Origin of the sequence: Streptomyces violaceorubidus, assembly GCF_000717995.1 — a bacterium.
Taxonomy (GTDB): domain Bacteria; phylum Actinomycetota; class Actinomycetes; order Streptomycetales; family Streptomycetaceae; genus Streptomyces; species Streptomyces violaceorubidus.
The window spans coordinates 791,086-847,674 of sequence record NZ_JODM01000001.1; the positions used below are offsets into that span (position 1 = coordinate 791,086).

Here is a 56,589-nt window from a genome sequence, read left to right on the forward strand (position 1 = left end):
GCGACTCGGGAAAGCGGCGGCTCGGGGATGAGGTCGCAGGAGGGGAACGTCCGCGGCGGCGAGACCATTCCCGCCGCCCCTTCCCGCCGCGCACTCCTTTCGGCGCACTGCCTCCGCGCACTGCCTTCCTGCACTGCCTTCGTGCACTGTCTCCGCGTAGTGCCTTTCCGCACTGCCTTCGCGTGATGCCTGTCGCATCAGTACGACAATCGGGGCGTGCCTGTGGACAACCGACTCATCCGTCTCGCGAGACCTGGCAGCATGGCGGTGTGACAGCAGCAACGCACTCCACCCTCTTCCCGCAGGTACCGGACTCGGCCGACGCGGTGCTCGAAGGGCTCGACCCCGAGCAGCGCGAGGTGGCGACCGCCCTGCGCGGCCCGGTGTGTGTGCTGGCGGGAGCCGGTACGGGCAAGACCCGGGCGATCACCCATCGCATCGCCTACGGGGTGCGCGCTGGGATCCTGCAGCCCTCCACCGTGCTCGCCGTCACCTTCACCAACCGCGCGGCCGGTGAGATGCGCGGTCGGCTCCGCCAGCTCGGCGCCGCCGGTGTACAGGCCCGCACCTTCCACTCGGCGGCGCTGCGCCAGCTCCAGTACTTCTGGCCGAAAGCGATCGGTGGCTCCCTGCCCCGGCTCGTCGACCGCAAGATCCAGCTCGTCGCCGACGCTGCCGCCGCCTGCCGCATCCGCCTCGACCGGGGCGAGCTGCGCGACGCCACCGCGGAGATCGAGTGGTCCAAGGTGACCCAGACCGTCCCCGCCGACTACCCCCTGGCGGCGGCCAAGGCCGGCCGCGAGACGCCTCGCGACCCCGCCGAGATCGCGCAGCTGTACGCCGCCTACGAGGACCTCAAGCGCGCCCGGTCCGTCATCGACTTCGAGGACGTGCTGCTGCTGACGGTGGCGGTCCTCCAGGACCGGCACGACGTCGCCGAGCAGGTCCGCGCCCAGTACCAGCACTTCGTGGTCGACGAGTACCAGGACGTCAGCCCCCTCCAGCAGCGGCTGCTGGAGCTGTGGCTCGGGGACCGCGACGACCTGTGCGTGGTCGGGGACGCCAGCCAGACGATTTATTCGTTCACGGGAGCAACCCCCGACCACCTGCTCGACTTCCGTGGCCGCCACCCCGGCGCCACCGTGGTCAAGCTCGTCCGCGACTACCGGTCCACCCCCCAGGTCGTCCACCTCGCCAACGGCCTGCTCGCCCAGGCCCGCGGCCGGGCCGCCGACCACCGGCTGGAGCTGGTCTCCCAGCGCCCCGCCGGCCCCGAGCCCGTCTACACCGAATACGCCGACGAGCCGGCCGAGGCCGAGGGAGCGGCGCGCCGCATCCGCGAGCTCATCGACTCCGGTGTTCCGGCCGCCGAGATCGCCGTCCTGTTCCGTACCAACTCCCAGTCCGAGACCTACGAGCAGGCGCTCGCCGACGCCGGGGTGCCGTACCAGCTGCGGGGCGCGGAGCGCTTCTTCGACCGGCCGGAGGTGCGCAAGGCCGGTAGCGCCCTGCGGGCCGCGGCCCGCTTCGGGGGCAACGACTCGCTCCTCGACGACGTCGTCGACCTGCCCTCGCAGGTGCGGGCGGTGCTGTCCGGGGAGGGCTGGACGACCGAGCCCCCGGCCGGGTCCGGTGCCGTGCGGGAGCGCTGGGAGTCGCTGGCCGCCCTGGTCAACCTGGCTCAGGACTTCTCCGCCGCCCGGGCGGGCGCCACGCTGAGTGATCTCGTCGTGGAGCTCGACGAGCGGGCGGGTGCCCAGCACGCCCCGACGGTGCAGGGCGTCACCCTCGCCTCCCTGCATTCGGCCAAGGGCCTGGAGTGGGACGTGGTGTTCCTGGTCGGCGTCGCCGAGGGCATGATGCCGATCACCTACGCAAAGACCGACGAGCAGATCGAGGAGGAGCGCCGCCTCCTCTACGTCGGTGTCACCCGCGCGCGGGAACGCCTGCACCTGTCCTGGGCGCTGGCCCGGTCGCCCGGTGGCCGGCCGAGCCGCAGGGCCAGCCGCTTCCTGAAGGGTCTGCGTCCCGGTTCGGGCACGGCGGGCGGGCGAGCGGCCGTCGGGGGCGGCGGAGGAGTGGAGCGTGGGTTCCGCGGCGGCGGTGCCCAGGTCGCCGCGCCCAGACGGACCCAGCGGACGCCGGCGCGCTGCCGGGTCTGCGGACGCACCCTCACCGACGCCGGTGAGATGAAGCTGATGCGCTGCGAGGGCTGCCCGTCCGACATGGACGAGGGGGTCTACGAGCGGCTGCGCGAGTGGCGGGCGTTGCAGGCGGGACGCAGTGGACAGCCCGCGTTCTGCGTGTTCACCGACAAGACGCTGATGGCGATCGCCGAGTCCGTCCCGGAGGACGAGCGGCAGCTGGCCCGGATCCCCGGGGTCGGGGCGCGCAAGCTCAACCGCTACGGGGCCGAAGTCCTGGCCATCTGTGCAGGCCAGGAAGGCGTGGGAGTTGACGAGGACGACTGATACAAACTCGTCGAAAAAATAGTTTGCGCATGCCCCGGGAATCCCCATAGGTTCTTGGTCACGGGAACAGCGGCCTTCCCGGAGGCCCTGAATCCGTGTTGTACTTGCATATCCGCGGACTGGTTCGTCCCAGTCCCCCGAGACGCCGAGAGGAGGCGAGTCCAGTGATCAGCATCAAGAGCAGCTTCGTCGTCAGCTTCACCGCCAAAATGACCGATCGCTCGGCCGTCTCCCTGTGCATGCTCGGCGCTTCTCACTCGGGCACCGGTCTGTCCGGCCTTCGTGCCGTCCGTCCGGCCGCCGCCGCTGTCGCCCCCGCGGGCCTTCCCGTCCGCGAGCGCAATGAGCGACCGACCAAGGCACTGGAAGCAGCAGTAACGGCACAGGCACAGGCCTATGCCTTTACCGCGACCGGTGCCGGATTCCGGAAGCAGACGACGCAGCACCACCTGATGTGGGCCTTCCGTGGGCCAGAACCCTGGAGTGATCCAGCCTGATCGTTGATCAGGCCGGCGCCTTCAGGGCCGCGGAACCCCACCCGGGATCCGCGGCCCTTCTGTTTGTCCCCGAACGGGGGCGACAGCACGAAGGAGCCTCGGGACAAGAAAAGAACCCGGTACCAAGCCGCCACCCGGTCAACCGGCCGGAACGAACAGACGAGGAAGACCACCCGTGCAACTCGAAGCGCACGCCCCGTCCGTACCGCCTTCCGACACGATCCCCAAGCCCTGTTCCACGGAGGAACCCGCCTTGACCCCGCTCACCGCGCTCACCGCGCTCGACGACGCCATCGAGAACCTCGGCGTGCCCGTCCCCTGCCGCTCCTACGACCCGGAGGTCTTCTTCGCCGAGTCGCCGGCGGACGTGGAGTACGCCAAGTCCCTCTGCCGCACCTGCCCGCTGATCGAGGCCTGCCTCGCCGGTGCCAAGGAGCGGCGTGAGCCCTGGGGTGTCTGGGGTGGCGAGCTGTTCGTCCAGGGTGTCGTCGTCGCCCGGAAGCGGCCCCGTGGTCGCCCGCGCAAGAACCCGGTTTCGGCATGAACACCGCAGGAACGATCGACCGTCCCCTCACGTACGACCCCCAGAAGCAGGCCCCGATGAAGCCGTCCACCCACGACATCGCAGGCACCACGCCTGAAGACTTCACCACCAGCGGCGCGAAGGACTCGCGCCAGAACAGGACCCGCGAAATGCAACTCATCCCAGAAGCCCTGGCACGTGCGCATATGCACGACCGCCTGCTTGAGGCCGAGCAGGAACGCCGGGCGCTGCGCCTGGCGACCGCTCGCCGGATGCAGCGCCGCGCGGAGCGCGCCTCGATGCGCGCCCGGCGTGCGCTGGCCATGGCGGTCATGCAGTAACCGACACTTGAAGCGGTGGTCTCCCGGCGGGAGACGAAGCTCCGCCCGCGGGGGCCGGTCCGTCCGAACGGACCGGCCCCCGCGGCGTGTTCGGACCCGGTGGATCAGGCCTCCGCGGCCGTCTCCTCCACCTCGTACACGTCCGCGTCCTCCTCGGTGACGTCCTCGTCCGCTTCGTCGGCTCCGTCCTCGGCGAGGAAGCCGACCAGCCACTCCTCCAGCTCGTCGCGCAGCCGAACGGTGGCCCCCAGCTGGCACAGCACACCGATGGTGCTCAGGGTCACGCGGTGGATCAGGAGGTACGCCGGCGGCAGGTTGAGCTGCTTGGCCAGCTGGTACGCGGGGGAGCGCGGATCACCGATGCGGGCGGCCTGGCTCCGCATCCAGCCGCGGGTGAAGGTGAACGCGTCGACCCTGGCCGGCTCGATGATCGGCAGGAGGTAGTCGAGAACGGCGTCGGGGTCCAGCTCTATCGACTCCTTGACGAAGCCCTCCGCGCAGAGCATCTCGTAGACGGCCTCCGCCTCGCCGTCCAGCGTCATGCGCAGGGCCTCGCCGATGGGCTCGGGCAGTCCGCCGGGGAGGCGGTCGACCGTGCCGAAGTCCAGGACGCCCAGCCGCCAGTCGTCCTCGCCCTCGGGCCCGCCGGGCAGCAGACGGAAGTTGCCGGGGTGCGGGTCGGCGTGCAGGAGCCCGGTGCGCGCCGGGCCGGAGAACAGGAAGTGTGCGAGCAACTGGCCGGCCCGGTCGCGCTGCTCCTGCGTGCCGTTCGAGATGATCTCCGACATCGGGATGCCGTCGATCCACTCGGTGATCAGCACCTGCTCGCGCTGGTGGACGACGTCCGGCACCACGATGTCCGGGTCGTCCTCGAACACCTCGGCATGCGTCCGCTGGGCCTGCGCCTCCAGGTCGTAGTCCAGCTCCTCCGAGACCCGGTCCTTCAGATCCGTGATCAGCGGCTTGATGTCCATGCCGGGGACCAGCGGGCCGAGCAGGCGGGCGAAGCGGCTGAGCTGGTTCAGGTCGGACAGCAGGGCCTCGCCGGCGCCCGGGTACTGCACCTTGACCGCCACCTCGCGGCCGTCGTGCCACACCCCCCGGTGCACCTGGCCGATCGAGGCGGCCGCGGCGGGCTTGTCCTCGAACTCCAGGAACAGGTCCTGCCAGTCCTCACCGAGGCGCTCCGCGAGCACGGAGTGCACGGTGCGCGTCGGCATCGGCGGTGCCGCCTCCTGCAGCTTGGTCAGCGCCGCCCGGTAGGGGCCGGCGACCTCCTCGGGCAGCGCCGACTCGAAGACGGACAGCGCCTGCCCGAACTTCATCGCCCCGCCCTTGAGCTCGCCCAGCACCTTGAACAGCTGATCCGCGGTGCGCTGCTGCAGCTGCTGGCCGACGATCTCCGCGGACTCGCCCACGATCCTCTTGCCCAGCCCCCAGGTGGCCCGCCCGGCGAAGCCGAGCGGAAGCGCGGCGAGCTTGGCGGTCCGGGTGACCGCCTTGCGCGGAAGATCAGACATGCGCCCTCCAAGTCCCAGCCGGCCGTGTCGGTTCCGCCTCGTGGCGTACTTCCGTCGACGGCCCTTGCCCAGCCATTGTCGCGCGCCGCACCCCGTCCTCGGGGATGTGTTCCTGCTTACCTTTCCCGGCCGCTCCGCAGGGGCACTCGGGGTGGGGCACGACCGGCCGCAACCGCCATCGCAGACCGGGCAGCGCGACCTCCCAGCGCCCGGCGGTGCTCGACGGCGTCCGACCGTCCAGGAAGGCGAGCGCGTGAGCGGCCGCGAACCCGGCGACCGTCGTCGCGAGGGTGAGGTCGCAGGGCGGCACCCGGCGCTGCCGGCCGGAGCGCCACTGCGCCACGAGACGCGGCCAGGCCGGGTCCCGGTCGGTGCGGTCGGCGTGCAGACACCCGGCGCACCCCGTCTCGCCGGGCAGGACGAGGGGGCCGACGACGCCGGTTCCCTCCACGACACCGGCGTACAGGTGGGGCGTGCCGGAGGCCATCAGCGCTTCCGCGGCGGCCGGGTCGGGTGTGTGCACCGCGACGTCGTCGCGCGGGGCGACGACCACCAGGGACAGGCCCGGGGTGTCCTCCTCGGGAGGCGTCGCCGGGCCCCTGCGCGGCGGGCGGTCGGGGGCTGCCCGCCGCACCGCCCGGCGGGCCGTCTCGTCCCGGCGGTCGCCGACGGACTCGGCGGGCAGGCCGCCCGGAGCGACGTCCCACGGCTGGACGCGTCCGCCGTCGCGCACGTCGATCTCCCCGACGCCCGCGCCCGACAACAGCCCCGCCAGCACCGCGCCCACCCGTCCCGCACCTCTCACACCCACCCGCAGGGCCCGGCGGGCGGCCAGATGTCTGATCGCGTCGCCCGGTTCCGACGTGGTCAGGGACAGTGAGGCCAGGTCGGGACGGAGCCGGTCGAGGACCTCCTTCTTCTCCCGCAGGGCGTCGGCGGCCGGCCCGCCGCCCCGGGAGTCGTCGAGGAGCCCGGCCCGCGCCAGTCGCTCCACGACGCGGTCGACGTGCCCGTCCGGCAGGTCCATGCGCCGCCCCGCCTCACGCAGGAGAGCCGGGCCGCGGGTGCCGTTGAGCAGTTCGAGGAAGCTGCCCGTCGCCGTGTCGACCGGTGCCAGCGTCAGTGCGTGCGCCGGTGTCATCCCGAACTGCACGGTGTTCAGATCGCGCCAGCCGCGCCTGAGCGCGGGCTTCACCATCGGATGCATGCCAGATCCCCCGTTCGTCCAGCGGTGTCCTGCCCTGTCCTGCCGTTTCCGAGCCCTCATGTGCCTTCACGCGCCTTCATGGGTCTTCACGCGCTTTCCTGCGGCCACATGCGTCGTCGGTGTCCGGTCGCGGATCCGTCCGCGAGTGCCAGCATGCCCGGACGCGCTCGGAGGCGTCGAAAGTTGTCCACAGGCAGTGGGTATTCGTCGTACTCGTCGTACGAATCAGCCGCCCGTTTCCCAGGACGAGTGGTGCATAGCCACCGATGCGTCCCGGAGCCGGGACTTCCCCCTGTGCAGCGGGTAACGTCGTGGCGTGTCCGCCGACCCACTGCACCGTGCCGGAGCACCCCCGCGCACACCGACGAATCCGCCGCCGAACGGCTCGGGGACGAGCGCGATCGAAGTGCGCAGGAGCACCCGGCGCCGCCGGACGGTGTCCGCGTACCGCGAGGGCGACCGCACCGTCGTGCTGATCCCCGCCCGGATGTCCGAGGCGGAGGAGCAACGCTGGGTGAGCGTCATGCTGGACAAACTGGCCGCCCAGGAGAGCAAACGCGTCCTCGGCGACGCCGAGCTGACCGCGCGCGCGGAGCGCCTGTCGGGGCAGTACTTCCAGGGCCGGGCCCGCCCCGCCTCGGTCCGCTGGGTCACCAACCAGAACACCCGCTGGGGCTCCTGTACCCCGTCCGAGGGAAGCATCCGACTGTCGCACCGCCTCCAGGGGATGCCCGAGTACGTCGTCGACTACGTCCTGCTGCACGAACTGGCGCATCTGCTGGTCCCCGGGCACGGGCCCCGGTTCTGGCGACTCCTGGAGGCCTACCCGCGGACCGAGCGCGCCAGGGGCTACCTGGAGGGTGTGGTCGCCGCGGACCGGCTGCCGCACGTACCCGGCGCCCGCAACGAGTAGCACGCGCGACCCGGGCGGGTGCCTGCCACGGCCCCGCGCGGGTTTCGTACCGGGTCTGTACCGACTTCCTTCGGTGTCGGTGTTTGCCGTTAGCCTGTCGCGACGCACTCACATTCGGATGGGGGACGGTCGTAACGCATGGCCAGGGAATTTCAACGCGGCCACAAGGCCAGGATCAGTGACCTCACGGCGGGCACGGATCTGTACGTAGGCGTGCAGATCTCCGGCCCCGGGCTGAGCTTCGACATCAGCTGCTTCGGTCTCGACGCGGACGAGCGGTTGTCGGACGACCGGTACTTCGTCTTCTTCAACCAGCCGAAGACCCCGGAGGAGTCCGTCCAGCTCCTGGGTGCGCAGGCGGGTGACACGGAATCCTTCCGGGTCACCCTGGACAGGATCCCGCAGCAGATCCAGAAGCTGTCCTTCACCGCGACGATCGACGGCGCGGGGCAGATGTCGCAGGTGGGATCCGGGTACATCCGGATCGTCGCGGGCGGCGAGGAGGTGGCCCGGTACCCCTTCAGCGGCGCCGAGTTCTCCACCGAGCGTGCCGTGATGCTGGGCGACTTCTACTTGAAGGACGTGTGGCGGTTCGCCGCCGTCGGTCAGGGCTTCGACGGCGGTCTCGACGCGCTGCTCAGGAACTTCGGCGGCGAGGTGGCCGAGGACGAGGCACCCGCCCCCCAGCAGCCGCAGGCCGGTGGCGCACCGGGCTTCGCCCCGCCCGCCCAGGCCTCGGCACCGCCCGCCTTCGGCGCGCCCGCCGCGCCCGCACCGGCTCCGGCCCCCGCCCAGTCCGCCCCGCAGGGCTTCGCCCCGCCGCCCGTGGCCCCGCCGTCGGCTCCCGCTCCGGCGCCCGGGCCCGACGTGCACGCCGCGCAGACCATCGTCGCGCCCATGAGCACGCCGTCCGGCGGTGCCCCGGTGCCGCCCCCCGCCCCGGCGCCCGCGCCGTACGGTCGGCCCGGTCATCAGCCGCCGTACGGTCAGGTCCCCGGCCAGAGCGCGCCGCCGCCCCCCGGCTACGGCCAGCCGCAGGCCCCCCAGGCACCGGCCCCGCCGCCGGGATACGGCCAGCCGACCGCCCCTCCCGGCTACGGCCAGCCCGGCCCGCCCGTGGGCCACGGCCAGCCCGCACCCCCGCCCGGCTACGGCCAGCTGCCTCCCCAGGGCACGCCCCAGGGAGCACCGCAGGGCGCCGGTGTGACCGCGGCGCTCCAGCAGTTCCGGGAGACCGCGCCCGGGCAGCGCTGGACGCAGCAGAACAAGAAGCTGGTCCGCGTCGACCTCGGAGCGGAGGGTCAGCCCGTGCTCGCCCGGCAGGGCAGCATGGTGCTCTACCAGGGCAAGGTCGACTTCAGCTACAAGGGCGCCGGATTCGCCGGCCGGGTCGTGGGCAACGCGACCGGTCAGGAGATGCAGCTGATGCGCTGCACCGGCAAGGGACAGGTCTTCCTCGCCGACAACTCCGCGATGCTGCACCCCATCGAGCTCCAGGGCGACGCCGTGTGCGTCTCCGCGGAGAACGTCCTGGCCTTCGACGAGAGCCTTCAGTACGAGGTCCGCCGCATCGAAGGGCACGGCATCCCGGGCGGCGCGCTGTTCACGATGCAGTTCCAGGGCACCGGCACGATCGTCGTCAAGACGCGCGGTGTGCCCGTGGTGCTGCCGGTCACGCCCACGACCTTCGCCGACTGCAACGCCGTCGTCGCCTGGTCCGCCGCCGCCCAGGTGGTCGTCTCCAGCCAGGTGCGGATGCGCCGCAACTCCTACGCGGGCGACACGGGCGAGAGCGTCAACCTGCAGTTCCGGGCCGCGCCCGGCAGCTTCGTCGTCGTCCAGCCGTACGAGATCTGAGGGAGAGCCCGACATGAACCAGCCGCTCGCGGGCTACGCTCCCGCACCCGTCGCCGCCCGCATGGAGAACCACGGCAACCACATGCTGAAGGTCGCCATGCAGACCGGAAACGACCTCCTCGCGCGCGTGGGCTCGATGGTCGCCTACGAGGGCTTCGTCCAGTACGAGCCCAACCCGCCGGCCGTCCGCCAGATCGCCAAGGACTGGATGACCGGCGAGGGCGCGCCCCTGATGAAGTGCTCCGGCGACGGACTGCTCTATCTCGCCGACTACGGCGCCAACGTCGTCGTCATCAACCTCAACGGCGACGGGATCTCCGTCAACGCCACCAACCTGCTCGCCTTCGACGCCCACCTGACGTGGGGCGTGGAGCGGGTCAAGGGCCTGGCGAAGTTCGCCGGACAGGGGCTGTGGAACACCAAGATCTCCGGGCAGGGCTGGGTCGCGCTCACCTCCCGGGGCAAGCCGATCGTGGTCGACTGCGGCGGCGGCGAGGACGAGACCTATGTCGACCCCGACGCGCTCGTCGCCTGGTCCCCGAACCTCAAGGTGAAGGGCAAGCGCAGCTTCAAGGCGCAGTCGCTGATCGGCCGCGGCAGCGGCGAGGCCTTCCAGATGGCCTTCTCCGGTCAGGGCATCGTCGTCGTCCAGCCCAGCGAGGACAGCACCGACCGACTCCGGGTCCGGGGCTGAGGGGGAGCCAGAACATCATGCAGAGCCCGATTTTCGCCTACAACGACCAGCAGTCCCAGGAAGCCTGGAGCCTGCAGAACAAGCACATGCTCCGCGTCGCGCTGACCGGCCACGACGACGTGCTCGCCCGCAAGGGCACGATGGTCGCCTACCAGGGGCTCGTCGAGTTCGACGCCGAGTACCAGAGCAACAACCAGTCACGCGCGCGTGCGCACACCGGTGAGGGACTGGACCTGATGCGCTGCCACGGGCAGGGCACGGTCTACTTCTCCAACCTCGCCCAGTGCGTCCACGTCGTGGACGTCGACCAGGACGGTCTCACCGTCGACAGCAGCTACGTGCTCGCGATGGACTCGAACCTGCACCACGAGGTCATCGCGGTCGACAGCCTCTACGGCATCTCCGGCTCGGGGAAGTACCAGCTCAACATCACCGGCCGGGGCAAGGTCGCCCTGATCACCTCGGGCTCCCCCCTGCTCCTGCAGGTGACGCCCGACAAGTACGTCAACTGCGACGCCGACGCGATCGTCGCCTGGTCCACCGGCCTGCGCGTGCAGATGCAGGCCCAGACGCACTCCTCCGGGGTGTGGCGGCGCCGGGGCAGCACCGGGGAGGGCTGGGAGCTGAGCTTCATGGGCAGCGGCTTCGCCCTCGTCCAGCCCAGCGAGCTGCTGCCGCCGCAGAACGCCCAGGTCGGACAGGGGGTCGCCGCCCAGTTCGGCATGGGGCAGCACGGGGCCCGCGGTCAGAACCAGGGCAACGTCTGGAGCTGAGCGCACCCGCGGCCACAGTCCGGTAAGGGGCGATCGCGTAAGGGGCGATCGCCAGGGCGGTCACCCCTTACCGGTCACAGGCGGGCGCGGGTCGCCTCCAGCAGGCGCACGACCGACTCGTCAGCCACGTCCGCGACCTCGGCGTACGGGAACCAGCGCAGGTCGAGGGACTCGTCGCTGATCACCTCCACGGCCCCCTCGGGAGCCAGGGCCGCGTACTGGACGTCCAGGTGCCAGGCACAGGGCGTGTGGTGGCGGTCCAGCCGCACGGGGCCACCGGACAGCAGGGTCAGTCCCGCGATGCCCGACTCCTCCGTGCCCTCGCGCAGGGCCGCCCGGGCCAGCGTCTCGTCGACCGGCTCGCAGTGACCGCCCATCTGCAGCCACATACGCATCTTCCTGTGCAGGGTGAGCAGGACCCGCTCGCGCGAGGGATCGATCACCAGGGCGCTCGCCGTGACGTGCCCGTCCGCGCACGCCTTCCACATCCCGTCCGGGTGGGTGGCGAGATGGTCCAGGTAGACCTGTCGCAGCCCGTGCTGGCCCTCGTACGCCTTCAGGACCAGGACCGCGTCGTCGTGGAGGCTCACTCGCCGCCTTCGCCCTTGGTCTCGTCCCCGCTCTCGCCCGGGTCCTTCTTCTTCAGGTCGGGCTTGCCCGCCGCCTCGCCGAGCATCTTGTCCAGCTCGGAGAAGTCGAGCTGCTCGCGGTGCACGAAGCCGTCCGGGTCGTCCAGGTCGGTCGCGGTCGGCAGCATGTCCGGGTGGGCCCACAGGCCGTCCCGGCCGTCGACACCGTGCGCGTCCGTCAGCGACGCCCACAGGCGGGAGGCGTCGCGCAGCCGGCGCGGGCGCAGCTCCAGACCGATCAGAGTCGCGAACGTCTGCTCCGCGGGACCGCCCGAGGCGCGACGGCGGCGCAGCGTCTCGCGCAGCGCGTCGGCGGAGGACAGACGCGGCTTGGCGGCGGTGTGCACCACCGCGTCCACCCAGCCCTCCACGAGCGCCAGGGCCGTCTCCAGACGGGCCAGGGCCGCCTTCTGCTCCGGAGTGTCCTCCGGCTGGAACATGCCCTGCTGGAGAGCCTCCTGCAGCTGCTCGGGGTTCTGCGGGTCGAACTGGCCGACCACGTCCTCCAGCTTGGCCGTGTCGACCTTGATGCCACGGGCGTAGCCCTCGACGGCGCCGAACAGGTGCGAGCGCAGCCACGGCACATGCGCGAAGAGGCGCTGGTGGGCGGCCTCGCGCAGGGCCAGGTACAGCCGCACCTCGTCCTGCGGCACACCGAGGTCCTTGCCGAACGACTCGATGTTCACCGGCAGCAGCGCGGCCTTGCCGGCCGGGCCGAGCGGCAGGCCCACGTCGGTCGAGCCGACGACCTCGCCGGCGAGCACGCCGACGGCCTGTCCGATCTGCGTGCCGAACATCGCGCCGCCCATGGAGCGCATCATGCCGATCAGCGGGCCGGCCATGGCCTGCATCTCCTCCGGCAGGACGTCACCCATGGCGTTGCCGACGCGCTCGGCGACCGGGTCGACCAGCTCGCGCCAGGCGGGCAGGGTGGCCTCGACCCACTCCGCGCGGCTCCAGGCGACGGCGGTGCCCGCGCCCGACGGCAGGGCCGTCGCGTCGTCGAGCCACAGGTCGGCCAGGCGCACCGCCTCCTGGACGGCATTGCGCTCGGCGGGACCGACACTGGCGTCCTTGCGGCCGTCCGGCGTGCCCTGGGAGACCGTCTGGCGGGCGATCTGCTTGGCCATGTCCCAGTTCACCGGGCCGCCCTCGTAGGAGAGCATCTGGCCGAGCTGCTGGAACGCGGCGCCCAGGTCGTTGGGGTTCATGGAACCGAACATGGCAGCGAACGGGTTGTCCGCGCCGGGGCCGCCCAGGCCTCCGGCTCCGGACATCCCGAAACCGAACGGGTTGGCCGGTCCCTGACCACCGCCGCTCTGCTGGTCCTTCTTCTTGCCCTCGTCGCCGTCGTCCGGCTCCTCCGGCGGAAGGCCGAATCCGAATGGGGTGTCACTCACGGGGTTCCTCGGCTGGTAAGGCCACCGGTTCTTTCCGGCGGCACGGCTGCCCGACTTCACCACCCAGCGTAGACACCCGAAGCCGTTCGGGCCTCGGTGCTTCGCCGACTGACGGCCTGCGGCAGGATGGATGCCACCTGGTACGCACGCGTCGCTCGCGCTCGTACTGAAGACAACCTCTGGAGACGCCCGGTGAGTTCCCCAGATCCGCAGGTTCGCGCAGCGCGAAACCAGTCAACCAGCTCCGCCCGCCCCGGCGCGCGCGGACCCGTCGTCGCGGTCACCGGTGCCGCGTCCGGGGTCGGGGCCCTGCTCACCGAGCGGCTCGCCGCGTCCGCCGAGGTCAGGCAGGTCGTGGCCATCGACGAACGGCGCGGGGCGTGCGAGGCGGCCCAGTGGCAGATCCTGGACGTACGGGACCCGGCCATCGCCGAGAAACTGCGTGGTGCGGACGTCGTGGTGCACCTGGCGCTCGACCTCGACCTGGAGACCGACGCGGCCGCCCGTACGGCTTACAACGTCCGGGGGACGCAGACCGTTCTGACCGCCGCGGCGGCGGCCGGGGTGCACCGTGTCGTGCTGTGCACCTCCGCGATGGTCTACGGCGCCCTCCCGGACAACGAGCTGCCGCTGTCCGAGGACGCCGAGCTGCGCGCCACGGCCGAGGCCACGGGCGTCGGGGACCTGCTGGAGATCGAGCGGCTCGCGCGACGCGCGCCCCGGGCGCATCCCGGCCTGAACGTCACCGTGGTGCGGCCCGCCGTACTGGTCGGAGGCGTGGACACCGCGCTGACCAGGTACTTCGAGTCGCCCCGGCTGCTGGTCGTGGCCGGATCGCGGCCCGCCTGGCAGTTCTGCCACGTCGACGACCTGTGCAGTGCCCTGGAGTACGCCGTCCTGGAGAAGGCCGACGGTGAGCTGGCCGTCGGGTGCGACGGCTGGCTGGAGCAGGAGGAGGTCGAGGAGCTCAGCGGCATCCGGCGGATGGAGCTGCCCTCCGCGGTCGCGCTCGGCGCGGCGGCCCGGCTGCACCGGATCGGACTGACGCCCTCCCCGGCGGGGGACCTGGCGTACACGATGTACCCCTGGGTCGTGAGCGGCAGCCGCCTGCACGACGCCGGATGGCGTCCCAAGCACACGAACGAGGAGGTCCTGGCGGAGCTGCTGGAGGAGGTCTCCGGGCGGCACACGGTCGCCGGCCGGCGCCTGGGGCGCAAGGACGCGACGGCGGCGGGGGCCGCGGGCGCGACGGTGGCGCTGCTGGGCGCGGCCGCGGTGGTGCGCCGCGCGCGCAAGGCCCGGCGCCGCATCTGAGCGGGGCACCGGTCGGCCGGCCGCCCCTGCCGGCGGCTTCCTGGAGGAGGCTCCAACGCCGTACGCGCGCGTGCCGGACGATCACGCTGTTCCGCACCGTCAGTGGCGTGGGGCACGATGGGCGTATGGCAACCACGAACGACCACCCCGGTGAGCTGGCCGCAGCGGACCCCGTCAAGCTGATCGGCATCCGCGAGACCCCCCTGTCCGTGGACGAGGTCTTCCGCGCGGTCGGGGACGACGCGTCCGGCGGCACCGCGCTGTTCGTGGGCACCGTGCGCAACCACGACGGCGGCACCGACGTCGACCGGCTCGGGTACTCGTGCCACCCGAGCGCCGAGGCCGAGATGCGGCGGATCGCCGAGAAGGTCGTCGCCGAGTACCCCGTACGGGCGCTCGCGGCGGTGCACCGGGTGGGGGACCTGGAGGTCGGGGACCTCGCGGTGGTCGTCGCCGTGTCCTGCCCGCACCGGGGCGAGGCCTTCGACGCCTGCCGGATGCTGATCGACGACCTGAAGCACGAGGTGCCCATCTGGAAGCATCAGACGTTCTCCGACGGTACCGAGGAATGGGTGGGCGCCTAGGGCCTCCGGCCCGGTGGCGGAGCGGCGCCCGGCCCGTGGCTCCGGTTGCGTAACCCGCCCCCCGGCGTGAGCGTTGTCACTGCGAATGGTTAATCTGCTGATCAGTCAGTCGCGGACGCTCATGGGGTTGGGAGGTCGGCATGGCAGCGCTTGCCTGGTTGCTCATTCCGCTGGTGGCCGCTGTCGGTGCGGGCCTGTGGGGCAGTTGGGCCAACCGGACCCGCAAGGCGCGGAGCGACGGTCCCGAACTGGACGGGTACGCCCGGTTCCGTGAGGCCATGGAGAAGCCCCGCACGGGTGCCTGACGGCCTCCCCGGGGCCCCGCCCTGACGGTGCTCCGACAGCAGGGTCCCGTACTGTCGTGCCATGCCACGCCGCACCGCGACGATGCTCGCCTCCACCCTGATGCTGATCGCGCTCCTGTGCGCGGGTGTGTTCATCCCCGTGCCGTATTCGGAGATGTCACCCGGGCCGACGGTGAACACCCTGGGGGACCACGACGGCGAGCCGGTGCTCCAGATCACCGGCCACAAGACCTACGAGGCGAGCGGTCATCTGAACATGACCACCGTCCGGGTCACCAGCGCCGAGTACAAGATGAACCTCGTGGAGGCCGTCTACGGCTGGCTGGCCCACGACAACGCCGTGGTGCCGCACGACACCCTCTACCCGGACGGCAAGACCGAGGAGGAGGCCACCCAGGAGAACGCGGAGGAGTTCAGCCAGTCCCAGGAGAGCGCGAAGGTGGCCGCCCTGAAGGCGCTGGACATCCCGGTGAAGTCCTGGGTGGTCGTCTCCGCCGTCGTCAAGGACTCCCCGTCGCAGGGCAGGCTGCACGCCGGTGACGTGATCAAGGCCGTGGACGGTACGACCGTCAAGAAGCCCACGGACGTCGCCGAGCTGGTCACCAAGCACGAGCCGGGCGAGGACACCGTCTTCACGATCGTGCCCGCCAAGGAGCAGGCCGCGGCGGAGAAGGAGGGCCGGACGGCGACGAAGACACAGAAGGTCACGGTCACCACCGAGACCTCCGACGACGCCGGCGAGAAGCGCGCCGTCGTCGGGATCTCCGCCGGAACCGACCACACGTTCCCGTTCGACATCGACATCAAGCTGGCCGACGTCGGCGGCCCGAGCGCCGGTCTGATGTTCGCCCTCGGCCTCTACGACAAGCTCACCCCCGGCGACCTCACCGGCGGCAAGTTCGTCGCCGGCACCGGGACGATCGACGACAACGGCAAGGTCGGCCCGATCGGCGGCATCGGCATGAAGACCATCGGCGCGCACGACAAGGGCGCCCAGTACTTCCTGACCCCCGCGGACAACTGCGCGGCGGCCGCCGAGGACACCCCCGACGGCCTCACCCTGGTGAAGGTCGACACCATCGACGACGCCCTCGGCGCGCTGAAGGACATCCGCTCCGGAAAGACCGCCGACCTGCCGAAGTGCTCGCAGAGCTGACCTCGCCCGCACGGCCCTCCCGGCGGTCGGCGTCCGTCGGGGTCTACTCCTCGAAGGTCGCCGTCAGCGCCTCGGCCAGACCCGGCACCAGGTCGGAGCCCGTCAGGACCTCCGTCGCGGTGTCCTTCTCCCGCAGCCGCAGGGCCGAGTCGCGGGCGCCGTCGCGCAGGACCGCGACCGTCATGCGGACCTCCTGGCGGTCCGGGTGCTCCGCCACCCACTGCGCGAGCTTCGCCTCGTTGAGGCCCGAAGGCACCTGAGCCTCGGCCGAGGGCGGCAGCATCAGGCGCTCCACGGCGAGCGCGCAGCCGACCACGGCGTCGGGCCAGGCGATGGTGCCCAGGAACTCGTCGAGCGCCTGGCCCGTTGGAATCTCGTCCTGCTCGATCGGGGTCAGGCCGGAGGTCTCCGGTTCGTCCCGCAGACCGAGCCGGTCCGCGAGTGAGGGCTGGTCGGCCCGCAGCCGTGCGGTGTCGACAAGTGCGAAGAGGCGTGCGGGCTGGTCCCAGCCGAGGCCGGAGACGTACTCGTCGATCTCGAGTACGGCCCGGGTGAGGGGGCTCGCTGCCATGGGGGTGTTGGACATGGTCACAATCCTGCCTCGTTCATGGCCCGAATCGGGAACCGAGTAAACGATGAGTAAGTTGCATAAGTGTGGGCCCACGATCACGGGGGCGCACGGGGGGCCCGCGAACCCGAGGGCCTGACGGATCAACAGCGAACTTCGAGGTGCGCACCTTGGCTTTCCAGATGCCGGACCGCGGCGGAGGCCCCCCGACGGGGCCGCGGATCAGAGTGGGCCGCCCGTCCCGGCGTGTCCGAACCCTGCTGCTGACACTTGGTGTCCTAGCCGTGCTCCTCATGGCGTTCACCATGTTCGCGGGATTCTGGACGGACTGGCTCTGGTACCGGTCGGTCCACTACTCGTCGGTGTTCACGACGACCCTGTGGACCAAGATCGGTCTCTTCTTCGTCTTCGGCCTGCTGATGGCGCTCGCCGTCGGGTTCAACATCTGGTTGGCCCACCGCCTGCGCCCGCCGCTGAGCGCCATGTCGATGGAGCAGCAGAACCTCGACCGGTACCGAATGGGCATCGCCCCGTACAAGAAGTGGCTGCTGTTCGGCATCACCGCCCTGGTCGGCCTGATCGCCGGCGCCTCGGCCTCCGGTCAGTGGCGGACCTGGCTGATGTGGGTCAACGGCGTGCCCTTCGGGCAGAAGGACCCCCAGTTCAAGCTGGACGTCTCCTTCTACGCCTTCGACCTGCCCTGGTACCGCTTCCTGCTCGGCTTCGGCTTCGCAGCAGTGATCATTTCCGTGATCGCCGCCGCGCTCACCCACTACCTGTACGGCGGGCTCCGCGTCACCAGCCCGGGCGCGCGTGCCACGGCCGCGGCCACCGGGCACCTGTCGGTGCTCATCGGCGTCTTCGTCGCCCTCAAGGCGGTCGCCTACTGGCTCGACCGGTACGGCCTCGCGGTGAAGTCCAGCGACTTCAAGGCGACCGACAACTGGACGGGCCTCAGGTACGTCGACGCCAACGCCTACCTGCCGGCCAAGACGATCCTGTTCTGCATCGCGGTCATCTGCGCCCTGTTGTTCTTCGCCACCCTGTGGCGGCGTACCTGGCAGCTGCCCGTGATCGGCTTCGGCCTGATGGTGCTCTCCGCGATCCTCATCGGCGGCCTGTACCCGGCGCTGGTCCAGAAGTTCCAGGTCCAGCCGAACGAGCAGGCCAAGGAGGCGCCGTACGTCGAGAAGAACCTCGCGGCCACGCGCGACGCGTACGGCATCGAGGGCACCCAGGTCACCGAGTACCCGGGCAAGAGCGAGACCAAGGACAAGACCAAGCTCCGTGACGACGCGGACGCCGCGGCATCCGTCCGGATCATGGACCCGAACATCATCTCGCCGACGTTCCAGCAGCTCCAGCAGATGCGTAACTACTACGCGTTCCCGACCAACCTGGACGTCGACCGCTACGCCAAGGACGGCAAGGACCAGGACACGGTCATCGGCCTGCGCGAGCTGAACCTGGCGGGCATCCCGAAGAAGAACTGGATCAACAACCACTTCCGCTACACCCACGGCTACGGCGTGGTCGCGGCGAAGGGCACCCAGGTCGACTCCGAGGGACGCCCGGTCTTCACCGAGTCCAACCTGCCGTCCGAGGGTGACCTCGGGAAGTACGAGCAGCGGGTCTACTACGGCGAGAAGACCACCACCTACTCGATCGTCGGCGGTCCCCAGAAGGAGATCGACTACTCCGACGACACCGGGGAGAAGACCTTCAGTTACCAGGGCGACGGCGGCGTCGACCTGTCCAACCCGATCAACCGGGCGGCGTACGCGGCGGCGTTCAGCGAGCCGCAGATCCTCTACTCCGGTGCGATCGGCGAGGGTTCCCGGATCCTTTACAACCGCACGCCCAAGGAGCGCGTCGAGGCGGTCGCGCCCTGGCTGACCATCGACGGCGACGCCTATCCGGCGGTGGTGGACGGCCGTATCCAGTGGATCGTCGACGCCTACACGACGACGAACGGCTATCCGTACGCCTCCCGTACGACGCTCGGCGACACCACGGCCGACTCGCTGACCGCGAACAACAACTCGCGCGCGGTGGTGGCCCAGCAGAACCAGGTCAACTACATCCGCAACTCCGTGAAGGCGACCGTCGACGCGTACAGCGGTGACGTGAAGCTCTACCAGTGGGACACCCAGGATCCGATTCTGAAGACCTGGATGAAGGCGTTCCCGGGCACGGTGCAGGACAAGAGCGAGATCTCCGGCGAGCTGATGGCGCACCTGCGCTATCCGCAGGACCTGTTCAAGGTCCAGCGCGAGCTGCTCACGCGCTACCACGTGAAGGACGCCAACACGTTCCTCAGCGGCAGCGAGGTGTGGCAGGTGCCGGACGACCCGACCAACAAGTCGGGCGACGCGGTGCCGCCGTACTACCTGAGCATGAAGATGCCGGACCAGAAGGCACAGGCCTTCTCGCTGACGACGACGTTCACCCCCAACGGGCGTGACAACCTCAGCGCGTTCATGGCGGTCGACGCCGAGGCGGGCACCAGTGACTACGGCAAGATCAGAATCCTGAAACTGCCGACGAGCACGACCGTCGACGGACCCAAACAGGTGCAGAGCCAGTTCAACTCCGAACAGGACATCGCCGAGTCCATCAGGCTGCTGAGGGGCGGCGACTCGGAGGTGGAGTACGGCAATCTGCTGACGGTGCCGCTGGACGGCGGACTGTTGTACGTCGAGCCCGTCTATGTGCGCGGTGGCGACCTCAAGTACCCGTTGCTGCGCAAGGTCCTGGTGAGTTACGGGGGCAACACGGCCTTCGAGAACACGCTCGACGCGGCCCTCAACAAGGTCTTCGGAGCCCAGGCCGCGGAGAACGAACAGCCACCGGCGGACGAGGGCGACGACACCACCCAGCCACCGCCGTCGTCCGACAACCCGACGGTCCGGGAAGCGCTGAGCGATGCGCAGAAGGCCTTCGACGCCGGCCAGAAGGCCCTGGAGCAGAAGGACCTGGCCGCGTACGCCGAGGCGCAGAAGGACCTCGAGCAGGCGCTCCAGCGGGCCGAGGACGCACAGGCCAAGGCCGACCAGAGCGCCGGCGGCAAGAACGGCGACGACAAGAACAGCGGGGACAAGGCCGCAAGCGACAAGGGCGCAAGCGACAAGGCCGCAAGCGACAAGGCCGCAAGCGACAAGGCCAGTGCGGACGCGACACCGGCCGGCGATGCCGGGGCGGGAGCGGACACCGGCTGACCGCAGGCCCCGCGCCGGGCGTTCGCAACGGGCGTTCGGGCTGGTCAAAGCCCATCCCGCGCCGTGTTAGGGTTGTGAACACAACGGCGCGGGGTGGAGCAGCTCGGTAGCTCGCTGGGCTCATAACCCAGAGGTCGCAGGTTCAAATCCTGTCCCCGCTACTGACGTCGTGAGCTGGTTGCGAACGACCACGAAGGCCCGGATTCCCACAAGGGATCCGGGCCTTCGTGATATGCGAACGCATGTCCCGGCGAAACACGACGGCCGCGCCGCCTCGGGGAGTTGGGCAGTTCTGTGTTTGACTTGTCTCCCTGTGGGCATGTCGACAAAACGCTGAAGTGACCTCACTGACTGCGGTATACCGGGTGTGCCGAGGTTGCGGGTGGTGCGACGATGAACGTTATGGGGGACATGGCAAATCTGTTCGGGACAGGGCGTTTTGCGCAACCGTCCGGTCAGCCGTCGGGTCAGGAGGAGGCCACGGACGAGGCCCAGGAAGCCGCCGACGAGGCCGCCGAGGAAGTGCGGCTGCGGCTTGCCGTCGACGGCGGTGACGTCGAGGCGATGAGCGTGCTCGGCGCGATGCTGCTGCGCCGCGGCGACTTCGACGGGGCCGAGTCGCACCTGCGTGCCGCCACCGCGGCCGGCGACCGGGCCGCCGCCAACAACCTGGGCGTCCTGCTGCACCAGCGCGGATACGCGGACGAGGCCGCCGGGTGGTGGCGCATCGCAGCCGTCGCCGGATCCGCCGCCGCCGCGCACGCGCTGGGCCGGCACTACCGCGAACGCGGGGACGAGCCCGCCGCCGAGTACTGGCTGTGCCAGTCCGCGGAACAGGGCCACGTACTGGGCGCCTACGCGCTCGCCGACCTGCTGGAGCACCGCGGCGACGACACCGGGTCCGAGCGGTGGATGCGGGCCGCGGCCGAGCGCGGGCACCGGGAAGCGGCGTACCGGCTGGCGCGGACGCTGGACCGACGGGCCGGGCGCGAGGGCGACGACAAGGCCGCCGCACTCGCGGCCGACGAGGCCGAGCAGTGGTACCGGCAGGCCGCCGCGCGCGGTCACCGGCGGGGCGCCCTGCACCTCGGGACGATCCTGGAGAGGCGCGGCGAGCTCAAGGAGGCCGGCCGCTGGTACCTCACGTCCGCCAAGGACGGCGAGGCCCGCGCCGCCTGTGCGCTCGGCTTCCTGCTGCGGGACGCCGGGGACACCGAGAGCGCCGCCGTGTGGTGGCTGCGCGCCGCCCAGGACGGCGATGGCAACGCCGCCAACGCCCTGGGCGCGCTGCACGCCGAGCGCGGCGAGACCCAGACCGCGGAGCGCTGGTACCGGGCCGCGATGGACGCCGGCGACGACAACGGGGCGTACAACCTCGGGCTGCTCTGCGCCGAGCAGGGGCGCACCACGCAGGCCGAGCAGTGGTACCGGCGGGCGGCGTACGCCGGGCACCGGGAGGCCTCCAACGCGCTGGCCATCCTGCTGCTGCGCGCCGGGGACGAGAGCGGCGCCGAGCCGTGGTTCTCCAAGGCCGCGGAGGCGGGCAGCGTCGACGCCGCCTTCAACCTCGGGATCCTGCACGCCGGGCGGAGCGAGGAGCGGGCGGCGCTGCGCTGGTACGAGCGGGCCGCCGCGGCCGGGCACACCGAGGCCGCGCTCCAGGTCGGGATGGCACGGCTGCGCGACGGAGACGAGCGCGAGGCGGAACGCTTCCTGCGCTGTGCGGCGGGCGGCGGCAGTGCCGAGGCCGCCTACCGGCTGGCGACGGTACTGGACGCGCGTCGGCCACCCCCGCCCGCGCACGAGCTCGGTGAGCCGGCGCAGGAGAAGTCCGAGTGCGAGGAGTGGTACGAGCGGGCGGCCTCCCAAGGGCACCGGCGGGCCCAGGTGCGGGTCGGGATGCTGGCCGCGGCGCGGGGGGACGTGGTGGAGGCCGCGCGGTGGTACCGCGAGGCGGCCGAGGCCGGGTCGCGCAACGGCGCGTTCAACCTCGGGCTGCTGCTGGCGCGCGAGGGGAGCGAGCCGGAGGCCGTCGTGTGGTGGCGCCGGGCGGCCGACGCCGGGCACGGGCGGGCGGCGCTGCGGCTGGCGCTGGTGTTCGCGCGGCGGGGGGAGCTGGCGGAGGGGCAGCGGTGGGCGGACCTGGCGGTGTCGCTGGGGCCGGCGGAGGTGGGGGAGCGGGCGGCTCGGTTGCGGGACGCGTTGCGGCAGGAGCTGTCGGCGTGAGGCGTGAGGCGTGGGGCGTGAGGCGGGACGCTGTGCTGAGCCCGTGCGCTTCTTGAACGTGCCCGGCACCAACCTGAGCCGGCGGTGGGTGCGCGGCCTGGCGCAGCGGGGTGCCGCTGCGCCCACCCACGACTGCCTGCCCGCAGTAAGGAAGACGCACCTAGGGCCGGAATCCGATCGGATTCCGGCCCTAGGCCTTCAGTAGCGGGGACAGGATTTGAACCTGCGACCTCTGGGTTATGAGCCCAGCGAGCTACCGAGCTGCTCCACCCCGCGTCGATGAATGGAACACTACGTCAACCTGAAGACGAGAAGCAAATCCGCGCTCATGCCGCCGCGCAGTTCGGGCAGGTGCCGCGGTACGTCACCTCGACGTCCGACACCGTGAAGCCGAATCGCTCCGCGTCGGGGAGGTCGGCCAGCGGGTTGCCGTTCGGGTGGACGTCGCGGATCGCGCCGCACTGGGAGCAGACCAGGTGGTGGTGCGGCCGGTGCGCGTTCGGGTCGTAGCGCTTGGCGCGCTTGTCCGTGGCCACCTCCAGCACCTCGCCGAGCGAGACCAGCTCGCCGAGGGTGTTGTAGACCGTCGCCCGGGAGATCTCGGGGAGCTTGCCGACGGCCCTGGAGTGCACCTCGTCGGCCGTCAGGTGGACGTGTTCGCCGTCGAGGACCTCGGCCACCACCCGCCGCTGCGCGGTCATGCGCCAACCGCGCCCGCGCAGCCGTTCCAGAAGGTCACTCATACACATCAGCCTAACAGCAACGGGGACCAGGTCCCGAATGGGTGTGATTTTGGAGCCTTGCTTGACTTAGACATTGTCTATTGTAGGATCGGCAACGATATTAGCCAAGAGGTAGGCCGGCAAGGACCGGCAGGACCGCCAGGATGGCCAAACAGGAGGAGCTCGTGACCCAGGGACCGCTCACTACGGAGACAGGTGCTCCCGTAGCCGACAACCAGAACAGTGAGACGGCGGGCGTCGGCGGCCCCGTGCTCGTCCAGGACCAGCTCCTTCTCGAGAAGCTGGCCCACTTCAACCGTGAGCGCATCCCGGAGCGCGTCGTGCACGCCCGCGGCGCCGGCGCCTACGGCACCTTCACGGTCACCGCCGACGTCACCGGGTACACGCGCGCGGCCTTCCTCTCCGAGGTCGGCAAGGAGACGGAGACCTTCCTCCGCTTCTCCACCGTGGCCGGCAACCTGGGTGCGGCGGACGCCGTCCGCGACCCGCGCGGCTTCTCGCTGAAGTTCTACACCGAGGAGGGCAATTACGACCTCGTCGGCAACAACACCCCGGTGTTCTTCATCAAGGACGCCATCAAGTTCCCCGACTTCATCCACACCCAGAAGCGCGACCCCTACACGGGCTCGACCGAGATGGACAACGTCTGGGACTTCTGGAGCCTGTCGCCGGAGTCGACGCACCAGGTGACCTGGCTGTTCGGCGACCGCGGCATCCCGGCGTCGTACCGCCACATGGACGGCTTCGGCTCGCACACCTACCAGTGGAACAACGAGGCGGGCGAGGCCTTCTGGGTCAAGTACCACTTCAAGACCGACCAGGGCATCAGGAACCTCACCCAGGCCGAGGCCGACCGGCTCGCCGGCGAGGACCCCGACTCCCACCAGCGCGACCTGCGCGAGGCCATCGAGCGCGGCGACCTCCCGTCCTGGACCGTCGGTGTGCAGATCATGCCGGTGGCCGAGGCGGCGACGTACCGATTCAACCCGTTCGACCTCACCAAGGTGTGGCCGCACGCGGACTACCCGATCGTCTGGTTCGGCAAGCTGGAGCTCAACCGCAACCCGGAGAACATCTTCGCCGAGGTCGAGCAGTCGATCTTCTCCCCGGCGCACTTCGTGCCCGGCATCGGGCCGTCCCCGGACAAGATGCTCCAGGGCCGCCTCTTCGCCTACGGCGACGCCCACCGCTACCGCGTCGGCATCAACGCCGACCAACTGCCGGTGAACCGCCCGCACGCCACCGTCGCGCGCACCAACTCCCGTGACGGCCACCTGTACGACGGCCGCCACAAGGGCGCGAAGAACTACGAGCCGAACAGTTTCGGCGGCCCCTTCCAGACGGACCGGGCCCTGTGGCAGCCGGTCGCGGTCTCCGGCGTCACCGGCGAGACCCGGGCGCCCTCTCACGCGCAGGACGACGACTTCGTCCAGGCGGGCAACCTCTACCGGCTGATGACGGAGGAGGAGAAGGGGCGGCTGATCGACAACCTGGCGGGCGCCCTCTCCAAGGTCTCGCGCGACGACATCGTCGAGCGCGCGGTCGGCAACTTCCGTCAGGCCGACGGTGACTTCGGCAAGCGGCTGGAGGCCGCGGTCCAGGCCCTGCGCGGCTGACGTCCAGCACTGGACCGCTTGTCGTAGCGGCGGGCCGGATCCCCGGGGACGGGGGTCCGGCCCGTTCGTCGCTCCGTCCCGTCAGGCGGTCACCACCGGCGCGTGGTGCGGAGCGCGCTCCGGCGCCCAGCGGCGGATGATGTCGCGCACCGAGACGATGCCGACCGGCTCGCCGCCCTCCAGGACGATGAGATGGCGGAAGCCGCCGTGCGCCATCGCGCCCGCCGCCTCCTCCACCGTCCAGGTCGGCGCGGCGAAGACGACGTCGGTGGTGGTGTGGCCGTGCGCGCGCTCGGTGTCCGGGTCTTGGCCCCGGCCCACGGAGACGAGGACGTCGCGTTCGGTGAGGATCCCGATGCCGCCGGCGTCGGGGTCGTACACCACGGCCGCGCCGACACGGCGGGCGGACATCAGGGCGGCGGCCTGGCGGAGTGTGTGGGCGGGACCGATGGTGAGGACGACCGTGCTCATGACTTCGCGGACGAGCATGGGTGGAGCCACCTCCTGCCGTGATCCATGAGTTCGTTCATGGATTCACAAGTTCACAAGTGGGGGAGCTCTCAGAGTGACAGGTAAAGCACGGGTCAACAAGGGGGCGCGGAGGGTGAGTCGACGGGCGCTCAGTAGCGCTGGTTGAGATACCCGAGCAGCTCGTCGTGGAGCCGGCCGTTCGACGCGGCCGCGTTCCCGCTGTGCGGGCCGGGGCGGCCGTCGAGGCCGGTGAAGGTGCCCCCGGCCTCCGTGACGATGATCGCGTTGGCGGCCATGTCCCAGAGGGAGAGCTCGGGTTCGGCGCAGATGTCCACCGAGCCCTCGGCGACCATCATGTAGGGCCAGAAGTCGCCGTACGCGCGCGTGCGCCACACCTCGCGGGTCAGGTCGAGGAAGCCGTCGAGCCGGCCCTGCTCCTCCCAGCCGCTCAGCGAGGAGTACGCGAAGGAGGCGTCGGAGAGCGTGGAGACCTGCGAGACGTGGATCCGGGAGGCGGAGGTCAGGCTGCGGCCGGTGAACGCGCCGTGGTCCTCCACCGCCCACCAGCGGCGGCCGAGCGCGGGCGCCGAGACGAGGCCGACGACCGGCTGGTAGCCGCCCTCCCTCGCCTCCATCAGGGCGATGAGGGTGGCCCACACGGGGACGCCGCGCACGTAGTTCTTGGTGCCGTCAATCGGGTCCACCACCCAGCGGCGCGGCCCGGTGCCCGCCACGCCGAACTCCTCGCCGTGGACCGAGTCACGGGGGCGGGCGCGGGCGAGGTGGCCGCGGATGAGTTCCTCGGCGGCCTTGTCCGCCTCGCTCACCGGGGTCATGTCCGGCTTCGTCTCGACCTTCAGGTCGAGGGCCTTGAAGCGGTCCATCGTCGCGGCGTCGGCGGCGTCGGCGAGGACGTGCGCGAGGCGGAGGTCGTCGAGGTAATCGGGCATGCCGTCACGCTATCTGCCGCGGGCGGGGCGGGGCCACCAGGGCTTTGGCGGGCGTGGCGGGGGGCGGCCGGGCGGCGCGAGGACCCTTGACAGTGCCCCCGTACCCGTCAAATCTGGCAGCAAGCCGCTCGGCACATCCGGCAGCATTCGCTTCGGCACATCCGGCAGCATTCGCTCGGCCCGAGGGAGGCGAGGGTGCCTGCAGCCCGGGAGTCCCTGCTCGATGCCGCTTGCTCGGCTCTGGAGCGCCGGCCGTGGTCCGCCGTGCGGATGGTGGACGTGGCGGCTTCCGCCGGGGTGTCCCGGCAGACCCTGTACAACGAGTTCGGCAGCAAGGACGGCCTGGCCCGGGCGCTGGTGCGGCGGGAGGCCGACGGCTATCTGGCCGGAGTGGAGCGCGCGCTCTCCGGGCCCGGTGATCCGCGCTCCGGGCCCAGCGACCCGCACGAACGACTCACCGCCACCGCCGAGTGGATGATGTCGGCCGCCCACGACAACGCGCTGGTCCGGGCCATGCTCACCGGCTGCTGGAGCGAGCGGCTGCCCTCGCCGGCCCTGTCGGCGGTGCCCTCGTCCTCCGCCGCGCCGGCCCAGCGGCGGGCCGACGGTCCGCTGCCCTCGCCCGGCGACTTCGTGGGCCTCGTCCGCGACCGTGCCGTGGCCGTCCTCGGCGGCTCCGGTCGGTCGGCGCCGTCGGACACCGCCGAACTGGCCCGCTCCTGCGAACTGGCCGTGCGGCTCGCCCTGTCCTGCGTCGCCGCGCCGCCCGCCGAGGGCGCGGTGGCCGACCTCCTGCGCGCCGTCCTGCCACGCCGGTCGACGGCGTAGCGGCGGCCGACGGCGCCCGGGGGAGGGGTCCTAGTGCGCCGAGCCGGACAGTTGCAGGCCGATCACGCCGATGATGACGAAGCTGATCGAGACGATCTTCAGGGTCGAGACCAGGTCGCCGAGGAAGACCATGCCGTAGATGGCGGTGCCCGCCGCGCCGATGCCGGTCCACACCGCGTACGCGGGGCCGACGTCCAGCTTCTTCAGGGACATCGTCAACAGGCCGAAACTGCCCAGTGCGAAGGCGCAGAAGGCGATGGTGGGCCAGAGCCGGGTGAAGCCGTGCGACAGCTTCAGACAGACGGCGAAGCCGGTTTCGAGCACTCCTGCCACTATGACCAGCAGCCACGCCATGTCTCGTCCTCCCGTGGTCCCCTACCGCGACCGCTGCGTCGGTGTCGACCAGTGGCTACGTCCGACAGCGACTTCGTCCGGCTTTTGCTCGGACTTGGTTCCGGCTTGGTGCGATTATGCACTTACCGGCCGCACGGCACGCCAAACAACGCGGGGGTCAGTCCCCTTCCTTGCGTTCCCGCGTCGACAGCAGTCGGCGCAGCGAGTACAGCCGGGCCGGATCGGCGTGTCCCTCGGCGACCCAGGCGTCCAGCGCGCAGTCGGGCTCGTCGTGGCTGCACGCCCGCGGGCAGCCCTCGGTGCCGGGCACCAGATCGGGGAAGGCGTTGATCACCCGGGACGGGTCGATGTGCGCGAGCCCGAACGACCGTACGCCCGGGGTGTCGACGACCCAGCCGCCCTCGGCCGAGGACAGCGGCAGGGCGAGGGCGGAGGTGGTGGTGTGCCGCCCGCGGCCCGTCACCGCGTTCACATGCCCCGTCACCCGGCGGCGGTCCTTTGGCACCAGGGTGTTGACCAGGGTCGTCTTGCCGACGCCGGAGTGGCCGACGAAGGCGGTGATCTTCCCGTCCAGGTGTTCGCGCACCAGGTCCGCGGCGGCGCCGTTCTCCAGCTCCTCCCGGCTGGTGACCACGTACGGGATGTCCAACGCGCCGTACAGCTCGAGGAGTTCGTCCGGCGGCGCCAGGTCCGACTTGGTCATCACCAGCAGCGGGGTGAGGCCGCCGTCGAACGCCGCGACCAGGCAGCGGTCGATGAGGCGGGGGCGCGGCTCGGGGTCGGCGAGGGCGGTGACGATGGCGAGCTGGTCGGCGTTGGCGACGACCACCCGCTCGTAGGGATCGTCGTCGTCGGCCGTGCGGCGCAGCAGGGAGACGCGTTCCTCGATGCGGACGATCCGCGCGAGGGTGTCCTTCTTGCCGGACAGGTCGCCGACCAGGGCCACCCGGTCGCCGACGACCGCCGCCTTGCGGCCCAGTTCACGGGCCTTCATCGCGATGACGATCCGGTCCTCGACCAGACAGGTCAGCCTGCCGCGGTCCACGGTGAGGACCAGGCCCTGCGCGGCGTCCTCGTGCTTGGGCCGGATGTGCGTACGCGGCCGGTTGCCCTTGCGGTTGGGGCGGGAGCGGATGTCGTCCTCGTCGGTGTGCTTGCCGTAGCGGCGCATGGCGAAACGTCCCTACGCCCCGAGCATCCCGGTCCACAGGTCGGGGAAGTCGGGCAGGGTCTTGGCGGTCGTCGCCACGTTCTCGATCCGCACCGACTCGACGGCGAGGCCGATGACGGCGCCTGCGGTGGCCATGCGGTGGTCCTCGTAGGTGTGGAAGACGCCGCCGTGCAGCCGGCGCGGGCGGATGTGCAGGCCGTCGGCGGTCTCGGTGACGTCACCGCCCAGCTCGTTGATCTCCTTGGTGAGCGCGGCCAGGCGGTCCGTCTCGTGCAGCCGCAGGTGGGCGACGCCGCGCAGGGTCGAGGGGGAGTCCGCGAGGGCGGCGACGGCCGCGATGCCCGGGGTCAGCTCGCCGACCTCGCCGAGGTCGACGTCGATGCCGTGGATCGCACCCGTTCCGCTGAACACGAGCCCCAGGTCCGTCAGTTCGCAGGAACCGCCCATGTCGGTGAAGATCTCGCGCAGCCGGTCCCCGGGCTGGGTGGTGCGCAACGGCCAGTCGGGGATCACCACCTTGCCCCCGGTCACCAGCGCCGCCGCGAGGAACGGCTGGGCGTTGGACAGGTCCGGCTCGATCGTCAGGTCCCGGCCGAGCAGCGCGCCCGGCGTGACCCGCCAGACGTTCGGCTCGCCGCCGGACTCGGGGGTGTCGACCTGGGCGCCGACCGAGCGCAGCATGTCGACCGTCATGCGGATGTGCGGCATCGAGGGCAGCGCGGAACCGGTGTGGCGCACCTCGACACCCTGGTTGAAGCGTGGTCCGGACAGCAGCAGGGCGCTGACGAACTGGGAGGAGGACGAGGCGTCGATGTCGACCGGCCCGCCCTCCAGGGCGCCGCCGCCGTGCACGGTCAGCGGCAGCGCGCCGCGCCCGTCGTCGTCGACGCGGGCGCCCAGCACGCGCAGCGCGTCGATCACGCCGTGCAGCGGACGCTCGTACGACCGCGGGTCGCCGTCGAAACGGACGGGGCCGTCGGCCAGCGCGGCGACCGGCGGGAGGAAGCGCATGACCGTGCCCGCGTTGCCCACGTCGACCGTGGCCGGGCCGCGCAGGCCGGCCGGGATGACCCGCCAGAACTCGCCGGTGCCCTCGGGGCCGACGCCCTCCTCGATCTCGACGCCCATCGTGCGCAGGGCCTCGGCCATCAGCAGGGTGTCGCGGGAGCGCAGCGGGCGGCGCAGCCAGCCGGGCTCGGAGGCCAGGGCGGCCAGCACCAGGGCACGGTTGGTGACCGACTTGGACCCGGGCACGTGGACGGTCGCGTCGACGGCTCCGCTCGCGTGCGGGGCGGGCCAGAGGGTGGTGTGCGCGGGGTTCACGGTCATGGGCCCCACTTTAATGGCTGAGGACGATCGGAGATCTTGATCAAAAGCGGTGAAACCTGACCGAAAGTGCAACAGTGCACGTGCCGTGCATATATGCGCGGCGCGCCGGCGGCGGCCGGGGCCTCACAGCCCCAGCAGCCAGCGACCCCCGCCGATCAGCGAGCACAGCGACACCGCGTGGAACAGGAAGAACCACACCCCCGCCGGCGCGTGCGTCAGCCGCGCCAGCTGGTCCGCGTCCGAGTCCCCGGCGCCGCCCCGCGACCGCTTGGCCTGGAGCTCGAAGGCCGGGCGCACCCCGCCGAGCAGCAGGAACCACACCACCGCGTACGCGAACGCCGCCTGCACCTGCGGCCCGGCCAGCCAGGACACCAGGACGAACGTGCCGCCGGTGACCACCACCGTCAGCACCCCGTACGCGTTGCGGACCATCACCAGCAGGGCCACGAGCAGCGCCGTCGCCAGCCACAGCAGCAGGGTGATGCGGCCCGCGGCCAGCAGCGCGGCGCCGCCGAGGCCGAGCAGCGGGGGAGCGGTGTAGCCGGCGACCGCGGTGAGGATCATGCCGATGCCGTGCGGCTTGCCCCGGCTCACCGTCAGGCCGCTGGTGTCCGAGTGCAGGGTGATCCCGGTCAGGGTGCGCCCGCTCAGCAGGGCCACCAGGCCGTGGCCGCCCTCGTGGGCGATGGTGATCGCGTTGCGCGCTATCCGCCACGCGGCGCGCGTCACGACGACGGCGAGCGCGGCCACCAGGGTCGCGACCACCACCCACAGGTCGGGATCGGGCTGGGTGCCGGAGACCTCGTCCCACAGGGAGGTGAGCGAGGCCGTCGCGAGGTGGTCCATGTTGGGTGAGGGCTCCTCGTTCGTGCGCGGGGTCTGGCAGTGTGGCACGTATGTGCGGACGGTATGCGGCCAGTCGTCGACCCGAGGATCTCGCGGGAATCTTCGAGATCGAGAAGTGGGAGCCCGAGGAGAGCTTGGATCCCGACTACAACGTGGCCCCCACCAAGGAGGTCTACGCCGTCCTGGACCGTCCCCTGAAGGACGCCGAGGACCCGAAGCCGGTTCGCCAGCTGCGGAAGCTGAAGTGGGGCCTGGTCCCCTCCTGGTCCAAGACGCCCGAGGGCGGCGCCCGGATGATCAACGCCCGCGCGGAGACCGTCCACGAGAAGCCCTCCTACCGCCGCGCCTTCGCCGCCCGGCGCTGCATCCTGCCCGCCGACGGCTACTACGAGTGGGTCACCGGCAAGCAGGAGCGGGACCTGGAGGTCGAGGGGCGCAAGAAGCGGCCCCGCAAGCAGCCGTACTTCGTGACCCCCGCCGACGGTTCCGTGTTCGCCATGGCCGGGCTCTACGAGTTCTGGCGGGACAGGACGCTGCCCGACGACCACCCGCAGGCGTGGTGGGTGACGTGCTCGGTGATCACCACCGAGGCCGAGACCGCACCGCTCGCCGTCGCCCCGGCCGACGGCCCGCACGCCCTGGCCGACATCCACCCCCGGATGCCGCTGATGCTGACGCCGGACCGCTGGGACGACTGGCTCGACCCGGCGCGCACCGACCCCGACGAGCTGACCTCCCTGCTGGCACCGCCGCCCGCCGGGCTGATGCGGGCCTTCCCCGTCTCCACGGCCGTGAGCAACGTCCGCAACAACGGACCGGAGCTGCTCAAGGAGCTGGAGGCACCGGAAGAGGGCACACTCTTCTGACGTGACCAGCGACACCACCGAGACCATCGAGATCACCGGCACCGAGGCGGGCCCCGCCCGCATCACCTGGCACCCGGCGACGCGGCCCCGGCTCGTCCTCGCCGTGAGCCACGGCGCCGGCGGCGGCATCGAGGCGCGCGACCTGAAGGCGCTGGCGGCCGCACTGCCCGCCCACGGGGTGAGCGTCGCCCTCGTCGAGCAGCCCTGGCGGGTGGCCGGCAAGAAGCTGGCGCCCGCGCCGAAGACCCTGGACACCGGCTGGCGGGGCGTGTGGCCCGCGCTGGCCGCGCCGGGCCTGCCGGTGATCTCGGGCGGCCGCAGCGCCGGCGCCCGCGTCGCCTGCCGCACCGCGGGCGAACTGGGCGCCCACGCAGTGCTCGCCCTCAGCTTCCCGCTGCACCCGCCGGGCAAGCCGGAGAAGTCCCGTGCCGAGGAACTGCTCGGGGCCGGGGTGCCCACCCTCGTCGTCCAGGGCGGCAACGACCCCTTCGGCAGGCCGCGGGAGTTCCCCGAGGCGCCCGCCGGGACCTATGAGCTGATCGAGGTGCCCCACGGCGACCACGGTTTCGCCGTGCCCAAACGGGCGGAGATCGGCCAGGAGGAGGCGCTGGAGCTGATCACCGACGGCGTCGTGAGGTGGACCGGCTCACTCGGCTGAACGCCCGGGAATGACCGGCGCGCGGCGACTGTTGTGCCGTGCGTACGTTGCTGAGAACCAGCACCGACGCCGTAGGAGAGGAAGTCCGCCGCATGGGTTCAGCCTTCTGCCCGAGCCGGAGCAGCCGGTCCGACCTGGACTGGACTGTGCTGCACGCGGCGAAGACCGCCCCTATTCGGGCGGCGGGCGGACCGGATCGTCGTCTATCCTCCGATTCGAGTGGGACCGGTCTCGGTTTCACGACGTCATTGGAGGAGGTGGGTCCGGTCACTGGGACCGACGCAGGGACCGAACACGGCCAGGCGGAGCAGCCCGAGGGCCGGGGTACGGGCGCGGAGTCGACCGCGGAGCGCAGCGCGCGCTTCGAGCGGGACGCGCTGGAGTTCCTCGACCAGATGTACTCGGCCGCGCTGCGCATGACGCGTAATCCGGCCGACGCCGAGGACCTGGTGCAGGAGACCTACGCCAAGGCGTACGCGTCCTTCCACCAGTTCCGCGAGGGCACCAACCTCAAGGCGTGGCTGTACCGCATCCTCACCAACACCTTCATCAACTCGTACCGCAAGAAGCAGCGCGAACCCCAGCGCAGCGCGGCCGAGGAGATCGAGGACTGGCAGCTCGCGCGGGCCGAGTCGCACATGTCGACGGGTCTGCGCTCCGCCGAGTCGCAGGCGCTCGACCACCTGCCCGACTCGGACGTGAAGCAGGCGCTCCAGGCGATCCCCGAGGAATTCCGTATCGCCGTGTATCTGGCGGACGTCGAGGGCTTTGCCTACAAGGAGATCGCGGACATCATGGGGACACCCATCGGTACGGTGATGTCCCGGCTGCACCGTGGGCGTCGTCAGCTGCGCGGCATGCTGGAGGACTACGCCCGCGACCGCGGCCTCGTCCCCGCCGGCGCCGGAGAGTCGAACGAAGCGAAAGGCTCGGGGTCATGAGCTGCGGAGAGCCGCACGAGACGGATTGCAGCGAAATCCTCGATCATCTCTACGAGTTCCTCGACAAGGAGATGCCGGACTCGGACTGCGTGAAGTTCGAGCACCACTTCGAGGAGTGCTCGCCCTGCCTGGAGAAGTACGGGCTGGAGCAGGCGGTGAAGAAGCTGGTCAAGCGGTGCTGCGGACAGGACGACGTACCGGGTGACCTGCGCGCCAAGGTCATGGGCCGGCTGGACCTGATCAGGTCCGGGCAGTCCGTGCCCGAACACGACGTCGCGACCACGCCCTCGTCGGCTCCGCAGGAGTCCTGAGCCGGTCCGCGTCACTCGTACGTGCTAATCCGCGGGTTATCTGCCCGCGGCCTCGCCCCGCCGTCCTAGGCTCCGGAGCCTGACAGACGTGGCCGGGGGAGGGGCTCATGGACGCGGTACCGGCACGGGCGCGTGTCTACGTGACCGCCGTCGCCCTCGCCGCCCTGCTCTGCCTACGTCCGCTGCCCTCGGTGCACGCGCCCTGGTGGGCGGTGCTGCTGCTGGCCGCACTGTACGCGGGCTCCGAGCTCGTCGCGCGGTCCCGTCTCGTCGGGACCTGCTATCCCGTCCTGCTCGCCGGCGCCTTCCTGCTGCCGCCGCCCGCCGCCGCGCTCGTGGCGCTGCCCGGGGCCCTGCTGTCCCCGGTGCCGCGCCGGCCGTTCGGCCTGCGGCGCGTCTGGCGGGCCGCACAGCTGACGCTCGCCGTGTGGGCCGCCGCCTGGGTCCACGGGCGGCTCGACGGTCCGGACGCGGTCGGCGAGCCCGCCTTCCCGTACGCCCTCGTGCCCGCCGGGGCCGGCGTGCTCTCCTTCTGCCTGGTGCTCGCGGTGCTGGACGGCGGGATCCTCGCCCTCGCCGACCATGTTCCGCCGAGCCGGGCCTGGCGGGGGCTGCTGCCCCGGTCGCTCGCGCCGATCGCCGTGCACGGGCTCGCCGGGCTGATGATGGCCGTCCTGTGGCGCAGCCCCTACGGTCCGGTGGCCGCGCTGCTCGTCCTGCTGCCGATGTGCGTGGCGTGGTGGGCCTTCGCCCAGTACCACCGCGAGCGGGCCGCCCACCAGGCGACCATCCGTGCCCTGGTGCAGGCCGTCGACATCAAGGACGGCTACACGCGCGGTCACAGTGAACGCGTCGGCCAGGCCTCCATGATGATCGCCCGGGAGCTGGGCATGGACGACGAGCGCGTCGAGACCCTGCGCTTCGCAGGCATCCTGCACGACGTGGGCAAGCTCGGTGTGCCCACCCGGCTGCTGCGCAAGGACGGGCCGCTGACGCCCGAGGAGCGCCGGGTGATCGAGCTGCACCCCGAGTACGGGCACGAGATGGTGCGCGGCATCCGGTTCCTGGGGGAGGCGCGCGCCGCGGTCCTCCACCACCACGAACGGCTGGACGGCAGCGGCTACCCCTACGGACTGGCCGGCGACCGCATCCCCGAGTCGGCCCGGGTGGTGGCCGTCGCCGACGCCTTCGACGCCATGACGTCCACGCGCTCCTACAGCAGGGCCCGCCCCGTCGCGGCGGCCCTGGAGGAGCTCCAGCGATGTGCCGGGGGACAGTTCGACCCGCGGATGGTGCGGGCGCTGGTCCACGCGCTCGGCCGCCACGGCTGGCGCCCGGCGGTGACGGCGGACGGCCCGCCCGGCCTCCCCGCCGAACGGGCACCGGGCCTCGCCGAGGGCGCGCGGAACGGCGTCGGCCGGGGAGCACCGTGACGGCCCCGCGGCCGCCGGCGCAGTCCCCGCCCTCGGCGGCCGTTCTCCTGGTACCCGGCTGCGCCGGTGTCCTCGCGCTCGGATGCCTCGCCTCCGTGCTGGCGTCGGGGTCCGTGCAGCGGCCCGTCGCGCTGGCCTTCGGCTCCCTCGTCGTCCTCGGTGAGCTGACCCGGCGCCCCGGTGCCGAGGCCCGCGAGGCCGCCCCGCTCGGGGCCGCGGGCGCGCTGGCGTACGCGCTGCTCCAAGACGTCGCCGGGCAGCCCGCACACCACGGTGTCACCCAGACCGTCACCGTCGTGCTCGCCGCCTCGCTGCTCGGCAGCGTGCCCTACGTCGCCCGCGGCAGCGGGCCCGTCCTCGACCACCTGGCCCGGCGGGTGCTCGCCGTCGGCTTCGCCGCCGTGTGCTTCCGTCCGCTGTCCAACCAGGGCGCCTTCGACGACTGGAGCGGTCCCGCCGCCGCGCTGCTGCTGGTCGCGCTGCTCGCCCTGACCACCCTGTGCGACGCGGTGCTCGCCGCGGCACCCGCGCACGCCCGGACCGGCTGGCCCTTCGGACCGCTGCTGCGCGAGGAGCTGCGCGGCATGGTCGGGATCACCTCGGCGGTCTGCGCCACCGGAGCGGTGATGGCGCTCGCGGTGAGCGTCGCGGGACTGTGGGCGCTCCCCGTCTTCTGCGTGCCCCTGCTGCTCGCCCAGCTCTCCTACCGGCGGTACGCGGCCGTCCGGGCCACCTACCGGCAGACCATCGCCTCCCTGGCCCGCGCCACCGAGATCGCCGGGTACACCCCGGCCGGGCACGCCCGCCGCGTCGCCTCACTCGGCGTGGCCGTCGGGCGGGACCTGGGGCTGTCCGGGGCGGAGCTGACCGTGCTGGAGTACGCGGCGCTGATGCACGACATCGGCCAGCTGAGCCTGGTCGATCCGGTCCCGGCGGGCGCCACCGCGGAGCTGCCCGTCACCGAGCAGCGTCGGATCGCGCTGCTCGGCGGGGCCGTCGTCCGCCAGACCGGCGTCGACGCGGCGGTCGCCGTGGTGGTGGAGCGGCAGGCCGACCCCTGCCGGGAGCAGCCGGTCGCCGCGCGGATCGTGCGGGTCGTGAACGCCTACGAGGAGAAGGCGCGCGACGCCGGTCCGGGCGGTGCCCTGGCGGCACTGGAGGAGCTGCGCCTGGCCGCCGCCGGCGACTACGCTCCCGAGGTGGTGGAAGCGCTGGCCCGGGTCCTGGCCCGGAGCAGCCTTAGCGAGCCCGCGGCTGGGTAACCCATGGGTAATGAGCGCCTCTGCAGCCGTACGTGGTTTGATGCCCGGGAGAGGGTGTCCGGGGGCGCGAAAGGCACAGCCAGCCCACAGAACGGAACTGGCAGGCGGGAATCGTGAGGATCTTCGGCAAGGCACGGCACCGGCCCTCCGCCTCCTGGCGGCAGGCCACCGACCGCGCGTTCACGCTGATCGGCGACGGCCGGTACGAGGACGCGGGTGCGCTGCTGACCCGGGCGGCCGATCTGGAGCCCTGGCTGTCGGAGTCCTGGTTCAACCTGGCGCTGCTGCACAAGTTCCGGCACGACTGGGAGCAGGCCAGGGCGGCCGGCCTGCGGGCCGTCGCCCTGCTCGACCGGGACACCGGCGCCCCCGACTGGTGGAACGTCGGCATCGCCGCGACCGCCCTGCAGGACTGGCCGCTGGCCCGCCGGGCCTGGCAGGCCTACGGGCTGCGCACCCCCGGGGACGCCACGGACGCCGGTGAGCCGCTCGGCATGGACCTCGGCAGCGCGGCCGTACGGCTGTCGCCGGAGGGCGAGGCCGAGGTGGTGTGGGGACGGCGGCTCGACCCCGCCCGCGTCGAGGTGCTGTCCATCCCGCTGCCCTCCTCGGGGCGGCGCTGGGGCGAGGTCGTCCTGCACGACGGCGTGCCGCACGGGGAGCGGACGACCAGCGCCGGGCACTCCTACCCCGTCTTCGACGAGATCGAGCTGTGGGCGCCCTCGCCCGTGCCCACCTGGGTCGTCCTCCTGGAGGCCGCCACCGAGTCCGACCGCGACGCCCTGGAGCAGCTGGCCGCCGACGCCGGGTTCGCCGCGGAGGACTGGTCGTCCTCGGTGCGGCTGCTGTGCCGGATGTGCTCGGAGTCGCGGATGCCGTCCGACGAGGGCGAGGGCGAGCACCTCGACCCGCACGACCACAGCGAGCCCGGGCATCCCGGCCCGCTGGGGCACCGCACCGACGGGCAGCTGTGGGTGCCGGAGCGGGAGTGCGGGGTGGCCGCGCCGGCGGGGCTGGTGAAGGGGTTGCTGGACGGGTGGGTGGCGGACAGTCCGGACTCGCGTGACTGGCGGGATCTGGAAGAGGTCTGCTGAGCGGCCCCGTAGTCTTTGTCAGGACCCTCCAGCAGCGGTCACCATCAGCATCACCCTTGGTTGTACGAGGAAGGCATACGTCGGTCATGGCCCAGCAGGACACCGATCAGCAGCACCCTGGCGTGCTCCCCGTGGACGACGAGGGGTTCGTCGTCGACACCCAGGACTGCGAGGAGCGTGAGGCCGAATGGCGCGGGCGCGGCACCTCGCGCCCGATCACGGTGGTCGGCAACCCGGTGCTGCACAAGGAGTGCGAGGACGTCACCGACTTCGGCGAGGAGTTCCAGCAGTTGGTGGCCGACATGTTCGCCAGCCAGCGCACCGCCGAGGGTGTGGGTCTGGCCGCCAACCAGATCGGCGTCTCCAAGAAGGTCTTCGTCTACGACTGCCCCGACGACGGGGGCGTCCGCCACGTCGGCGTGGTCTGCAACCCCAGGCTGGTCGAGCTGCCGGCCGACCGCCGCCGCCTGGACGACAGCAACGAGGGCTGCCTGTCCGTGCCGACCGCCTACGCGCCGCTCGCCCGCCCCGACTACGCCGAGGTGACCGGGCAGGACGAGAAGGGCAACCCGGTGAAGGTGCGCGGCACCGGATACTTCGCTCGGTGTTTGCAGCACGAGACGGACCACCTGTACGGGTACCTGTACATCGACCGGCTCTCCAAGCGCGAACGCAAGGACGCGCTGCGGCAGATGGCCGAGAACGAGCCCCGCTACCCCGTGGTCGCCAACGACTGAGAACGCCTCACGGGTCACACCTCTCCCTTGCGCACGGCGCCTGTTCGGGTCTTCCCCGAGCGGGCGCCGTTCGTCTGTGTGCGTCAGTGGAAAGCCGCCACACAACAGGAGAATTCCGGCATCGGGGGTAGTGAATGAAGCAAATCCGTTCCCAGAACGGTCAGTTGTGGTGCTGAATGGGAAGTGCGGGGATACGCAACGGCGCACGCCCCGCTCAGCGAGAGGGGTGCGCCACCGGCGGCTGAGAGGGGTTTGTTCGTGCATGCTTTCCCACACGGCACCACAGCGACACCGACCGCGATCGCAGTACCGCCATCGCTCCGCCTCCCGGTGATCGAGGCGGCATTTCCCCGGCAACTGCACCCGTATTGGCCCAGGCTCCAGGAGGCAACGCGCACCTGGCTGCTCGAAAAACGGCTCATGCCGGCGGACAAGGTCGAGGAATATGCCGACGGCCTGTGCTACACGGACCTCATGGCGGGCTACTACCTCGGCGCGCCCGACGAGGTCATGCAGGCGATAGCGGACTACAGCGCGTGGTTCTTCCTCTGGGACGACCGGCACGACCGTGACATCGTCCACGGCCGTCCCGGCGCCTGGCGGCGACTGCGTGGCCGACTGCACACGGCACTGGACTCACCCGGGGACCACCTGCACCACGAGGACGCACTGGTGGCCGGGTTCGCCGACAGCGTGCGGCGGCTCTACGCCTTCCTGCCGGCCACATGGAACGCCCGGTTCGCCCGGCACTTCCACGCGGTGATCGAGGCGTACGACCGTGAATTCCACAACCGCACGCGCGGAATCGTGCCCGGCGTGACGGAGTACCTCGAACTGCGCCGGCTCACCTTCGCGCACTGGATCTGGACCGACCTGCTGGAGACGAGCTCGGGCTGCGAACTCCCCGACACCGTAAGAAAACACCCGGCATATCACCGTGCGGCGTTGCTGAGTCAGGAATTCGCCGCCTGGTACAACGATCTCTGCTCGCTGCCCAAGGAAATTGCGGGGGACGAGGTCCACAATCTCGGAATCAGTCTCATCACCCACCATTCACTCACGCTGGAAGAAGCCATCGCAGAAGTCCGCAGACGCGTCGAGGATTGCATCACCGAGTTCATCGCCGTGGAGCAGGACGCCTTACGGTTCGCCGACGAACTCGCCGACGGAACCGTACGCGGAAAGGAACTGGGCGGCGCCGTGCGGGCCAACGTCGGCAATATGCGGAACTGGTTCAGTTCCGTCTACTGGTTCCACCACGAGTCCGGCCGGTACATGGTCGACAGCTGGGACGACCGGTCCACGCCCCCGTACGTCAACAACGAAGCGGCAGGTGAGAAATGACCGTCGAGTCCGTCAACCCCGAAACGCGCGCACCAGGGGTACCGGAGCTGCGCGAACCGCCCGTCGCGGGCGGCGGCGTGCCGCTGCTCGGCCACGGATGGCGGCTGGCCCGCGACCCGCTGGCCTTCATGTCCCAGTTGCGCGACCACGGCGACATCGTGCGCATCAAGCTGGGCCCGAAGACCGTCTACGCGGTCACGGACCCGGAGCTGACCGGTGCCCTCGCCCTGAATCCCGACTACCACATAGCGGGCCCGCTGTGGGAGTCGCTGGAGGGGCTGCTCGGCAAGGAAGGCGTGGCCACCGCCAACGGCCCGCTCCACCGCCGCCAGCGGCGCACCATCCAGCCGGCGTTCCGGCTCGACGCCATCCCCGCCTACGGGCCGATCATGGAGGAGGAGGCGCACGCGCTCGCCGAGCGCTGGCAGCCGGGGAGGACCGTCGACGCCACCTCGGAGTCCTTCCGGGTCGCCGTGCGCGTCGCGGCCCGCTGCCTGCTGCGCGGGCAGTACATGGACGAGCGGGCCGAGCGGCTGTGCGTCGCGCTCGCCACCGTCTTCCGGGGCATGTACCGGCGCATGGTGGTCCCGCTCGGACCGCTGTACCGGCTGCCGCTTCCGGTCAACCGCCAATTCAACGACGCGTTGGCCGATCTGCACCTGCTCGTCGACGAGATCATCGCCGAGCGCCGCGCATCCGGTCAAAAGCCGGACGATTTGCTCACGGCATTGCTGGAGGCGAAGGACGACAATGGCGACCCGATCGGGGAACAGGAGATCCACGACCAGGTGGTCGCGATACTCACCCCCGGCAGTGAAACCATCGCGTCCACGATCATGTGGTTGCTCCAGGCACTTGCCGACCATCCGGAACATGCCGACCGCATACGCGACGAAGTCGAAGCGGTCACCGGCGGGCGTCCCGTGGCATTCGAGGACGTGCGCCGGCTGACGCACACCGGCAATGTCATCATGGAGGCCATGCGTTTGCGTCCCGCCGTATGGGTATTGACGCGGCGCGCGGTGGCCGAAAGCGAACTCGGTGGCTATCGCATTCCGGCCGGTGCGGACATCATCTACAGTCCGTACGCAATCCAGCGCGATCCGAAGTCGTACGACGACAACCTGGAGTTCGACCCCGACCGGTGGCTTCCGGAACGCGCGAAGAATGTGCCGAAATACGCCATGAAGCCCTTCAGTGCGGGCAAGCGGAAGTGCCCCAGTGACCACTTCTCGATGGCTCAGCTCACCCTGATCACGGCCGCGCTCGCCACCAAGTACCGCTTCGAGCAGGTGGCGGGCTCGAACGACGCGGTCCGGGTCGGCATCACGCTGCGCCCGCACGACCTGCTGGTCAGGCCCGTGGCCCGGTGACGCGGCCTGGCCCGGTCAGGCGGCGGCCTCCGGGCCCCGGAAGGTGCGCCGGTAGGCGTGCGGGGTGGTGCCCAGGGACCTGGTGAACTGGTGTCTCAGGGCCGCCGCCGTGCCGAATCCGGCGCGCCAGGCGATCGTGTCCATCGTCTCGTCCGTCGCCTCCAGGAGGCGCTGCGCCAGCAGGACGCGCTGGCGCAGGATCCAGCGGTAGGGGGTCGTCCCCGTCTCCTGCTGGAAGCGGCGGGCGAAGGTGCGCGGGGACATGTGCGCCCGGGCCGCGAGCTGCTCGACGGTGACCTCCTCGTCGAGGTGCTGGTCCATCCAGGCCAGCACCTCGCCGACGGTGTCGCAGGAGGAGCGCGGCAGCGGCCGTTCGATGTACTGCGCCTGTCCGCCGTCCCGGTGCGGCGGCACCACCATGCGCCGGGCGATCCGGTTGGCGACCTCCGTCCCCTGCTCCTTGCGCACGAGGTGCAGGCAGGCGTCGATGCCGGCGGCGGTCCCGGCGGACGTGATCACCGGGTCCTCGTCGACGTAGAGCACGTCCGGCGCGACCCGGGCCCGCGGGTACTGCCGGGCCAGCTCGGCCGCGTGGTGCCAGTGCACCGCGCACCGCCGCCCGTCCAGCAGTCCGGCGGCGCCCAGCACGAAGACGCCGGAGCACACGCTCAGGACGCGGGTGCCCCGGTCCGTCGCCCGGCGCAGGGCGTCCAGCAGCTCGGGCGGGTACTCCCGGCGCACGAAGTCGCTGCCCGCCGGCACCGCGATCAGGTCGGCCTCCTCCAGCCGGTCGAGACCGTACGGCGTGGAGACGGTCAGTCCGCCGACGTGGGTGCTCAGCTCGGGGCCCTCCGCGGAGACCACCGCGAAGTCGTACCGAGGCAGGCCCTCGTCGCTCCGGTCGATGCCGAAGACCTCGCAGACGACGCCGAGTTCGAAGGGATGCGCGCCGTCCAGCAGGACGGCGGCCACGTTCTGCAACATGCCGCCAGTGTGCCTCGTCGGTGGCAGGAAATCGAGGTATTGCGGCAGTCCTGCCACTCCCGGTAAGGAGTATCCGGCGTGACAGTGGTGTCATGACCGGAAACCAGATCGAAGCCCTTGTCGGAATGCTCGCGACCTTCGGACTCCTCGTCCTCATGGTCCTCCCCTCCGTGATCGGCATCGTGCGCGACCGGCGCATCGACCGCCGGATCAGGGAGGCCCAGGAGAAGAGGAGCCAGGAGGAGAGGAGCCGGGGGAAGGAGACTCAGAAGTCCTCGTCCAGGTCGACGGTGCCCTCCACCGCCACCTGGTACGCCGAGGGACGCCGCTCGAAGAAGTTGGTCAACTCCTGAACCCCCTGCAACTCCATGAAGGAGAAGGGGTTCTCGGAGCCGTACACCGGGGCGAAGCCGAGCCGCGTCAGACGCTGGTCGGCCACGCACTCCAGGTACTGCCGCATCGAGTCGGTGTTCATGCCCGGGAGGCCGTCACCGCACAGGTCGCGCGCGAACTGCAGCTCGGCCTCGACGGCCTCCCCCAGCATGTCGGTGACCTGCTGCCGCAGCTCGTCGTCGAACAGCTCCGGCTCCTCCTTGCGCACGGTGTCGACGACGTCGAACGCGAAGGACATGTGCATGGTCTCGTCCCGGAACACCCAGTTGGTGCCGGTGGCCAGGCCGTGCAGCAGGCCCCGGCTGCGGAACCAGTAGACGTAGGCGAAGGCGCCGTAGAAGAACAGGCCCTCGATGCACGCCGCGAAGCAGATCAGGTTGAGCAGGAAGCGGCGGCGGTCGGCCCGGGTCTCCAGGCGGTCGATCGACTCGACCGAGTCCATCCACCGGAAGCAGAACTCGGCCTTCTCCCGGATGGACGGGATGTTCTCCACGGCCGCGAAGGCGGCGGCGCGGTCCTCCGGGTCGGGCAGGTAGGTGTCCAGGAGCGTCAGGTAGAACTGGACGTGGACGGCCTCCTCGAAGAGCTGACGGGACAGGTACAGCCGCGCCTCGGGGGAGTTGATGTGCTTGTAGAGCGTCAGCACCAGGTTGTTCGCGACGATCGAGTCACCGGTGGCGAAGAAGGCCACGAGGCGGCCGATCAGGTGCTGCTCCTCGGGGCTGAGCTTCGCCAGGTCGGCGACGTCCGAGTGGAGGTCGACCTCCTCGACGTGCCAGGTGTTCTTGATGGCGTCCCGGTAGCGCTCGTAGAAGTCCGGGTAGCGCATGGGGCGCAGGGTCAGCTCGAAGCCGGGGTCGAGCAGGTTCTTGGTGGTCATTACTGGCAGGCCTCGCAGGACTCGGGGTTCTCCAGGGAGCAGGCGACCGCTTCGGGGTCCGAGGCGGCCTGCACGGGGACGGCGGTGGCTCGGGCCGCGGCCCGGGCGATCCGGGTCGCCGGGCGCGAGCGCAGGTAGTACGTGGTCTTCAGGCCCTGCTTCCAGGCGTAGGCGTACATCGAGGAGAGCTTCCCGATGGTCGGCGTCTCCAGGAACAGGTTCAGCGACTGGGCCTGGTCGAGGTACGGGGTGCGGGCGGCGGCCATGTCGATCAGGCCGCGCTGCGGGATCTCCCAGGCGGTGCGGTACAGCGCGCGCACGTCCTCGGGGATCCAGGAGAAGCCCTGCACCGAGCCGTTGGCCTCGCGCAGCGCCTCCCGGGTGCGCGCGTCCCACACGCCGAGCCGCTTGAGGTCGTCCACCAGGTAGGAGTTGACCTGGAGGAACTCACCCGACAGCGTCTCGCGCTTGAACAGGTTGGACACCTGCGGCTCGATGCACTCGTAGACCCCGGCGATGGAGGCGATGGTCGCGGTCGGCGCGATGGCCAGGAGCAGGGAGTTGCGCAGCCCGGTCGCGGCCATGCGCTCGCGCAGCGCGGCCCAGCGCTCCGGCCAGACGGGCTCGACGCCGTAGTGGTCCGGGTGCAGCACGCCCCGGGCCGTACGGGTCTTCTCCCAGGCCGGCGCGGGCCCGTCGCGCTCGGCGAGGTCGGCGGAGGTCTCGTACGCGGCGAGCATGATCCGCTCGGCGATCCGGGTGGACAGGGCCTTCGCCTCGGGGGAGTCGAAGGGCAGGCGGAGCTGGAAGAAGACGTCCTGGAGGCCCATGGCGCCGAGGCCGACCGGGCGCCAGCGGGAGTTGGAGCGGCCCGCCTGCTCGGTCGGGTAGAAGTTGATGTCGACGACCCGGTCCAGGAAGGTGACCGCGGTGCGGACGGCGGCGTCCAGGCGCTCCCAGTCCATGTCGCCGGACGCGGGGTCGGTGAAGGCGCCGAGGTTGACCGAGCCCAGGTTGCAGACCGCCGTCTCGTCGTCGTCCGTGACCTCCAGGATCTCCGTGCAGAGGTTGGAGGAGTGGACGACGTGGCCCGGGGTCGCGGTCTGGTTGGCGGTGCGGTTGGCGGTGTCCTTGAAGGTCATCCAGCCGTTGCCGGTCTGCGCGAGGGTGCGCATCATGCGGCCGTACAGCTCGCGGGCGGGCAGCGTCCTGCGGGCGAGCCCCGCCTCCTCGGCCCTGCGGTAGGCCGCGTCGAACTCCTCGCCCCACAGGTCGGTCAGCTCCGGCACGTCGGCCGGGGAGAACAGCGACCAGGTCCCGTCGGCGTCCACGCGGCGCATGAACTCGTCCGGCACCCAGTGCGCGAGGTTCAGGTTGTGCGTACGGCGGGCGTCCTCGCCGGTGTTGTCCCGCAGCTCCAGGAACTCCTCGACGTCCGCGTGCCAGGTCTCCAGGTAGACCGCCGCCGCGCCCTTGCGCCGGCCGCCCTGGTTCACGGCGGCGACCGAGGCGTCCAGCGTCTTCAGGAACGGGACGATGCCGTTGGAGTGCCCGTTGGTGCCGCGGATCAGCGAACCCCGGGCGCGGACGCGGGAGTAGGCGATGCCGATGCCGCCGGCGTGCTTGGAGAGGCGGGCGACCTGGTGGAGGCGCTCGTAGAGGGAGTCCAGCTCGTCCCTGGGGGAGTCCAGGAGGTAGCAGGACGACATCTGGGCGTGCCGGGTGCCGGAATTGAAGAGGGTGGGGGAGGAGGGGAGGTAGTCGAGGCGGCTCATCAGGCCGTACAGCGCGCCGACCTCGTCCACGGCGCGGGGCGTGTCGTCCTCGGCGAGCCCGGAGGCGACCCGCAGCAGGAAGTACTGGGGGGTCTCGACGGCCTTGCGGGTGATCGGGTGGCGGAGCAGGTAGCGGCTGTACAGGGTGCGCAGCCCGAAGTAGCCGAAGCGGTCGTCGGCGGCCGGGTCGATCAGCGCGTCGAGGCGGGCCGCGTGCAGCCGGACGAACGCGGCGGTGCGGTCGGCGATCAGACCCTCGCGGTGTCCGGTGGCGACGGAGCCGGTGAAGGAGGTGACGCCCTGGGACGCGGCCTCGGCACGGATGCCGATGGTCAGCAGCCGGGCCGCCAGCCGGGAGTAGACCGGGTCCTCCGAGATCAGGCCGGCGGCCGCCTCGGTGGCCAGCTCGCGCAGCTCGGCCTCGTCGGCGTGGGCGGACCGGCCGCGCAGCGCGGCGGCGGCCACCCGGCCGGGGTCGGCGTCGGGAAGGTCGGCGGTCAGCTCGGTCAGGGTCCGCAGCAGTGCGGCACCGGGTCCGTCCGGTTCTCCGGTCGCCGTCACCGGGGTCGCTGAAGCCGGATCGGCTGGCGCGATGGTCACGTGGAGCACTCCCTCGCTCGGCACGGGGCCTGGCGGAGGGCAGGGGGCAGCACGAGCGCACGCGGCGTCGCGTCCACCGGCCCACTCCACGAGGCCCGGACGTCATGGCACCCCGGCCGGGACGGCCGGGCGCACTGTCGGCAGGTCCTCGGACTGGACAGGCGTGCGCGCACGTGCGAAGACGTACGGATGCACGCAAGTACACCGTTGCGGGACAGTTCCGGATTCGCACCGGATTCCCCTGCGGCGACAGCGAGCATGAGCATACATCTTGTGCCGGGCTCCGCCAGCACCCCCAGATGTTGTGTCTCTGTGGCGATTCGAGAGGCGCGCCGGGTCATGTCCGGTCGCCGTCGGAGCGTCAGAGCGTCAGAGCGTCAGTCCGTAGGTGAGCAGCATGATGTCGTCCAGCTCCGGCACGGGGTTCCAGTCCCGGTCCGGCGTACGGACGAAGCCCAGACGCCCGTAGAGGCGGTGGGCGGTGTGCATGGCCGCCTGGGACGACAGCACGACGCCCGTGCAGCCCGGCACGGCGCGGGCGCGGTCGACGCAGGCCCGCACGAGGGCCTCGCCGGCTCCCCGGCCGCGTGCCTCGCGGGCGACGGCGAGCATGCGTATCTCGGCCTCGCCGGGGCCCGCGATGTCCGCCATGGGGCCGCCGGACGGCACGAAGGTCACGCCGCCGAGCACCAGGCCGTCCGCCGCGGCGACCAGCACCTCGGCGGCAGCCGCCCGCTTGGCCACGTCCCGCAGCTCGTCCAGGTAGGAATCGCTCTCCCCGAAGTCGAGGAGGCCGTCGCGCAGGTAGGCCTGCGCGGTGATCTCGCCGAGGGTGTCGTACTCCTCGGCCGTCGCCCGCCGGATCACGAAGTCCATGACGCCGAGTGTGCCCGACGGCTACGACAACGGGCCGCCGGAGGTCTCCGACGGCCCGCTGAGGAACGCCGCTAGTGCGAGCTGCCCGCCGTGGCCGGCGGCAGTTCCACCTGGACGCCGGGGTCGCCGGCGTCCGCCGTGTAGTCGCCCGGCTTGGTCTCGTCGATGCCGTCGGGCGCCTTGACCGCCCGCAGCACGAAGGTCAGGACCACGGTGACCAGGATGTTCAGCACGAAGGCGGTGAGACCGATGTAGCCGATCTCGCCGATGCCGGGGATCTCGTCGGAGGACCCGCCGAAGTGCTTCTGCGTCGGCGAGGCCACGCCGTAGGCGGCGACCGTGCCGTAGACCATGCCGACCGCCCAGCCGCCGAGCAGCGCCCAGCGGTGGAACCAGCGGGTGAACAGGCCGCCGACCAGGGCCGGGAAGGTCTGCAGGATCCAGATGCCGCCCAGCAGCTGGAAGTTGATCGCGACCGTCTTGTCCATGCCCAGGACGAAGATCAGCGCACCCACCTTCACCAGCAGCGACACCAGCTTGGAGACCTTGGTCTCCTGCTGCGGGGTGGCGTCCGGCTTGATGAAGTCCTTGTAGATGTTGCGGGTGAAGAGGTTCGCGGCCGCGATCGACATGATCGCCGCCGGGACCAGGGCACCGATGCCGATCGCCGCGAAGGCCACGCCCGCGAACCAGTCCGGGAACATGTCCTCGAACAGCTGGGGGATCGCCAGCTGGCCGTTCTGCACCTTGACCCCGGCCGCGATCGCCATGAAGCCCAGCAGCGCCAGCAGACCCAGCATCAGCGAGTACAGCGGCAGGATCGTGGTGTTGCGGCGGATCACCTCACGGCTGCGCGAGGACAGCGTGGCGGTGATCGAGTGCGGGTACATGAACAGCGCCAGGGCCGAACCGAGCGCGAGGGTCGCGTACGTCCACTGGCCGCTCGCGTTGGGCACCACCCCGCCCACCCCGGTCTCGGTGAACTTGTCGCTCGCCGACGCGAAGATGTCGTCGAAGCCGCCCAGCTTGATCGGGATGTAGATGATCGCCACCGCGATGACGATGTAGATCAGCGTGTCCTTCACGAACGCGATCAGCGCGGGGGCGCGCAGTCCCGACGAGTAGGTGTACGCCGCCAGCACCCCGAAGGCGATCAGCAGCGGCAGGTCCTTGATGAACCAGTTGGTGTCCTCGCCGCCGCCGACGCCCATCACGTCCAGCACGGCCTGGATGCCGACCAGCTGGAGCGCGATGTACGGCATGGTCGCCAGGATGCCGGTGACGGCCACCGCCAGCGACAGGCCCTTGGAGCCGAACCGGCCGCGCACGAAGTCCGAGGTCGTCACGTACCCGTGCTTGTGCGAGACCGACCACAGGCGGGGCAGGAAGGTGAAGATCAGCGGGTACACCAGGATGGTGTACGGCACCGCGAAGAAGCCGGAGGCGCCCGCCGCGTAGATGGCCGCCGGGACGGCCACGAAGGTGTACGCGGTGTACAGGTCGCCGCCCAGCAGGAACCAGGTGACCCAGGTGCCGAACGAGCGGCCTCCCAGGCCCCACTCGTCGAGGCTGTGCTCGTTCGCCGCCCTGCGCCAGCGGGCGGCCAGGAAGCCCATGGCGGTGACGAGGACGAAGAAGAAGATGAAGACGCCGAGTGCGACGCCGTTCACGCCGTCGTTCATCGCGACTCACCGCCCTTCGCGGTGGCGGGGGCGGTGGAGTGGGCCGCGCGCCCGCGCTGGTCGCGCTGCCACAGCTTGTAGGCGATCACCGTCAGCAGGGTGGAGATCAGCACCCAGGCCATCTGGTACCAGTAGAAGAACGGGACGCCGATGAAGGCCGGGTCCGTCTTCGCGTACGACCCGACCCAGATCATCGCGACGAACGGTGCGACGAGACAGAGCCCGATGACGACGCGCACCGGCGTCACCACCGGCCCTCTGCTCACCTGGGTGTCTTCTGGCATGAGCGGTTCCGTCCCCTCGCTGATCACCACGTGCAGTGCGCACGCAATGTAGGTGACGGTCTCAGGACAGCGGAAGACCTCGTCCGTATATCGGTCCCCAACTGCAACGTGACGCCGCTGAGCGGGGAGGCATGCCGGACATGTCCCTAGTCCTGGGGCCGCTTGAGGCGTGCCACGAACTTGTAGCGGTCGCCCCGGTACACCGAGCGCACCCACTCCACCGGCTGGCCGGTGCGGTCCTGCGAGTGACGGGAGAGCATCAGCATGGGCAGGCCCACGTCGGTGCCGAGCAGTCCGGCCTCGCGCGGGGTGGCCAGTGAGGTCTCGATGGTCTCCTCGGCCTCGGCGAGATGGACGTCGTACACCTCGGCGAGCGCGGTGTAGAGGGACGTGTACTTCACGAGGGAGCGGCGCAGGGCGGGGAAGCGCTTGGCGCTGAGGTGGGTGGTCTCGATGGCCATCGGCTCGCCGTTGGCCATGCGCAGCCGCTCGATGCGCAGCACCCGGCCGCCGGCCGTGATGTCGAGCAGGGCGGCGAGCCGGTCGTCGGCGGTGATGTAGCCGATGTCCAGCAGCTGCGAGGTGGGTTCGAGTCCCTGGGCCCGCATGTCCTCGGTGTACGAGGTGAGTTGCAGCGCCTGTGACACCTTGGGCTTGGCCACGAAGGTGCCCTTGCCCTGGATGCGCTCCAGGCGGCCCTCGACGACCAGCTCCTGGAGGGCCTGGCGCACGGTGGTGCGCGAGGTGTCGAACTCGGCGGCCAGGGTGCGCTCGGGCGGGACCGGCGTGCCCGGGGTCTGGGTCCGGGTCATGTCCAGCAGATGCTTCTTCAGTCGGTAGTACTTGGGCACGCGCGCGGTACGGACGGTCGCCCCACCCTCGTTCTCCGCACTGCTGACGTCGGTGCTCATGCTCTGCCTTCCCGGCTCCGGGTGCCGAAGCGACCGCTATCCCTGTCGGCCACGGCTCACATCGTGGCACGGCTTCGTGCCGGGATGGCCCCGCACGCTCCGTGATCCCTTCTGTATACCCGCGGGAACACCCTTGGTCTAGTCCACAGATGCGTCGGGCGCCCCTGGTGTGCGCGTTCGGAGCCGTCCGTGCGCGTCATTCGGTGGGGGTGGTACACCCGGTCCCGGTCCGCCCGAACTGTCGCTTGCGCAATGAAAGGTCCCTGCATATCTCGGTCCCATCACGGACGCGGGGGCTCAGTTTGAACACCCTTGACAGTCCTATTGGTCTGGGCCAAGCTCCCCGTACTGGTCTACACCATTGGTCCAGGTCCCGGCCCCATGGGCGGTCCGCGTCGACGAGCAACCGCGGGGAGGCAGGGGGGTTGTGTGGCATCCCTGAGGAGGGTTGGCGTGAAGCGCAAGCTTATAGCCGCGATCGGTATCGCGGGCATGATGGTCTCGATCGCCGCGTGCGGGGGCGACAGCGACGACGACGGCAAGAAGGCCGGGGCCGACGGCTACGCCGGCCAGACGCTCACCGTCTGGGTGATGGACGGCTCCTCGCCGGACGACTGGCAGGCCGACCTCGCCAAGGAGTTCGAGGCGAAGACCAAGGCCAAGGTCAAGTTCGAGATCCAGAAGTGGAACGGCATCCAGCAGAAGCTGACCACCGCCCTCTCCGAGGAGAACCCCCCCGACGTCTTCGAGATCGGCAACACCCAGACCCCGGCCTACGCCAAGACCGGCGGCCTCGCCGACCTGAGCGACCTCAAGGGTGAGATCGGCACCGACTGGTCCGAGTCCCTCAACAAGTCCGCCGTCTTCGACGGCAAGCAGTACGCGGCCCCTTGGTTCGTGGTGAACCGCGTCGTCGTCTACAACAAGAAGATCTGGGCGGACGCGGGCATCAAGGAGACGCCCAAGACCCGCGACGAGTTCTACAACGACCTCAAGACGATCGGCGAGAAGACCGACGCCGAGCCGATCTACCTGCCCGGCCAGAACTGGTACCACTTCGTGGGCCTGGCCATCGGCGAGGGCGCCGAGCTGGTCAAGAAGGACGGCGACAAGTACGTCTCCAACCTCTCCGACCCGAAGATCGCCGCCGCCACCGAGACCTACAAGAAGTTCCAGGCCCTCTCCAAGGCGCCCAAGGACAAGGACGAGGCCACCCCGCAGCAGGGTGAGATCTTCGCCAAGGGCAAGACCGGCTCCTTCATCGGCATGGGCTGGGAGGGTGCCACGGCGATCGCCACCAACCCGGCGATCGAGAAGGACCTCGGCTACTTCACCATCCCGGGCGCCGCGGCCGGCAAGCCCGAGGGCGTCTTCCTCGGCGGCTCCAACCTGGCCGTCGCAGCCGGCAGCAAGAAGCAGGAGCTGGCCAAGGAGTTCCTGAAGCTCGCGCTCTCCGACAAGTACGAGGGCGGGCTGGCCAAGGCCAACGGCGTCATCCCGAACAAGGAGGCGCTGCAGGGCAACCTGAAGGGCAACGCCGCCGCCGAGGCCGCCGCGCCGGCCGCCGGTACCGGTGACACCACCCCGCTGATCCCGGAGTGGGCCGCGGTCGAGAACGACCCGAACCCGATCAAGACGTACCTGACGGCCGTCATGAAGGGGAAGTCCCCCGCCGAGGCCGCCAAGCAGGTCGAGGGCGAGTTCAACAAGCGCCTGGCGCAGCAGCAGTAGCACCGGGTGAGCCGGGGCGGGGGCTGCCACACGACGGCCCCCGCCCCGGCGTCGAGGTGAACAGGTCGAGAAGAGAGAGACCCCGAGCATGACCGTGCAGACCGAACGGCCGCCCTCAGGCCCGTCGGACGTCCGCAAGGCGGACGGTGGGGGAACCGGCGGGCCGAAAGCGAGGGCCGCCTCGCGCGCCGGCGCGCTGGCCCCGTATCTGCTGCTGCTGCCCGCCGCCGCGGCCACCGTGCTGCTGCTCGGCTGGCCGCTGCTGAAGGACGGCCTGCTGTCCTTCCAGAACCTCAACATGGCGCAGCTGATCCAGCACGTCACCGAGTGGACCGGCTTCGACAACTACAAGGAGGTCCTCACCGGCGAGGACTTCTGGCGCGTCACCCTCCGCTCCATCGTCTTCACCGCGGTCAACGTCGTCCTCACCATGCTGGTGGGCGGTCTGATCGGCCTGCTGCTCGCCCGCCTCGGCAGGGCGATGCGGTTCGTGCTGATGATCGGCCTGGTGCTGGCGTGGGCCATGCCCGTGGTGGCCGCGACCACCGTCTACCAGTGGCTGTTCGCCCAGCGCTTCGGCGTCGTCAACTGGGTGCTCGACAAGCTCGGCTGGCACTCCATGGCCGACTTCAGCTGGACCGGCAGCCAGTTCTCGACCTTCTTCGTCGTCACCGTGCTGATCGTGTGGATGTCCGTGCCGTTCGTCGCGATCAACCTGTACGCGGCGACCACCACCATCCCCGGCGAGCTGTACGAGGCCGCGGCCCTGGACGGGGCCGGCACGTGGCGCAGCTTCACCTCGGTCACCCTGCCGTTCCTGCGTCCGTTCCTCTACGCGACGACGTTCCTGGAGATCATCTGGATCTTCAAGGCGTTCGTGCAGGTCTACACGTTCAACGGCGGCGGACCGGACCGTCTCACCGAGATCCTGCCCGTCTACGCCTACATCGAGGGCGTCGGCAACCAGCACTACGGCATGGGTGCGGCGATCGCGGTCCTGACCATCCTGATCCTGCTCGGCCTGACCGCGTACTACCTCAGGATCGTGCTCAAGCAAGAGGAGGACGAGCTGTGAAGCGCTCGCTCTTCGGCCGCGTGTGGCCCAACGCCACGGCCGTCGTCCTGTTCATCGGCCTCGTCTTCCCCGTCTACTGGATGTTCGCCACGGCCTTCAAGCCGACCGGTGACATCATCTCGGAGGACCCGGTCTGGTTCCCGACCGACGTCACCTTCGAGCACTTCAAGACCGCGACCGAGGCCGACCACTTTTGGACGTACGTGAGCAACTCGCTCATCGTCACCGTCTGCGCGGTCGTCTTCTCGCTGATCATCGCGCTGGCCGGGTCCTTCGCCCTGGCCCGGATGCGGTTCAAGGGGCGGCGCGGCTTCATCGTCGGCTTCATGCTCGCCCAGATGGCGCCCTGGGAAGTCATGGTCATCGCGATCTACATGATCGTGCGCGACGCGTCCATGCTGAACAGCCTGGTGCCGCTCACGCTCTTCTACATGATGATGATCCTGCCCTTCACCATCCTGACGCTCCGCGGCTTCGTCGCCGCCGTGCCGAGGGAACTGGAGGAGTCGGCGATGGTCGACGGCTGCACCCGGACCCAGGCCTTTCGCCGCGTCATCCTGCCGCTGCTCGCCCCGGGCCTGATGTCCACCTCGATGTTCGGTTTCATCACCGCCTGGAACGAGCTGCCCCTCGTCCTGGTCGTCAACAAGGAGGCGGAGTCCCAGACCCTGCCGCTGTGGCTGACCAGCTTCCAGACCGTCTTCGGCGACAACTGGGGCGCCACCATGGCCGCCTCCTCCCTGTTCGCCGTCCCGATCCTGATCCTCTTCGTCTACCTCCAGCGCAAGGCCGTCAGCGGCCTGACCGCCGGCGCCGTGAAGGGATAGCACCACCGATGACGACCCTCGCAAGGGCCACCGACACCCTCACGCGCGACGCGCTCACCGTCCTCCAGCCCGGCTTCGCCGGCACCACGGCCCCCGACTGGCTGCTGCGCCGTATCGGCGAAGGGCTGGCCTCCGTCGCCCTGTTCGGGCGCAACGTCACCTCGCCCGAGCAGGTGGCCGCCCTGACCGCACAGCTGCGCGCCGAGCGCGAGGACCTGCTGGTCGCCATCGACGAGGAGGGCGGCGACGTCACCCGGCTGGAGGTGCGCACCGGCTCCTCCTTCCCCGGCAACCACGCCCTCGGCGCGGTGGACGACGTCGGACTCACCCGGGCGGTGGCCGCGGAACTGGGCCGCCGGCTCGCGGCCGCGGGCGTCAACTTCAACTGGGCGCCGTCCGCCGACGTGAACTCCAACCCGGACAACCCCGTCATCGGCGTGCGGGCCTTCGGCGCCGACACCGACCTGGTCGCCCGGCACACCGCGGCCTACATCACCGGGATGCAGTCCGCGGGCGTGGCCACCTGCGCCAAGCACTTCCCCGGCCACGGCGACACGGGCATCGACTCCCACCACGCCATGCCGCGCATCGACGTGGACGCCGACGTGCTGGCGGAGCGCGACCTGGTCCCGTTCCGCGCGGCCGTCGCGGCCGGCAGCCGCGCGGTGATGAGCGCCCACATCCTGGTCCCGGCCCTGGACCCGGACCGTCCGGCAACGTTGTCCCGCCGCATCCTCACCGATCTGCTCCGGGGCGAGTTGGGCTACGACGGGCTCATCGTCACCGACGGCATCGAGATGAAGGCCATCGCGGGCACGTACGGCATCGAGCGCGGCACGGTCCTGGCCATCGCCGCGGGTGCCGACGCGATCTGCGTGGGCGGCGGCCTGCACGACGAGGGCACCGTCCTCCGGCTGAGCGACGCGCTGGTCGAGGCCGTCCGCACGGGCGAACTGCCCGAGGAGCGCCTGGCCGACGCGGCGGAACGCGTACGGTCCCTGTCCCGCTGGGCCGCGGCGAACCGTCCCGCCGACGGGGCTTCGGACACCGCCGACGGCGACGTGGGCCTGCGTGCGGCACGCCGTGCGCTGCGCGTGACCGTCGCCGGGGACCAGGTCCCGCTCGCCGAGCCGCCGTACGTCGCCGCGCTCACCCCGGTGGCGAACATCGCGGTGGGCGACGAGACCCCGTGGGGCGTGGCCGCCGAGCTGTGCCGCCTGCTGCCGGGCACCGAAACCGGCAGCTTCAACGGGGCCGACGCCGGGCGCGAGGCCCTGGCGGCGGCGGGCAGCCGCCGTATCGTCGCCGTCGTCCGGGACGAGCACCGCCACCCGTGGATGGCCGCGGCCCTCGACGTCCTGCTGGCGGCCCGCCCCGACACGATCGTCGTCGAGATGGGCGTCCCCCGGGCGGAGCCCCGCGGCGCCGTCCATCTGGCCACCCACGGCGCGGCCCGCGTCTGCGGCATCGCGGCGGCGGAGGCCGTCGCGGGCGCCTGACGCCCACCTCGCCGTCACACCGAAGGCGCCGGTCCCTTGGCGGGGCCGGCGCCTTTCGTATGGGGCGGGGGGACGGTCAGAGGCCCTGCCAGTCCGGCTTGTGGGCGTAGGTGTGCCGGAAGTAGTCGGCGAGCTTCAGCTTGGACGCGGCGGCCTCGTCGACGACGACCGTGGCGTGCGGGTGCAACTGCAGCGCGGAGGCCGGGCACACGGCCGCGACCGGGCCCTCGACGCTCGCGGCGACCGCGTCGGCCTTCCCCTCGCCGGTGGCGAGCAGAACCACGTGCCGCGCCTCCAGGATGGTGCCGATGCCCTGGGTGATCACGTGGTGCGGCACCTGCTCGATGTCGCCGTCGAAGAAGCGCGCGTTGTCGACCCGGGTCTGCTCGGTCAGGGTCTTGATCCGCGTCCGCGAGGCGAGCGAGGAGCACGGCTCGTTGAAACCGATGTGCCCGTCGGTGCCGATGCCCAGCAGTTGGAGGTCGACGCCACCGGCCCCGCCGAGCGCCTCGTCGTAGGCCTCGCACGCCGCCTGCACGTCCGCGGCCGTGCCGTCGGGGCCCATGAACGCGTCCATGGCGATGCCCAGCGGTTCGAGCACCTCGCGCCGGAGCACCGAGCGGTACGACTCCGGGTGCTCCGCGGGCAGCCCCACGTACTCGTCGAGCTGGGCGATCCGCGCCCGCGCGGTGTCCACGGCACCCGAACGCACCTTGGCCGCCAGCGCCTCGTACACGGGCAGCGGCGTCGAGCCGGTGGCCACCCCGAGCAGGGCGTCGGGCTTGCGCCGGAGCAGCTGCGCCATGGCCTCGGCTATGAGTTCGCCGCCCGCCTTGGCATCGGGAACGATGACAACTTCCACGCTGGCCTGCCGTTTCGAAGAGAGGACTCACCCGGGGCCCGGGACTGGCTATGTGGTTTAGACCAATCTAACAGAGCGGGGCCGCGCGAGCGCGCCGAAACGGTCAGGCGAGTGGTGCCGCGGCGGCGCTGGTGCCAGGTCGGTGGACGCCTCGTGGCGTCCACCCGGCTTCCCGGGAGGCGCTCGCGGAAATTGCCCCGGCGGTCCGGCCCCGAGGTTGGCCCATCAGGGTTAGGCTTCTGGCGGCTGCTCCGGATGGCGGTGCGGTCGGCAGTAGTCACCAACAACAAACGACGTCCACCGCATGGACACGGTTAGTGGTCTAGTCCACAATGGTCACCGAGACACCGACCGTGTCACTCGCGCAAGGTGATCGTCAGGCTTCCGCCCTCCCCGCACAGGAGGACGGACCGAGGAACCGGAGCTCTCTGCCCTGACTGCCCCGGCTCCTCATCCTTCGGCCGACCGGGACCGCACACCCCACGGCCGATGTTGCTCCGGGCTGCGGTGCCGGGAGGGTTGAGGGTCCCTCCCAGGCGCCGCGGCCCGCGGGTGTCTCCGGGCGCCTTCCGAGCCGCGTCCGGGAGCGGGGGAGCAGTGCGCAGTGGCTGGTTTCGATCGCCGTCCGTACCGCCAGGTACGCTCAGCCCCGTGCCCTCCATGAACGAACTCGTACGCCAGCACACCGCGCTCGACGACTCCGACCTCGAGTGGCTGCATCTGCTGGTCTCGGAGTGGCAGCTCCTCTCCGACCTCTCCTTCGCCGACCTGGTCCTGTGGGTCCCCACCCGCGACGGCACGCGCTACGTCTCCGTCGCCCAGATGCGGCCCAACACCGGACCCACCTCGTACCAGGACGACATGGTCGGCCACCTCGTCCCGCGCGGCCGGCGGCCCATGCTGGACGCCGCCCTGGACGAGGGCCGCATCGTGCGCGAGGGCGACCCCGAGTGGCGCGAGGAGGTCCCGGTCCGCGTCGAGTCCATCCCCGTACGCCGCCAGGGCCGCGTCCTCGGAGTCATCGCCCGCAACACCAACCTGCTCACCGTGCGCACCCCGAGCCGTCTGGAGCTCACCTACCTGCAAAGCGCCTCGGACCTGGCCCAGATGATCGCGGCCGGTGCCTTCCCGTTCGAGAACCAGCAGGTCGACATGGACGCCTCACCGCGCGTCGGCGACGGCCTGATCCGGGTCGACGGCGACGGCATCGTCCAGTACGCCTCCCCGAACGCCCTGTCCGCCTACCACCGCATGGGGCTCGCCGCGGACCTGGTGGGACATCACCTCGGCCGCACCACCGCCGAACTCGCCCCCTCCCGCGGCCCGGTGGACGAGGCCCTCGCCAAGGTCGCCAGCGGCTGGGCCCCGCGCGAGTTCGAGATCGAGGCACACGACGGGGTGATCCAGTTCCGCGCCATCCCGCTCAAGCCCAAGGGCACCCGCATCGGTTCCCTGGTGCTCCTGCGGGACGTGACGGAACTGCGTCGCCGTGAGCGCGAGTTGATCACCAAGGACGCCACCATCCGGGAGATCCACCACCGGGTGAAGAACAACCTCCAGACCGTGGCGGCCCTGCTGCGTCTGCAAGCCCGGCGCATCGAGTCGGACCGGGGCCGCGAGGCGCTGGAGGAGGCCGTGCGCCGGGTGGGCTCGATCGCGATCGTGCACGAGACGCTCTCCCAGAACC

The 56,589-nt window shown here is 71.0% G+C and carries 52 protein-coding genes, 2 tRNA genes and 1 riboswitch (1 of these 55 only partly in view); of the genes, 33 read left to right on the forward strand and 21 right to left on the reverse strand.

All coding sequences use genetic code 11. The features are described from left to right. Positions 1–185 precede the first annotated feature (185 nt). From IE94_RS0103670 to IE94_RS0103680, 4 genes are all read left to right on the forward strand, one after another. Complete coding sequence (locus IE94_RS0103670) at positions 186–2,471, forward strand: ATP-dependent DNA helicase UvrD2 (RefSeq protein ID WP_063829699.1); 2,286 nt, start codon at positions 186–188, stop codon at positions 2,469–2,471. Between the two features lie 164 nt (positions 2,472–2,635). Beyond that, positions 2,636–2,968, forward strand: coding sequence for a hypothetical protein (locus IE94_RS35195; RefSeq protein WP_037921529.1), 333 nt, complete (start codon positions 2,636–2,638; stop codon positions 2,966–2,968). A 175-nt stretch (positions 2,969–3,143) separates the two neighbouring features. Beyond that, entirely contained in the window at positions 3,144–3,512 is a 369-nt protein-coding gene (locus tag IE94_RS0103675) for a WhiB family transcriptional regulator (protein WP_030145905.1), read from the forward strand. Beyond that, a complete protein-coding gene (locus IE94_RS0103680; protein ID WP_030145906.1) occupies positions 3,509–3,832 on the forward strand; it encodes a hypothetical protein in 324 nt (107 codons plus the stop codon). Before IE94_RS0103675 ends, IE94_RS0103680 begins: the two co-directional genes overlap by 4 nt. A 104-nt stretch (positions 3,833–3,936) precedes the next feature. On the opposite strand, the gene IE94_RS0103685 is transcribed toward IE94_RS0103680, so the two are convergent. Further along, positions 3,937–5,352, reverse strand: a complete 1,416-nt coding sequence (locus IE94_RS0103685; RefSeq protein WP_030145907.1) for an ABC1 kinase family protein — start codon at positions 5,350–5,352, stop codon at positions 3,937–3,939. Then, on the reverse strand, positions 5,345–6,559 hold the full coding sequence (locus IE94_RS0103690; RefSeq protein ID WP_030145908.1) for a TOMM precursor leader peptide-binding protein: 1,215 nt from the start codon (positions 6,557–6,559) through the stop codon (positions 5,345–5,347). Before IE94_RS0103690 ends, IE94_RS0103685 begins: the two co-directional genes overlap by 8 nt. A 316-nt stretch (positions 6,560–6,875) precedes the next feature. On the opposite strand from IE94_RS0103690, the gene IE94_RS0103695 reads away from it, so the two are divergent. The 4 genes from IE94_RS0103695 to IE94_RS0103710 all read left to right on the forward strand — a co-directional run bounded on the left by IE94_RS0103695 (position 6,876) and on the right by IE94_RS0103710 (position 10,796). Next, positions 6,876–7,472 carry a M48 metallopeptidase family protein gene (locus IE94_RS0103695; RefSeq protein WP_030145909.1) on the forward strand — a complete coding sequence of 199 codons (597 nt, stop codon included), beginning with the start codon at positions 6,876–6,878 and terminating at the stop codon, positions 7,470–7,472. 138 nt (positions 7,473–7,610) lie between these two features. Continuing rightward, positions 7,611–9,329, forward strand: coding sequence for a TerD family protein (locus IE94_RS0103700; RefSeq protein WP_030145910.1), 1,719 nt, complete (start codon positions 7,611–7,613; stop codon positions 9,327–9,329). A gap of 13 nt (positions 9,330–9,342) precedes the next feature. Further along, complete coding sequence (locus IE94_RS0103705; RefSeq protein ID WP_030145911.1) at positions 9,343–10,023, forward strand: AIM24 family protein; 681 nt, start codon at positions 9,343–9,345, stop codon at positions 10,021–10,023. 17 nt (positions 10,024–10,040) lie between these two features. Beyond that, positions 10,041–10,796, forward strand: coding sequence for an AIM24 family protein (locus IE94_RS0103710; protein WP_030145912.1), 756 nt, complete (start codon positions 10,041–10,043; stop codon positions 10,794–10,796). A gap of 74 nt (positions 10,797–10,870) precedes the next feature. Here IE94_RS0103710 and IE94_RS0103715 read toward each other — a convergent pair whose 3' ends face one another. Together IE94_RS0103715 and IE94_RS0103720 are read right to left on the reverse strand one after the other, a co-directional pair. Next, positions 10,871–11,386 (reverse strand): NUDIX hydrolase, encoded by a 516-nt coding sequence (locus IE94_RS0103715; RefSeq protein WP_030145913.1) that lies wholly within the window; start codon positions 11,384–11,386, stop codon positions 10,871–10,873. Next, positions 11,383–12,825, reverse strand: coding sequence for a zinc-dependent metalloprotease (locus IE94_RS0103720; protein ID WP_030145914.1), 1,443 nt, complete (start codon positions 12,823–12,825; stop codon positions 11,383–11,385). Before IE94_RS0103720 ends, IE94_RS0103715 begins: the two co-directional genes overlap by 4 nt. Before the next feature lie 192 nt (positions 12,826–13,017). Between IE94_RS0103720 and IE94_RS0103725 the strand changes: the two genes are divergently transcribed. The 4 genes from IE94_RS0103725 (at position 13,018) to IE94_RS0103740 (ending at position 16,184) form a co-directional block, all read left to right on the forward strand. Further along, positions 13,018–14,139 carry an SDR family oxidoreductase gene (locus tag IE94_RS0103725; protein WP_030145915.1) on the forward strand — a complete coding sequence of 374 codons (1,122 nt, stop codon included), beginning with the start codon at positions 13,018–13,020 and terminating at the stop codon, positions 14,137–14,139. 125 nt (positions 14,140–14,264) lie between these two features. Then, a complete protein-coding gene (locus tag IE94_RS0103730) occupies positions 14,265–14,723 on the forward strand; it encodes a molybdenum cofactor biosynthesis protein MoaE (protein ID WP_030145916.1) in 459 nt (152 codons plus the stop codon). Positions 14,724–14,863: 140 nt separating this feature from the next. Continuing rightward, positions 14,864–15,028 (forward strand): hypothetical protein, encoded by a 165-nt coding sequence (locus IE94_RS40265; protein ID WP_007444545.1) that lies wholly within the window; start codon positions 14,864–14,866, stop codon positions 15,026–15,028. Positions 15,029–15,089: 61 nt separating this feature from the next. Then, positions 15,090–16,184, forward strand: coding sequence for a YlbL family protein (locus IE94_RS0103740; protein WP_030145917.1), 1,095 nt, complete (start codon positions 15,090–15,092; stop codon positions 16,182–16,184). A gap of 43 nt (positions 16,185–16,227) precedes the next feature. Here the strand turns inward: IE94_RS0103740 and IE94_RS0103745 are convergent, their stop codons facing one another. Further along, positions 16,228–16,770 carry a PPA1309 family protein gene (locus IE94_RS0103745; RefSeq protein ID WP_030145918.1) on the reverse strand — a complete coding sequence of 181 codons (543 nt, stop codon included), beginning with the start codon at positions 16,768–16,770 and terminating at the stop codon, positions 16,228–16,230. 164 nt (positions 16,771–16,934) lie between these two features. Here IE94_RS0103745 and IE94_RS0103750 point away from each other — a divergent pair, with 164 nt between their 5' ends. The 3 genes from IE94_RS0103750 to IE94_RS0103760 all read left to right on the forward strand — a co-directional run bounded on the left by IE94_RS0103750 (position 16,935) and on the right by IE94_RS0103760 (position 22,196). Beyond that, positions 16,935–19,970 (forward strand): UPF0182 family membrane protein, encoded by a 3,036-nt coding sequence (locus tag IE94_RS0103750; protein WP_030145919.1) that lies wholly within the window; start codon positions 16,935–16,937, stop codon positions 19,968–19,970. Between the two features lie 87 nt (positions 19,971–20,057). After that, a tRNA-Met gene (locus IE94_RS0103755) sits at positions 20,058–20,131 on the forward strand. A gap of 232 nt (positions 20,132–20,363) precedes the next feature. Next, entirely contained in the window at positions 20,364–22,196 is a 1,833-nt protein-coding gene (locus IE94_RS0103760; RefSeq protein ID WP_030145920.1) for a tetratricopeptide repeat protein, read from the forward strand. Positions 22,197–22,398: 202 nt separating this feature from the next. Here the strand turns inward: IE94_RS0103760 and IE94_RS0103765 are convergent. Together IE94_RS0103765 and IE94_RS0103770 are read right to left on the reverse strand one after the other, a co-directional pair. Further along, a tRNA-Met gene (locus IE94_RS0103765) sits at positions 22,399–22,472 on the reverse strand. Positions 22,473–22,522: 50 nt separating this feature from the next. Further along, a complete protein-coding gene (locus IE94_RS0103770; protein ID WP_030145921.1) occupies positions 22,523–22,939 on the reverse strand; it encodes a Fur family transcriptional regulator in 417 nt (138 codons plus the stop codon). A 164-nt stretch (positions 22,940–23,103) separates the two neighbouring features. On the opposite strand from IE94_RS0103770, the gene IE94_RS0103775 reads away from it, so the two are divergent. After that, on the forward strand, positions 23,104–24,555 hold the full coding sequence (locus IE94_RS0103775; RefSeq protein ID WP_030145922.1) for a catalase: 1,452 nt from the start codon (positions 23,104–23,106) through the stop codon (positions 24,553–24,555). 81 nt (positions 24,556–24,636) lie between these two features. Here the strand turns inward: IE94_RS0103775 and IE94_RS0103780 are convergent, their stop codons facing one another. Further along, positions 24,637–25,044 (reverse strand): CBS domain-containing protein, encoded by a 408-nt coding sequence (locus IE94_RS0103780; RefSeq protein ID WP_030145923.1) that lies wholly within the window; start codon positions 25,042–25,044, stop codon positions 24,637–24,639. 131 nt (positions 25,045–25,175) lie between these two features. Further along, on the reverse strand, positions 25,176–25,976 hold the full coding sequence (gene hisN / locus IE94_RS0103785) for a histidinol-phosphatase (RefSeq protein ID WP_030145924.1): 801 nt from the start codon (positions 25,974–25,976) through the stop codon (positions 25,176–25,178). Between the two features lie 195 nt (positions 25,977–26,171). Here hisN and IE94_RS0103790 point away from each other — a divergent pair, with 195 nt between their 5' ends. Further along, complete coding sequence (locus IE94_RS0103790; protein WP_030145925.1) at positions 26,172–26,804, forward strand: TetR/AcrR family transcriptional regulator; 633 nt, start codon at positions 26,172–26,174, stop codon at positions 26,802–26,804. 30 nt (positions 26,805–26,834) lie between these two features. Here IE94_RS0103790 and IE94_RS0103795 read toward each other — a convergent pair whose 3' ends face one another. The 4 genes from IE94_RS0103795 to IE94_RS0103810 all read right to left on the reverse strand — a co-directional run bounded on the left by IE94_RS0103795 (position 26,835) and on the right by IE94_RS0103810 (position 30,504). Continuing rightward, complete coding sequence (locus IE94_RS0103795; RefSeq protein WP_030145926.1) at positions 26,835–27,158, reverse strand: DMT family transporter; 324 nt, start codon at positions 27,156–27,158, stop codon at positions 26,835–26,837. Between the two features lie 157 nt (positions 27,159–27,315). Continuing rightward, complete coding sequence (rsgA, locus tag IE94_RS0103800) at positions 27,316–28,329, reverse strand: ribosome small subunit-dependent GTPase A (protein WP_030145927.1); 1,014 nt, start codon at positions 28,327–28,329, stop codon at positions 27,316–27,318. 12 nt (positions 28,330–28,341) lie between these two features. Further along, complete coding sequence (gene aroA, locus IE94_RS0103805; protein ID WP_030145928.1) at positions 28,342–29,658, reverse strand: 3-phosphoshikimate 1-carboxyvinyltransferase; 1,317 nt, start codon at positions 29,656–29,658, stop codon at positions 28,342–28,344. Between the two features lie 123 nt (positions 29,659–29,781). Further along, positions 29,782–30,504 (reverse strand): M50 family metallopeptidase, encoded by a 723-nt coding sequence (locus IE94_RS0103810; RefSeq protein WP_030145929.1) that lies wholly within the window; start codon positions 30,502–30,504, stop codon positions 29,782–29,784. 50 nt (positions 30,505–30,554) lie between these two features. Between IE94_RS0103810 and IE94_RS0103815 the strand changes: the two genes are divergently transcribed. The 10 genes from IE94_RS0103815 to IE94_RS0103860 all read left to right on the forward strand — a co-directional run bounded on the left by IE94_RS0103815 (position 30,555) and on the right by IE94_RS0103860 (position 40,523). Further along, positions 30,555–31,370, forward strand: coding sequence for an SOS response-associated peptidase (locus tag IE94_RS0103815; RefSeq protein ID WP_030145930.1), 816 nt, complete (start codon positions 30,555–30,557; stop codon positions 31,368–31,370). A 1-nt stretch (position 31,371) separates the two neighbouring features. Then, the gene (locus IE94_RS0103820; RefSeq protein WP_030145931.1) at positions 31,372–32,028 is read left to right on the forward strand and encodes an alpha/beta hydrolase family protein; all 657 of its coding nucleotides are present in this window, start codon (positions 31,372–31,374) and stop codon (positions 32,026–32,028) included. A gap of 257 nt (positions 32,029–32,285) precedes the next feature. Continuing rightward, complete coding sequence (gene sigR / locus IE94_RS0103825; RefSeq protein WP_003973756.1) at positions 32,286–32,969, forward strand: RNA polymerase sigma factor SigR; 684 nt, start codon at positions 32,286–32,288, stop codon at positions 32,967–32,969. After that, positions 32,966–33,280, forward strand: a complete 315-nt coding sequence (rsrA, locus tag IE94_RS0103830; RefSeq protein WP_030145932.1) for a mycothiol system anti-sigma-R factor — start codon at positions 32,966–32,968, stop codon at positions 33,278–33,280. Before sigR ends, rsrA begins: the two co-directional genes overlap by 4 nt. Positions 33,281–33,387: 107 nt before the next feature. Next, positions 33,388–34,713 carry an HD-GYP domain-containing protein gene (locus IE94_RS0103835; RefSeq protein ID WP_030145933.1) on the forward strand — a complete coding sequence of 442 codons (1,326 nt, stop codon included), beginning with the start codon at positions 33,388–33,390 and terminating at the stop codon, positions 34,711–34,713. After that, positions 34,710–35,975 carry an HD-GYP domain-containing protein gene (locus IE94_RS0103840; RefSeq protein WP_030145934.1) on the forward strand — a complete coding sequence of 422 codons (1,266 nt, stop codon included), beginning with the start codon at positions 34,710–34,712 and terminating at the stop codon, positions 35,973–35,975. The genes IE94_RS0103835 and IE94_RS0103840 overlap by 4 nt, the downstream gene beginning before the upstream one ends. A 113-nt stretch (positions 35,976–36,088) precedes the next feature. Then, a complete protein-coding gene (locus tag IE94_RS0103845; RefSeq protein ID WP_030145935.1) occupies positions 36,089–37,069 on the forward strand; it encodes a tetratricopeptide repeat protein in 981 nt (326 codons plus the stop codon). Positions 37,070–37,155: 86 nt separating this feature from the next. Next, positions 37,156–37,806 (forward strand): peptide deformylase, encoded by a 651-nt coding sequence (gene def, locus IE94_RS0103850; RefSeq protein WP_030145936.1) that lies wholly within the window; start codon positions 37,156–37,158, stop codon positions 37,804–37,806. A 258-nt stretch (positions 37,807–38,064) separates the two neighbouring features. Further along, complete coding sequence (cyc1, locus tag IE94_RS0103855) at positions 38,065–39,150, forward strand: epi-isozizaene synthase (RefSeq protein ID WP_063829701.1); 1,086 nt, start codon at positions 38,065–38,067, stop codon at positions 39,148–39,150. Further along, positions 39,147–40,523, forward strand: coding sequence for a bifunctional albaflavenone monooxygenase/terpene synthase (locus tag IE94_RS0103860; protein WP_030145938.1), 1,377 nt, complete (start codon positions 39,147–39,149; stop codon positions 40,521–40,523). The genes cyc1 and IE94_RS0103860 overlap by 4 nt, the downstream gene beginning before the upstream one ends. A 15-nt stretch (positions 40,524–40,538) precedes the next feature. On the opposite strand, the gene IE94_RS0103865 is transcribed toward IE94_RS0103860, so the two are convergent. Further along, on the reverse strand, positions 40,539–41,507 hold the full coding sequence (locus tag IE94_RS0103865) for a GlxA family transcriptional regulator (protein WP_030145939.1): 969 nt from the start codon (positions 41,505–41,507) through the stop codon (positions 40,539–40,541). A 92-nt stretch (positions 41,508–41,599) separates the two neighbouring features. Between IE94_RS0103865 and IE94_RS0103870 the strand changes: the two genes are divergently transcribed. Then, entirely contained in the window at positions 41,600–41,860 is a 261-nt protein-coding gene (locus IE94_RS0103870; protein ID WP_030145940.1) for a hypothetical protein, read from the forward strand. Here the strand turns inward: IE94_RS0103870 and IE94_RS0103875 are convergent. From IE94_RS0103875 to IE94_RS0103900, 6 genes are all read right to left on the reverse strand, one after another. After that, entirely contained in the window at positions 41,773–42,780 is a 1,008-nt protein-coding gene (locus IE94_RS0103875; RefSeq protein WP_030145941.1) for a ribonucleotide-diphosphate reductase subunit beta, read from the reverse strand. The genes IE94_RS0103870 and IE94_RS0103875 overlap by 88 nt on opposite strands. After that, positions 42,780–45,155 (reverse strand): ribonucleoside-diphosphate reductase subunit alpha, encoded by a 2,376-nt coding sequence (locus IE94_RS0103880; RefSeq protein WP_030145942.1) that lies wholly within the window; start codon positions 45,153–45,155, stop codon positions 42,780–42,782. The genes IE94_RS0103875 and IE94_RS0103880 overlap by 1 nt, the downstream gene beginning before the upstream one ends. A gap of 122 nt (positions 45,156–45,277) precedes the next feature. After that, positions 45,278–45,421: riboswitch (cobalamin riboswitch) on the reverse strand. Positions 45,422–45,524: 103 nt separating this feature from the next. Continuing rightward, entirely contained in the window at positions 45,525–46,031 is a 507-nt protein-coding gene (locus IE94_RS0103885; RefSeq protein WP_030145943.1) for a GNAT family N-acetyltransferase, read from the reverse strand. Positions 46,032–46,102: 71 nt separating this feature from the next. Then, positions 46,103–47,713: a monocarboxylate uptake permease MctP gene (mctP, locus tag IE94_RS0103890; RefSeq protein WP_030145944.1), complete on the reverse strand. Its 1,611-nt coding sequence runs from the start codon at positions 47,711–47,713 to the stop codon at positions 46,103–46,105. Then, entirely contained in the window at positions 47,710–47,997 is a 288-nt protein-coding gene (locus IE94_RS0103895; RefSeq protein WP_030145945.1) for a DUF3311 domain-containing protein, read from the reverse strand. Before IE94_RS0103895 ends, mctP begins: the two co-directional genes overlap by 4 nt. A 146-nt stretch (positions 47,998–48,143) precedes the next feature. After that, positions 48,144–48,908 carry a GntR family transcriptional regulator gene (locus IE94_RS0103900; RefSeq protein WP_030145946.1) on the reverse strand — a complete coding sequence of 255 codons (765 nt, stop codon included), beginning with the start codon at positions 48,906–48,908 and terminating at the stop codon, positions 48,144–48,146. A gap of 453 nt (positions 48,909–49,361) precedes the next feature. Between IE94_RS0103900 and dasA the strand changes: the two genes are divergently transcribed. The 4 genes from dasA (at position 49,362) to IE94_RS0103920 (ending at position 54,040) form a co-directional block, all read left to right on the forward strand. Then, complete coding sequence (gene dasA, locus IE94_RS0103905; protein WP_030145947.1) at positions 49,362–50,639, forward strand: N,N'-diacetylchitobiose ABC transporter substrate-binding protein DasA; 1,278 nt, start codon at positions 49,362–49,364, stop codon at positions 50,637–50,639. Positions 50,640–50,727: 88 nt separating this feature from the next. Continuing rightward, a complete protein-coding gene (locus IE94_RS0103910) occupies positions 50,728–51,714 on the forward strand; it encodes a carbohydrate ABC transporter permease (RefSeq protein ID WP_030145948.1) in 987 nt (328 codons plus the stop codon). Next, positions 51,711–52,541, forward strand: coding sequence for a carbohydrate ABC transporter permease (locus IE94_RS0103915; RefSeq protein ID WP_030145949.1), 831 nt, complete (start codon positions 51,711–51,713; stop codon positions 52,539–52,541). Before IE94_RS0103910 ends, IE94_RS0103915 begins: the two co-directional genes overlap by 4 nt. A gap of 8 nt (positions 52,542–52,549) precedes the next feature. Further along, positions 52,550–54,040, forward strand: coding sequence for a glycoside hydrolase family 3 protein (locus IE94_RS0103920; RefSeq protein ID WP_030145950.1), 1,491 nt, complete (start codon positions 52,550–52,552; stop codon positions 54,038–54,040). A 76-nt stretch (positions 54,041–54,116) separates the two neighbouring features. Here the strand turns inward: IE94_RS0103920 and nagB are convergent, their stop codons facing one another. Continuing rightward, entirely contained in the window at positions 54,117–54,902 is a 786-nt protein-coding gene (gene nagB / locus IE94_RS0103925) for a glucosamine-6-phosphate deaminase (protein WP_030145951.1), read from the reverse strand. Positions 54,903–55,553: 651 nt separating this feature from the next. On the opposite strand from nagB, the gene IE94_RS0103930 reads away from it, so the two are divergent. Beyond that, positions 55,554–56,589, forward strand: partial view of a sensor histidine kinase gene (locus IE94_RS0103930; RefSeq protein ID WP_030145952.1) — the 5' portion only. The gene runs 440 nt beyond the window's last position; only the first 1,036 of its 1,476 coding nucleotides appear in the window; its start codon is at positions 55,554–55,556; its stop codon lies beyond the right edge, outside the window.

Excerpts from the sequence above, each read along its gene's own strand:
- IE94_RS0103670 (WP_063829699.1), top strand. The coding sequence starts at position 186 with ATGCCTGTCGCATCAGTACGACAATCGGGGCGTGCCTGTGGACAACCG.
- IE94_RS0103680 (WP_030145906.1), top strand. The coding sequence starts at position 3,509 with ATGAACACCGCAGGAACGATCGACCGTCCCCTCACGTACGACCCCCAG.
- IE94_RS0103685 (WP_030145907.1), bottom strand. The coding sequence starts at position 5,352 with ATGTCTGATCTTCCGCGCAAGGCGGTCACCCGGACCGCCAAGCTCGCC.
- IE94_RS0103690 (WP_030145908.1), bottom strand. The coding sequence starts at position 6,559 with ATGCATCCGATGGTGAAGCCCGCGCTCAGGCGCGGCTGGCGCGATCTG.
- IE94_RS0103700 (WP_030145910.1), top strand. The coding sequence starts at position 7,611 with ATGGCCAGGGAATTTCAACGCGGCCACAAGGCCAGGATCAGTGACCTC.
- IE94_RS0103705 (WP_030145911.1), top strand. The coding sequence starts at position 9,343 with ATGAACCAGCCGCTCGCGGGCTACGCTCCCGCACCCGTCGCCGCCCGC.
- IE94_RS0103710 (WP_030145912.1), top strand. The coding sequence starts at position 10,041 with ATGCAGAGCCCGATTTTCGCCTACAACGACCAGCAGTCCCAGGAAGCC.
- IE94_RS0103730 (WP_030145916.1), top strand. The coding sequence starts at position 14,265 with ATGGCAACCACGAACGACCACCCCGGTGAGCTGGCCGCAGCGGACCCC.
- IE94_RS40265 (WP_007444545.1), top strand. The coding sequence starts at position 14,864 with ATGGCAGCGCTTGCCTGGTTGCTCATTCCGCTGGTGGCCGCTGTCGGT.
- IE94_RS0103740 (WP_030145917.1), top strand. The coding sequence starts at position 15,090 with ATGCCACGCCGCACCGCGACGATGCTCGCCTCCACCCTGATGCTGATC.
- IE94_RS0103745 (WP_030145918.1), bottom strand. The coding sequence starts at position 16,770 with ATGTCCAACACCCCCATGGCAGCGAGCCCCCTCACCCGGGCCGTACTC.
- IE94_RS0103750 (WP_030145919.1), top strand. The coding sequence starts at position 16,935 with ATGCCGGACCGCGGCGGAGGCCCCCCGACGGGGCCGCGGATCAGAGTG.
- IE94_RS0103760 (WP_030145920.1), top strand. The coding sequence starts at position 20,364 with ATGAACGTTATGGGGGACATGGCAAATCTGTTCGGGACAGGGCGTTTT.
- IE94_RS0103770 (WP_030145921.1), bottom strand. The coding sequence starts at position 22,939 with ATGAGTGACCTTCTGGAACGGCTGCGCGGGCGCGGTTGGCGCATGACC.
- IE94_RS0103780 (WP_030145923.1), bottom strand. The coding sequence starts at position 25,044 with ATGCTCGTCCGCGAAGTCATGAGCACGGTCGTCCTCACCATCGGTCCC.
- hisN (WP_030145924.1), bottom strand. The coding sequence starts at position 25,976 with ATGCCCGATTACCTCGACGACCTCCGCCTCGCGCACGTCCTCGCCGAC.
- IE94_RS0103795 (WP_030145926.1), bottom strand. The coding sequence starts at position 27,158 with ATGGCGTGGCTGCTGGTCATAGTGGCAGGAGTGCTCGAAACCGGCTTC.
- rsgA (WP_030145927.1), bottom strand. The coding sequence starts at position 28,329 with ATGCGCCGCTACGGCAAGCACACCGACGAGGACGACATCCGCTCCCGC.
- aroA (WP_030145928.1), bottom strand. The coding sequence starts at position 29,658 with ATGACCGTGAACCCCGCGCACACCACCCTCTGGCCCGCCCCGCACGCG.
- IE94_RS0103810 (WP_030145929.1), bottom strand. The coding sequence starts at position 30,504 with ATGGACCACCTCGCGACGGCCTCGCTCACCTCCCTGTGGGACGAGGTC.
- IE94_RS0103815 (WP_030145930.1), top strand. The coding sequence starts at position 30,555 with ATGTGCGGACGGTATGCGGCCAGTCGTCGACCCGAGGATCTCGCGGGA.
- rsrA (WP_030145932.1), top strand. The coding sequence starts at position 32,966 with ATGAGCTGCGGAGAGCCGCACGAGACGGATTGCAGCGAAATCCTCGAT.
- IE94_RS0103835 (WP_030145933.1), top strand. The coding sequence starts at position 33,388 with ATGGACGCGGTACCGGCACGGGCGCGTGTCTACGTGACCGCCGTCGCC.
- def (WP_030145936.1), top strand. The coding sequence starts at position 37,156 with ATGGCCCAGCAGGACACCGATCAGCAGCACCCTGGCGTGCTCCCCGTG.
- IE94_RS0103860 (WP_030145938.1), top strand. The coding sequence starts at position 39,147 with ATGACCGTCGAGTCCGTCAACCCCGAAACGCGCGCACCAGGGGTACCG.
- IE94_RS0103865 (WP_030145939.1), bottom strand. The coding sequence starts at position 41,507 with ATGTTGCAGAACGTGGCCGCCGTCCTGCTGGACGGCGCGCATCCCTTC.
- IE94_RS0103870 (WP_030145940.1), top strand. The coding sequence starts at position 41,600 with ATGACCGGAAACCAGATCGAAGCCCTTGTCGGAATGCTCGCGACCTTC.
- IE94_RS0103875 (WP_030145941.1), bottom strand. The coding sequence starts at position 42,780 with ATGACCACCAAGAACCTGCTCGACCCCGGCTTCGAGCTGACCCTGCGC.
- IE94_RS0103885 (WP_030145943.1), bottom strand. The coding sequence starts at position 46,031 with ATGGACTTCGTGATCCGGCGGGCGACGGCCGAGGAGTACGACACCCTC.
- mctP (WP_030145944.1), bottom strand. The coding sequence starts at position 47,713 with ATGAACGACGGCGTGAACGGCGTCGCACTCGGCGTCTTCATCTTCTTC.
- IE94_RS0103895 (WP_030145945.1), bottom strand. The coding sequence starts at position 47,997 with ATGCCAGAAGACACCCAGGTGAGCAGAGGGCCGGTGGTGACGCCGGTG.
- IE94_RS0103900 (WP_030145946.1), bottom strand. The coding sequence starts at position 48,908 with ATGAGCACCGACGTCAGCAGTGCGGAGAACGAGGGTGGGGCGACCGTC.
- IE94_RS0103910 (WP_030145948.1), top strand. The coding sequence starts at position 50,728 with ATGACCGTGCAGACCGAACGGCCGCCCTCAGGCCCGTCGGACGTCCGC.
- IE94_RS0103920 (WP_030145950.1), top strand. The coding sequence starts at position 52,550 with ATGACGACCCTCGCAAGGGCCACCGACACCCTCACGCGCGACGCGCTC.